The organism is Faecalibacterium sp. BCRC 81149, from assembly GCF_022750605.1.
GTDB lineage: Bacteria > Bacillota > Clostridia > Oscillospirales > Ruminococcaceae > Faecalibacterium > Faecalibacterium duncaniae.
Window position 1 is genome coordinate 57672 of record NZ_QXJA01000007.1, and the last position, 56768, is coordinate 114439.

The following is a 56768-nucleotide window of genomic DNA, read 5'->3' on the forward strand; positions in this document are numbered from 1 at the left end:
GAGCGAAACACTGGCGACAAGCACAAAAAAACTGTTCAATTTATAGCAAAATAATGCATGACATCTGTTCAAAACGGAAAAGCTCCCAAAGTTTTCAAAAAAGTCTTGTAAACATTGTCCAGATATGTGATAATAATGTCAATGATTATTTGGATTATTTAAGGGATACAAGCTGTCCGGCGGGCGACTGATTGCTGCCTGAATGGTCCTGCTTGCGAACTAGGAGATAGAACAATGAAAGAGATGGATTCCCAGTCAAAGCCCAGCCTGAAGCTGCAGGCTTACCAGTACCTGAAAACCAAGATTCTGAACTGTGAGTACCGCCCCAACGAATTTCTGAACGAGCAGAAGCTCTGTGCCGAGATGGGCAACATCAGCCGCACCCCCATGCGTGACGCGCTGGGCCGCCTGGAGCAGGAGGGGCTGATCACCATCCTGCCCAAAAAGGGGCTGATGGTCTCCGGCATTACCGAAGAGGACGTGCACAGCATGTTTGAGATGCGCCTGCTGGTGGAGCCTTACGCCCTGCGCACCTACGGCAACCTGATCCCCCGGGAGCAGCTGGAGGCCTACACCGAGCTGATGCATCACCCCGAGCGGATCGACGACTTCTGCAAATCCGACGATGATTTCCACGAGCTGCTGATGAGCACTCTGCCCAACAAATACCTGCGCTCTGGCTATGACCGCATCACCGGCCTGAACACCCGTTTCCGCATTATGACCGGCAAGGTGAGCATGATCAATCAGGATCAGACCTGTGAGGAGCATCTGGAAATTCTGAATGCCGCCCTGAGCGACAACTGGAACACCGCCGCCGATGCGCTGCAGCATCACCTTGAGCTGGCCCGCGATAAGGCCGAGGGAGTCATCAAGGTCATCCGGCTGTGGTAAATGAAACGGTAAAAACGCTGTATCACTCCTTTCGGCATCGCTGATGCGATGCCACCTCCCTCTCAGAGGGAGGCTTTTGCGTTGGCCGCCGCGTTAAGGCTCCCTCCTGGAGGGAGTTGTCGAGCGAATGCGAGACTGAGGGAGTGGTACAGCGTTTTCTTTTGCTGGAAAGTGTAAAAAATTCATAGAAATCACAAGAAAAGTGCATTGAATATTGTTTAACAATGTGGTATCCTTAATAACAGAGAGAGCCCGCTGGCAGGCGGGCAGAATGATTTTGGAGGAAAATAATTATGGCTGACCGCATTGTTCTGAACACCATTTCCTACCATGGCCACGGTGCCATTGAGAACATCGTTCCCGAGCTGACCGCCCGCGGCTACAAGAAGGCTTTTGTCTGCTCTGACCCCGACCTGATCAAGTTTGGCGTGACCAAGAAAGTTACCGACCTGCTGGATGCTGCAAACTTCGCCTATGCTGTTTACAGCGAGATCAAGCCCAACCCCACCATCGCCAATGTGCAGGACGGCGTGGCAGCCTTCAAGGCTGCTGAGGCAGACTGCATCGTGACCATCGGCGGCGGCTCCTCCATGGATACCGCAAAGGCTATCGGCATCATCATCAACAACCCCGAGTTCGCGGATGTGCGCTCTCTGGAAGGCGTGGCTCCCACCAAGAAGCACGCTGTGTTCACCATTGCCGTGCCCACCACCGCCGGTACTGCGGCCGAGGTCACCATCAACTACGTCATCACCGATGTGGAGAAGAAGCGCAAGTTCGTCTGCGTGGACACCAACGATATCCCCGAGATCGCTGTGGTCGATCCCGATATGATGTCCTCCATGCCCAAGGGCTTGACCGCCGCTACCGGTATGGATGCTCTGACCCACGCCATCGAGGGCTATATCACCAAGGGCCACTGCACCATCTCCGATATGTTCCATCTGGAGGCCATCAAGCTCATCAGCGAGAACCTGCGCGGTGCCGTGCAGAACACCCCGGAGGGCCGCGAGGGCATGGCTCTTGGCCAGTACATCGCCGGTATGGGCTTCTCCAATGTGGGTCTGGGCATCGTCCACTCCATGGCACACGGCCTGTCCGCTCTGTATGATACCCCCCACGGCGTGGCCTGCGCCATCCTGCTGCCGGTGGGTCTGGAGTACAACAAGACCGTTGCCGGGGAGCGCTACCGCGCGGTCGGCAAGGCCATGGGCGTGAAGGGCATCGACGAGATGAACGATGCCGATGCCGCCGATGCCACCATCGCTGCTGTCAAGCAGCTGAGCGCGGATGTGGGCATCCCCGCAAACCTGCAGGGCATCCTGAAGGAAGAGGATATCCACTTCCTGGCTGAGTCTGCTTTTGCAGATGCCTGCTGCCCCGGCAACCCCCGCGATACCAGCGTGGAGGAGATCGAGGCACTGTATAAGAGCCAGCTGTAATTCGTAAACTGAACAAAGAGGGTCGGGAACGCCGCTTCCCGGCCCCTTTTTGTTCCGGGAAAGGAGCGCTATGAACCTGAATTTCTATACTCTTTGTGTAATTTATCTGGTATATTCTTTTTTAGGCTGGGTAGGCGAGACCGTTGTTGCAACCGCAAAGGGCCGCCGGTTCACCAACCGCGGCGTGGCCTCCGGCCCCTTCTGCTTTGTGTACGGCACGGCAGGGGTGCTCATCACCATCGGCCTGAACGACCAGCGCACCAGCCTGGCGGCACTGTTCTTCGGCAGCATGATCTATGCCACGGTGGTGGAGTGGCTGACCGCCAAGCTGCTGGAACGGATCCACCACCGCCGCTGGTGGGACTACTCCGATAAAAAGTTCAATCTGGACGGCTATGTCTGCCTGCAATACTCCCTGCTGTGGGGTCTGCTGGGCATGGCGGCAGTCCGCTGGGGCAACGACCTGCTGTTCCGGCTCTGCGCCCACCTGCCGCCGCTGCTGTTCCACGCTGTGGTGTGGGGCGGCATGGCGCTGGCCGTCCTTGACCAGATCTCTGCCATGGTGGTGGTCAGCCGGTATGCGAACCGCCACCCACGGCTTGAGCAGCTGAATCGGGAGCTGGGCAGGGGCTCGGAGAGGCTGCGGCAGAAAATTACCGCCAGCGTGGAAAAGCGGATCCAGCGGGCATACCCCGCTGCGGCCCGTCCGGAGCCCACCACCAGTGCCGAAAAGCAGCTCTCCCTTGCCGACCTGCTCTGGCTCTTTGTCATCGGGGCCTTCCTCGGAGATGTGGTGGAGACCATCTTCTGCCGCATCACCGCCGGGGTCTGGATGAGCCGTTCCAGCCTGGTCTGGGGCCCGTTCAGCGTGGTGTGGGGACTGGCGCTTGTGCTGGCCTCCATCCTGCTGCGGGGCGGCGAACAGAAGAGCGAGAGCCGCATCTTCTGGTTCGGTGTGATTCTGGGCGGTGCGTATGAGTATGTGTGCAGCGCTGTGACAGAGCTGCTGTTTGGCACTGTGTTCTGGGATTACAGCGGCTTCAAGTTCAATCTGGGCGGGCGCATCAACCTGCTGTACTGCTTCTTCTGGGGCATTGCGGCCGTGACCTGGATCCGCTATGGCTACCCACTGGTGGCAAAGGGGATGAAGGCGGTCAAGCGCAGGATCCGCCCCTGGATGACCGCTCTGCTGGCCGTGTTCATGGCCGTGAACCTTGTGACCAGTGCGTTGGCGCTGGCCCGCTACGATGCCCGCACCAGCGGCGCGGCTCCGGCCAATGCGGTGGATGTGCTGCTGGATGAGCATTTTGACAATGCCCGGATGGAGCGCATCTACCCCAACGCCAAAAAGGTGGAGAAGGCTGGGTAAAAATGCACGATTTTGCTTGCGTTTTGCAGGGAAAACAGGTATAATACTTTTTGGATTAAAAAGGAGAGATTTTATATGCTGATCCCTGTATTATTGTTTATCGTGGGCCTGCTCTGCCTCATCAAGGGCGGCGACTGGTTCGTGGACGGTGCAACCGGCATCGCCCGCCGCTTCAAGGTGCCGGAGCTGCTCATCGGTGCCACGGTGGTGTCCATCGGCACCACCCTGCCTGAGGTCATGGTCTCCACCACCTCGGCCATGACCGGCCACGGCGAGATCGCCTATGGCAACGCCATTGGCTCGGTCATCTGCAACGCGGCCCTGATCGCGGCCATCACCATTGCGGTCCGCCCGGGCAAGGTGGACCCCAAGAGCCTGCGGGTGCCGGTGCTGTTCTTCTTTGTGGCAGCGGCCCTGTATGCGGGCGTGGCCTACACCACCGGCTACTTCAGCCGCCCCATCGGCATTGTGCTGCTGGCAATGTTCGTGGCCTACATGGTCTGCAATGTGCTGGCTATGAAAAACGCCCCCGCCCCGGAAGAAGATGAGGACGAGCCGGAAAAGGAGATGTCCTTTGCCAAGGAAATCGGCCTGCTCATCCTCGGCGCGGCCCTGATCGCTGTGGGCGCAAACCTGCTGGTGGACAACGGTACCCTGATCGCGCAGGCGCTGGGCGTGCCGGAATCCGTCATTGCCCTGACCTTTGTGGCGCTGGGCACTTCTCTGCCCGAGCTGGTCACGGCGATCACCTCGCTGGCAAAGGGCCACGGCTCCCTCTCGCTGGGCAATGTTATCGGTGCCAACGTGTTCAATCTGGTGCTGGTCAGCGGCATGTCCATCACGGTGTCGCCCTTCAGCATCCCGCAGAACTCCACCATCATGGGCATCAATTCCTCTCTGGTCATGGATCTGCCCGTGATGTTCGCGGTCATGCTCCTCCTGACTGTGCCCGCTCTGCTCAAGGGCAGGCTCTCCCGCTGGCAGGGCGTGCTGCTGCTCTGCATCTATGCAGCCTTCTGCGCCGTCCAGTTTGCAATGTAAGTCTCTGCGCCGGAGACCCGGCCCGGCTCCACGCCGGAACGGGCGCTTTGGGGCAGAAAACCGTTTTGAAAAAGGCATCCTCGTTCTGTGAAGTGCGGGGATGCCTTTTTTCTGTCCCCGCAGCAGGGGCTGACCGAGTCTCCAGCCGGCTGTGAAATGGGACGAAATCCGGTCATAAAAAGGCAGTTAGGCGACATTTTTCACGATTTATCCATTGAAATTCTCCCCCGGGGATGATATGATAGATTTGTTCCTGCGCGGCAGAAGGCCGGGAACGAAATCTGAAGGGGGAGAATTTTGTACCAGATGCAGAAAAAGAAGCTTTATCAGCTGGCTGCGGCCATCGTTCTTGTGGTGGCCGTGGCAGCTGCTTTGATCCTGACAGGGATGCGGAAAAGCACCCCTGTGTCCGAGGCGCAGGCCAGCTCTGTGCCGTCCTCCGCTCTGCCCGGCGGGGAAGCTGAGGGGCCCTCCAGCGCCGCCGCCTCCAGCGAGAGCGCCGTCAGCAGTGAGGTGAAGGAAGAATCCCCGGTTTCGTCCTTCCTGGAACAGCTGGAAGAGGAGCTTGGCATTTCCTCTTCGGAGACAGCTTCGTCCAGTGAGGCCTCCTCTGCCGCCAGCGCAGGCAAGGCGGACAGTGTGAGCTCTGCAGTGTCCAGCTCCAGCGCTGCACACTCGGTGCCCGCGTCCTCTGCGGCTTCCGGCAGCCATGCGGCCAGCAGTCAGGCCCCCGGCAGCAGCCATGCCTCCAGCAGCTCCGCTGCTTCGGAGAATGAGGTGGATGCCAGGATCGACAGCTATATCCGACAGCTGCAGAACCTGAAGAAGCAGACGGAATCCAAGCTCTACGGCGTGATCTACGAAGCCTACGATGAGTATATCTCCCACCCGGTGGAGGAGCGCAATCTGGGGATGAAGGTCTCCATCGTGGTGTCCAAAACCGCCAAGCTGACCGGTGTTCAGGGCGAGTGTGACAAGGAGTTCAACGCTATCCTGAAAGAGCTGCGCCAGTACCTGCGGGAGAATGGCCGCGACCAGAGCGTTGCGGATCAGGCCGAGCAGGAGTACAAAAAGATGAAGTCCGACCTGACCAGTGAGCTGACCGGCATTGTCTATAACAGTGCGGTGGGCAGCGGCGATGGCGGCAAATGGATCCAGGAACACATTGAGCATAAGCGCTGAAATAGATAAGAGCCGTGCAGTTCAAACGCTGCACGGCTCTGCTTTTTTTGTTACTGCACACGCTTTAACGCTGTGTTGATGAGATCGGCAAACTGCTCCAGACGTTCCCGGAGCTGGACGATGGAATCGATGTCGCTGTCCGAAATGACACTGACGGGAGCCGAAAGGCTGTTGACACCGGCTTTCAGTGTGCCGCTCAGGGCTGCGTTGACACCGTGGGCGGGGATCTCCACATGGACATCCACGGGGATGGTGTCATCGAAGAGCAGGGACTTCAGCGGCAGGCCCACCACAAGGACAGCCGCATCCTCCCCCTCAGACGGGAACTGATAGTAGATGTAGCCCTTTTTGGCATAATCGGGGTGGATGACGCACTGGCGGCTGAGAGTCATGGTATAGCCGGACATCTCCTGCATGGCTACCTGCGTGTTGGGCACGCCGAGGATCTTTGCCAGCTGGGCCTGCGTGATGTAGTTGGGCAGAGACCACTCCGGCAGGAACGCACCCACCAGCGGCGCGCTGTCCGCGATGGAATCCCGCAGGGTGCGGTAGAGCCGCCCGGCATCGAAGTAGGTGTCGTTGGCATCAATATAGAGGTCGGTGAAAAAATCGGTGCCGCCGGTCTCGGCGCGGGCAAGCCCGCCGGAGGGGTACAGGTACAATTGCAGCTGCCCCGGCGAATACAGCCCGGCCACATCGCCGGAGGTTGCACCCACCTGCTTCAGAATATTGTACAGGGCCGGGGTACTGGCACTGTCCTGTGCGGTGATGTTATAGCTGAGTTCAAAGGTCGCACCCTTTTGTAAGGCACGGACTTTGCTGTTGACCAGACTGAAAAGAACCAGCACAGCCACCAGACACACCGCCAGAATGCAGGCCACCACCGTGACCACGGCGCGGGAACGCTTTTTGGAAGATTTCATGGCAGAACCTCCTGTTCTCTTTATAAGGAATACGATCCAGAGCTTAAAAATCGTTCAAGATGGCTCTGATTCTTTCATAATTTATTTGCAGGCCGCCACAAAGGCATCAAAGATCCCCTGCATGGCGGGGTCGGCAGCGCTGAGCCACTCAGGGTGCCACTGCACGCCCAGGCAGAACTTCGCGTCCGGCTTCTCAATGCCCTCCACGATGCCGTCCTCGCTCAGGGCCGACAGCACAAGGCCGGGGGCGACCTTGTCCACCGCCTGATGGTGCTGGCTGTTGACCAGTACGGTATCCTGCCCCAGAATGCGGGAGAGCAGGGTGTCCCGCCGCACGGTGACGGTGTGGATCTTGCCCCAATGGTCGTTGTGGGGGACGTGCTCAAAGGGCTTGATGTCCTGATACAGATCGCCGCCCAGCGCAACGTTCATCAGCTGGATGCCCCGGCAGATGGCCAGCACCGGCTTGTCGGCGGCAAGGAAGGAGCGCAGCAGCAGCGGCTCGGCGGTATCCCGCAGAACGTTGGGTTCACCGCAGGCGGGGATGCGCTCCTGCCCGTAGAATTTGGGGTCGATGTCGCCGCCGCCCGGCAGCAGCAGGCCGTCACAGGCCAGCGCATCCTGCACGGCCTTTTCGGGGTCGTCCAGCTCGATCCAGCGCATCTCTGCCCCGGCCCGGGCAAGGCTTTCGGGATATTTTGCGTGGGCCTCCGCCAACAGCTGGTTCGGCACCATGCGCGGCATTGCAATCGTAATAGACATTGACTTTCCCTTTCTCTCTTAAAGATCCCTATAGATAAAACCTCTCCGTCATCCCTTCGGGATGCCACCTCTCCTAGGCGGGACTGAGAGGTTTGAACAACAGAAAAACCCCGGAACATTCGTTCCGGGGTTTCTGGCGGAAAGATGGGGATTCGAACCCCAGAACGCTTTTGACACGTTACACGATTTCCAGTCGTGCGCCTTAGACCAACTCAGCCATCTTTCCACATCTTCAGTTTTCAGCGTTTCGGGCCGTGGCCCTCAGCGCTCCACTATAATACCTGAAAGGATGACTTTTGTCAAGGATTTTTTTGAAAAAATTTGAAAAATCTAAAAATCAACGTTTCTGCGCCGGACATTTTTTCGTTAGAAAAAGCAGAACCCGATGATCCCCTTGACGAACCCATAAAAACGGACTATGATGTGGACAGAGAACGGTTGGAATTTGCAGGTTCCGCTCGAAAAAGAGAACCTGAACAGGAGGATGCAATATGAATTACGCTGATGTTTTGAACAATGCCCGCCAGTGCATCGGGCAGTACTGCAAGGCCTGCCCCGTGTGCAACGGTGTGGCCTGCAAAAACCAGATCCCCGGCCCCGGTGCCAAGGGCGTGGGCGATACGGCCATCCGCAATTATAATAAGTGGGCGGAGATCCGGGTGAACATGGACACCCTGTGCGAGAACGGCACCCCCGACACCGGTGTGGAGCTGTTTGGCAAAACCTTCAAGTATCCCTTCTTTGCAGGCCCTGTGGGTGCGGTGAACCTCCACTATTCCGACACCTACACCGATATGACCTACAATGACGTGCTGGTGCGCGCCTGTGCCGAAAACGGCATTGCCGCCTTTACGGGTGACGGCACCAACCCCGACGTGATGACTATGGCCACCAAGGCCATTGGCGCGGCAGGCGGCTGCGGCGTGCCTACCATCAAGCCCTGGAACATTGACACGGTCAAGGCCAAGATGGAGCAGGCCAAGGCCAGCGGCTGCTTTGCCGTTGCCATGGACGTGGATGCCGCCGGTCTGCCCTTCCTGAAGAATATGACCCCGCCCGCCGGCAGCAAGAGTGTGGCCGAGCTGGCCGAGATCGTCAAGCTGGCCGAGCGCCCCTTCATCGTCAAGGGTGTGATGACCGTCAAGGGTGCCCTCAAGGCCAAGGAGGCCGGTGCTGCTGCCATCGTGGTCTCCAACCACGGCGGTCGTGTGCTGGATCAGTGCCCCGCCACCGCCGAGGTCCTGCCGGAGATCGCTGAGGCCCTCAAGGGCAGCGGCGTGAAGATTCTGGTGGACGGCGGCATCCGCACCGGCGTGGATGTGTTCAAGGCGCTGGCTCTGGGCGCTGACGCTGTGCTCATCTGCCGCCCCTTTGTCACCGCAGTCTATGGCGGCGGCGAGGAAGGCGTGAAGTGCTACATCGACAAGATCGCCGCCGAGCTGGCCGATACCATGCAGATGTGCGGTGCACACTCTCTGGCCGAGATCACCCGGGATATGGTGAGGATCTGATAAACTAGCATAAGAAAAGCGGCATCTTTCCGTTTACACGGAGAGGTGCCGCTTTTGCGTTATCAAAAATTATTTCAACGTCCCATCCAGCACCTGCTGGTAATACCAGGGCTTCGGTGCGCGGAAGGTCTTGCCGGAAAGGTCGGCGAAGTCGGGGGAGGTGAAGCGGGGGAGGACCAGCTCCCAGGCGCAGAGAGCCTGATATTTCAGTTTGAGCTCCCGGTTGGCGGTGTTGTTGCCGTATTTGCTGTCGCCCAGGATGGGGCAGCCGATGCTTGCCATGTGGGCGCGGATCTGATGGGTGCGGCCGGTGATGAGCCGGACCTTGAGCAGGGCCAGACGGCCGGAGACGGCAACGGTCTCATACTGGGTTTCCACGTCCTTGGCACCGGGCTGCTTGTCGGGCACGATCTTCACGATGCCCCGGTCTGCATCCTTGAGCAGGTAGCCGCCCAGGGTGCCGTCTGGCGGGGTGGGGCGGCCAAAGGTGACGCAGAGGTAGGTCTTTTTGACCTCGCGGTTCTTGATGACCTCAAGGAACAGCTGCTCAGCCTCGGGAGTCTTGGCGATGAGGACCAAGCCGCTGGTGCCGGTGTCCAGCCGGTGGCAGAGGGCCGGGGTGTACAGATCGTTCTCCTTGTACTCGCCCTGCTGGTTGAGGTAGAGCAGAGCACGGTTGAGCAGGGTGTCGTCTTCGGGGCCGTCCACGGCAAGGCCTGCAGGCTTGTTCACCACCAGGATCTGCGGGCAGTCGTAGATGACCTGTGCCGGGCCGCGGGCGTTCTTCCACGCCGGGCCTTCCACCCGCTTGTCGGCATCCAGCACCTCATCCAGGATGAACAGCTTGATCTCGTCGCCTGCCATCACGCGGGTGGAAAGGGGCTGCTTTTTGCCGTTCAGCTTGATCTTGTTCTCCCGCAGGGCCTTGTTCAGGCGGCCCGGGTTCAGCGCCGGGAACTGCTGCATCAGATAGTTGTCGAGCCGGGTGGGGGCCAGACATTTTACTTTTAAGATTTTCACGGAAATTTTCCTCTCTATCTTGAAATAGAATGTGTCTTTGAATCGTTTTTATTGTAGCGGAATAAATCTACCGCGTCAAGAAAGAAGGCATTTTTATGAACCTGAAATATAAGATTCTGGCTGTTCTGGCTGCGGGCATCGCACTGACGGCCTGCGGCAGCTCCGGTGCCCCCGCCAGCACCCCTGCATCCAGTGCAGTGCCGGCCTCCTCCCATGTGGCTGAGGAAGGGGTCACGGAGCCCATCAACATGCTGACGTGGACGCTGGATGACCTCGACAGGAAGGATACGGTCACCTTTATTCCGGCGGAGATCACCTCCGGTGTGCAGGATGGCAGCCTGACCGCAAAGATCTTCAGCTATGACCTCTATAAAAAAGAAGATGTTGAAAACCTTGCTGTTGGCGACAAAATCACCCTCCACGAAGAGGGGGCTGCATGGAACCAGTTTGTGACCGTTGCAGTGAAGAGCATCGAGAAGAATGACCAGTACCATCTTGTCACCATCAATGGCGGCATGGAGGAGCAGTACGGTCTTGACCTGCTGCTGGACGATGACACCTACCGCACGATGACCTTTGACGACTACCCTGTCTACTATGAGATGGGCGAAAAGACGCTGCCGCTGGCAAAAGACGTGGTGCTGAAGGACAGCTCGGCTGACCCGCAGGCCGAAGCGGTGGAGACCACCGGCGCTTCGGCCGTGGCGGCTGCCATCAATGCGAACCCGGACAATTGGACGGTGTATAATACCACGCTGGTGGTGCAGGGCGGCAAGGTGCAGGAAGTGCGCCGCATCTGGGTGCCGTGACTTCTCAGGCGCTGCCGCTGGCCTGCCTTGTCTATGAGGAAAGGTTTTTGCCGGAAAAGAGTTGACAAACGCAGAGCCCATGCTATAATTTAAGTGTACGCAAGGGGCGAATATGCGCCTTTGCGGCAAAACGTGAATTATGACAGATGGCAATGATGGGGTCAGAAATGCACACCGCCGCCCAGAGAGAGCGCTCCCAGCTGCAAGGCGCTCCGGCAGGTCTCGTTTCGTGCCGCCCCGGAGCTTCCGGCGAAACAAGTCGGACGCAGCGCAGCGTTACCGCGCCGAAAGCGGCAGGGGACAAGCAGTTTTATCCTTTGCAATTTGGGTGGTACCACGGAGCAGTTTTACACAGCCTCGTCCCTTTTGGGATGGGGCTGTTTTTGTTTTTGCGCCTGCCCGCCCCTCTGCCATAACATCATAAAAACTGACGTGCAAACGCCAAGGACAATTGAGGAGAGAAAACCTATGCAATGGACCGGTTTGAATGAACTGCGTGAAAAGTACCTGAGCTTCTTTGAGAGCAAGGGCCACCTGCGTCTGGACAGCTTCCCGCTGGTGCCGAAGAACGACCCCAGCCTGCTGCTGATCAACAGCGGCATGGCTCCCATGAAAAAGTGGTTCCTGGCTCAGGAAGAGCCTCCCCGCCACCGTGTGACCACCTGCCAGAAGTGCATCCGTACTCCGGATATCGAGCGCGTGGGCATCACTGCCCGCCACGGCACCTTCTTTGAGATGCTGGGCAACTTCTCCTTCCAGGACTACTTCAAGGAAGAGGTCATTCCCTGGGCATGGGAGTTCCTGACCAGCGACGAGTGGATGGCTATCCCCAAGGATAAGCTGCACATCTCTGTCTACGAAGAGGACGACGAGGCCTACGATATCTGGACCAAGAAGGTGGGCATTGCTCCGGACCACATGGTGCGTCTGGGCAAGGAGGACAACTTCTGGGAGCACGGCTCCGGCCCCTGCGGCCCCTGCTCTGAGATCTACTTTGACCGCGGCCCCGAGTACGGCTGCGGCAAGCCGACCTGCGGCGTGGGCTGTGACTGCGACCGCTATATGGAGATCTGGAACCTGGTGTTCAGCCAGTTTGATGCCGACGGCAAGGGCCACTACGAGCGTCTGGCACGCCCCAACATCGATACCGGCATGGGCCTGGAGCGTCTGGCCTGCGTGATGCAGGGCGTGGGCAACCTGTTTGAGGTGGATACCGTTCAGAGCGTGCTGCACCATGTGGAGCACATTGCCGGTAAGACCTACGGTGAGAACGCCAAGGATGACATCTCCATCCGTGTCATCACCGACCACATCCGCAGCTGCACCTTCATGGTGTCTGACGGCATCCTGCCCTCCAACGAGGGCCGCGGCTACGTTCTGCGCCGTCTGCTCCGCCGCGCTGCCCGCCATGGCCGGATGCTGGGCATCTCCCGCCCCTTCCTGGTGGAGCTGGTGGAGACGGTCATCCAGTCCAGCGAGAGCGCTTACCCCGAGCTGCGTGAGCACGATGCCTATATCAAGAAGGTCATCGGCACCGAGGAGGCAAACTTTGCCCGCACCATCGATGCCGGTATGAACATCCTGAACAACATGATCGACGGCCTGGAAAAGGCACACCAGCACCTGCTCAAGGGTCTGGACGTGTTCAAGCTGAACGATACCTTCGGCTTCCCCCTCGACCTGACCAAGGAGATCGCTGCCGAGCAGGGCATTGAGATCGACGAGGACGGCTTCCATGCTGAGATGAAGAAGCAGAAGGAGCGCGCCCGTGCCGAGCGCCTGAAGAAGAACATCTCCGGCTGGAGCGAGGACCTGTTCGGCGGCCTGACCGTTGAGCCCACTGTCTTTACCGGCTATGAGACCCTGAACGACACCGGCGTTGTGGTTGCCCTGAGCGACGAGGAGACCCTGACCGATGCCATTGCCACCGATGAGGAGGCAAAGGACGGTGTGCTGGTGGTTCTGGACAAGACCCCGTTCTACGCTGAGATGGGCGGTCAGGTGGCGGACAACGGCCTGCTGACCGGCCCCGAGTGCAGCCTGCGTGTGCTGGACGTGAAAAAGACCCCCAAGGGCTACTACGTCCACACCTGCGTGCTGGAGAGCGGCATTGTCAAGGTGGGCGACCACCTGAACGCTCAGGTGGACAAGGAATACCGGATGTCCATCTGCCGCAACCACACCGCGACCCATCTGCTGCAGGCTGCCCTGCGTGAGGTGCTGGGCGACCACGTCCATCAGGCAGGCTCCTATCAGGATGCGGAGATCACTCACTTCGACTTCACCCACTTCAGCGCCGTTACGCCTGAGGAGCTGGCCCGTGTGGAGAAGATCGTCAATGACCGCATCTTCGATGCAATGAACGTTGAAGTCAAGGAGATGCCCATTGAGGAGGCCAAGAAGCTGGGCGCAATGGCCCTGTTCGGCGAGAAGTACGGCAAGGTCGTCCGCGTTGTGAACATCGAGGGCTGGTCCACCGAGTTCTGCGGCGGCACCCACGTCAAGAACACCGCCCAGATCGGCTGCTTCAAGATCGTGAGCGAATCCTCTGTTGCCGCCGGTATCCGCCGCATCGAGGCTGTCACCGGCAAGAATCTGCTCAAGCGTGCCAACGATCAGGAAAAGCTGCTGCACACCGTGGCAGGCAGCCTGAAGGCCAACAATGTTGCAACCCTGGCTGCCCGTGCCGAGGCTGTGATGGCTGAGAACAAGGCCATGAGCAAGGAGCTGGAAGAGGTCAAGGCAAAGATCGCCGCTTCCAAGGTCAACAGTCTGTTTGACAATGCCGAGGAAGTGAGCGGCGTGAAGATCGCTTCTGCCTACTTCACCGGCACCACCGGCGAAACCCTGCGCGGCATGTGCGACAGCATCCGCGACAAGGCTGTCAACCCTGTGGTCGCTGTTCTGGTGGGCAAGGCTGAGGATAAGGTCACTATGGCCGTCACCGTGAACAAGCTGGCACAGGAAAAGGGCCTCAAGGCTGGCGTGCTGGTCAAGGAGATCAGCGCCATCGCAGGCGGCAAGGGCGGCGGCAAGCCCGACTTTGCAATGGCCGGCCTGAAGGACGAGACCAAGATCGACGAGGCTCTGGCCGCTGTCAAGGGCATCGTTGAGAAGCAGCTGGGCTGATTGGAAGCGGGCTCACCCTCTCCGGCAGCGCAGAAGCGCTGCCACCTCTCCCAAAGGGAGAGGCAAGAGCGGCCTTAGGCAATGGTTCTGCAAGTTTGCAGTTGTTGTCCTGTCAGATGCATAGGCTCTCCCTTTGGGAGAGCTGTCGAGCAAAGCTCGACTGAGAGGGCGAGAAAAGAAATCGAAAGGAGCAATTCCCATGGAAGATTGTCTGTTTTGCATGATCGCCGAGGGCAAGATCCCCTCTAAAAAGCTGTATGAGGACGATCAGGTCGTGGCGTTTTACGATATCAACCCGCAGGCCAAGGTGCACTTTCTTGTTGTGCCCAAAAAGCACATCCAGAGTGCCGCTGCCCTGACGGAGGAGGACGGTGCCCTGCTGGGCCATATCTTTGCCGTGATCGCCAAGCTGGCCAAGGAAGTCGGCCTGGACAACGGCTACCGCGTGATCTCCAATGTCGGCGAGGATGCCGGCCAGACCGTGAAGCACCTGCATTTCCATGTGCTGGGCGGCGAGAAGCTGCCTGTCTGAGCCGCGCGTAAAAATAACGGATCGAACAAAAGGAAGGGAATTGTTATGGCAAAGACCTATACCCTGAATGTTGCGGGCCTGACCCGTGAACTGACCATCTGCAAGGTGAACGACCACATGGACATTGCGGCCTTCATCATGCTGGGCGATGCAGAGCTGACCGTGGCTGCTGCCACCGAGCTGCTGAAAAAGTGCCCCGAGTTTGATATCCTGCTGACCGCTGAGGCCAAGGGCATCCCTCTGGCACACGAGATGAGCCGCCAGAGTGGCAAGCCCTACATCTGCGCACGCAAGGGCGAAAAGCTCTATATGGCCGACCCTGTCGTGGTGGAGGATCAGTCCATCACCACCGCAGGCAAGCAGAAGCTGGTCATCGACCGCAAGGAGCTGGACAAGATGAGCGGCAAGCGTGTGCTTGTGGTGGATGATGTCATCTCCACCGGCGGCTCCCTGAAGGCGCTGGACGCACTGGCAGAGCAGACCCAGTGCACCATCGTGGGCCAGGCCGCTGTTCTGGCCGAGGGCGATGCAGCCGAGCGCAAGGATATCATCTTCCTTGAGCCGCTGCCCCTGTTCTTCCACTAAGTAAGATGCGCCGCCCGCTCTGTGTTTTCTGCGCAGGAACGCTGGGGCTGGAGTTGGTGTGCGCCTTTTTGCCGCAAACGGGACGTTTTGTGCCGTTTGCGGCATTTTTTATTGCCGGTCTGCTGTGGGCGCTGGCGGGCCGTTTGCGCAAAAGTCCGGCCTGGGGCTATGGCATCTGCCTGATCCTGGGGGCAGTGCTGGGCCTTGTGCTGACCGGTTCCACGCAGGCAAAATGGGATGCGATCCAGACCGCCTACGATGGCCGCAGCGTCCTGCTGGAGGCGGAAGTGGAGAGCACCGCCCCTTCCTATTTCCCCGGCAGAGTGCGGGCAGTCCTGCAGGTGGAAACGGTGGACCGGGAGGTAGCCTCCCTCCGGGTGGAGTGTGCCAGCCTGCCCGCCTGCAGCCCTGGCGACCGGGTCAAGGGCCGCTTTGCGCTGGAAACACCCGATGACACCGCCCGCCTGAATGCCCTGGCCGATGGCATTGCCCTGAACGCTGCTTATGAGAAAGGCTTTGCGCTGCTGGGGCAGAGCACCTCCTTCCGCGCCCGGACGGCCCGGCTCCAGAAGCGGCTGAGCGCCGCCCTGCGGCAGGGGATGGCCTCCGGCCCGGCGGGCGTGCTGGCCGCCATGGTCACGGGCGACCGCACCCATCTCTCCAAGGAACTGCGCACGGCCTACCGGGGCGCGGGGCTTTCCCATGTGCTGGTGGTCAGCGGAATGCATGTTTCGATCCTGTGCGGCGATGTGCTGGGCAGGCTGCTGCCCAACCGCAAAAAGCGACTGCGCGGCTATACCGGCCGCCGGGTCAGGGCGCTGTTCAGTGCGGTGCTGGCATTGCTGCTGGTGGGCGTGACGGGTTTCACGCCCTCTGTTCTGCGCGCGGCGGGGGCCGTCTGGCTCAGTGCGCTGGGGGTCTGGGTCTACGGCCCGCCGGATGCCCTGACCTCGCTGGGTGTGGCCGGTGTTCTGATGACGGCGGGCAACAGTTACGCCGTCTGTGACGTGGGCTTTCAGCTCTCCTTTGCGGCGGTGGTGGGCACCCTGGCCGGTGGGGCCGTGGTGCGCCGCAGTCAGGAAGCCTGGGAAAAACAGCGGGCAAAGAAAAAGCGCCCCCGCCTCCGGTTCTGGAAGCGGAAAGCGCTTGGGCTTGCGAGAAGTCTGTGGGAAATGGTCTGCATCTCGGCCTGCGCCTCCATGGCCACCTTCCCGGTGCTGGTGCTGCGGGGGATGAGCACCAGCCTGTACGCGCTGGTGTCCGGCGCGGCGGTGCTCTGGCTGGTGGAACCCATCCTGCTCACCGGTCTGGGGGCGGCTCTGCTGGGGCTGGTGCCTGCATTGGCTCCGGCCCAGCGGGTGTGCTCGTGCTGCGCGGAATTTCTGGCAGAGGTGCTGGACCGCTGGGCGCTCTGGGTGTCCGGCTGGCCCGGGGCACAGATCTGGTTCGACACCGCCTATGCCGCCGTGGTCTGCCTGCTACTGGCCGGGCTCTGCTGGCTGGCGTTCCATAACAGGGTGCGCCTGCGGGTGGCCCTGCCTGCCCTTCTGCTGACGGCGGGGCTTGCCGTTTTCACCGGCAATGCCCTGAACCGGGATGTCGTCCGGGTGGAGCTGGTGGGCAGCCGGAATGCCCCGGCGGTGGTCATCAGCCGGAACGGGAGTGCTGTCATCCTCTTCCGCGGCGGTGATGTGACCCGGAGCGCTGTGGAGACAACGTTGGAACGCCGGAATATCCGGACCGTGGAGTGCTTGATCGACCTGCGGCTCAGGCCCCGGAGCGCCCAGCGGATGGGGGCGGAACAGCGCATTGCCGTTGACCGGATGGCGCTCTATGCCACACGCCGTGTCCGCTGCGGCCCGGCAGAGGTGGAGGTGCTCCGCACCCGGAACGGCTGTGTGGCCCGCATCCACGCCGCCGGGCAGACCTTTGTTACCCTGAGCGGCAGTGCTGCGCTTGCGGCCCCTGTGCAGGCGGATTATCTGCTGGCCTCGCCTGCCCGGCCGGACTGCGTGAAGTATGATGCGATCCTGAGCCTGAGCAGCGATTATCGGTGGATGCCGGAGGCTCTTTCTTCGGGGCAGCTCTGCCACAGTTTTTCAAGGGCAGAGTAGGCTTTGAGAGAAAAAAATGGCTTTTTGTCAGGAGCTGTTATATAATAGGAGATACCAAAGTAAAATCCGGAAAGGAATCAAGAAATTTATGGGCATCGTAGTCATCGGCGCAGTGTTTGTGGACATCAAGGGATATCCGCTTTCCACCTATATCCCCGGCGGGCGCAACGCGGGCAGAATGGAGCAGGTCCACGGCGGCGTGAGCCGCAACGTGGCAGAGGATATCGCCAACGTGGAGCTCCGGCCCACCTTCGTGGGCCTTGTCGATGACAGCGGCATGGGGCAGGATGTCATTGACAAGCTGGAGAACCACAAGGTCAACACCCGGTTCATCAAAAAGGTACCGGACGGCATGGGCACCTGGCTGGCCATCTTTGACAACAGGGGTGATGTAACTGCCGCCATCTCCAAGCGGCCGGATACCACACCGCTCATCGACCTGCTGGCTGAGCAGGGGGATGAGATCTTTGCCGACTGCGACAGCATCGCGCTGGAGCTGGACCTTGAAAAGGAGACGGTCAAGCAGACCTTGAAATACGCCAAAAAGTACGGCAAAAAGGTGTATGCGGTCGTTTCCAACATGAGCATCGCCATGGAGCGCCGGGACTTTTTGCAGCAGATCGATTGCTTTGTCTGCAACCAGCAGGAGGCCGGGCTGCTCTTCTCGGACGATTACGACCATCTCGAGCCGGAGGAGATGTGCAGGGTGCTGGCGGGCAATGTGCACAGCGCCAACATCCCCTGCATGGTGGTGACCATGGGCGGCAAGGGCGCTGTGTTTGCCCGCGCCAACGGCGAGTGCGGCATCGTGCCCGCCAAGAAGGTGGATGTCATCGACACCACCGGTGCGGGGGATGCCTTCTTTGCCGGAACCGTCATCGGCCTGACCTACGGCAAGACTCTGGCGGAATCCTGCGAGATCGGCAGCCGCCTGGCCGCCTCGGTCATCTGCATCACGGAAAATGTCTGCCCCCGCTTCCGCCCCCTTGAGTTCGGGCTGGATATCCCGGTGGTGGATTGAGAGAACAAGTAAAAAAGGGACGGCGTGGAGCACACGCCGTCCCTTTTGTGGTGTCAGGAAAATGGATGATCTTCAGCCCTGCTTTTTCTCCTTCCGGTTCAGGTACAGGAAGAAGCAGACATTCAGCAGCACACCCACCGCTGTGGAGGTGGGGGCGGCCAGGCCGATCATGGTCAGGCTGGCGTTGGGCTGGATGCTCATAATGTAGGCCATGGGCAGGCGGACGAGCAGGGTCTGGAACAGGCCCTGCGCCATGACGAAAACGGTCTTGCCGCTGCCGTTGAAATAGCCGATCATACTGAACAGGATCGCGGTGAGGATGGTCTCCAGCGCAAAGCCCTTGAGGTAGGCATAGCCGTTGGCGATCACAGGTGCATCCGTGGTGAAGAAGCTGCAGAGCAGGTCGCCCTTGCACAAGACCAGCGCAAAGACGAACAGGCCAAAGAACAGACCGATGCCGATGCCGGTGCGCAGGGTCTGCCGGGCGCGCTGATGCTTGCCCGCGCCGATGTTCTGGGAGATGAAGGAAGCCATGGACTGCATCAGGGCGCTGGGGATCAGCATGGCGAAATTGACGATCTTGCAGGCCACGCCGTAGCCGGAGGAAGCCTCCAGACCCAGGCGGTTGACAAAGGCACAAAGGGCCAGAAAAGAGAGCTGGGTCAAAAACTCCTGCAGCGCCAGCGGCAGGCCGATGGCCAGAAACTTTTTGCACTGGAAGTTCAGCCTGAAGTCCGCCTTTTTGATGGAAAAGGGCAGATCTTTTTTCAGCAGCATGATAACAGCGCAGACCACGCTGACAGCCTGTGCGGCCACGGTGGCAATGGCGGCACCGACAGCATCCAGATGGAACCCGGCCACCAGGACCAGGTCGCCGATGATGTTGACCACGCAGGCCACCAGCACAAAGATCAGGGGAGATCGGCTGTCGCCCAGGCCGCGGAAGAGGGCCGAGAGCATATTGTAGGCCACGATGAAGAAGATGCCTGCACCGCAGATGCGCACATAGCTGGTGGTCAGGTCAAGGGCCTCGGCCGGGGCCTGCATCAGGCTGGAAATGGGCCGTGCCAGAAACACCAGCGCCCCGAACAGCACAGCGGCCAGAAGGGTGAACACCACCGCCGCGCCGCCGATGACCGGGCTGATGAATTCGTGCTTCTTTTCGCCGAGATACCGCGCGATCAGCACTGTGACACCCATGGCCAGCTGGGTGACCACAAAGGTGACAAGGTTGAGCACCTGGCTGCCGGTGGAAACGGCAGACAGGCCCGAGGTGGAGCCGAAGCGGCCCACCACCAGCAGGTCTACCGCGCCGTATGCGGCCTGCAGCACCAGTGCGCCCAGAATGGGCAGCATGAACAGAGCCAGCTTTTTCAGGATGCTGCCCTGCGTGAAATCGGTCTTATCATTTTTCAAGGGAATCTCTCCTTTCGACCATGATCTGATAAAAAATCTCGATGGTGCGGATCATGGTCTCCGCATCCTCTTCCGGGATGACCTCCAGCGCCGGAACAAGAGAGCTGAAATATTCCGCATCGTATTTGCGGGAAAGCGCCCGCCCGGCCTCTGTGATGGTCAGGTAGGTCACCCGGCCGTCCTCAGGGGAGGTATGCTTGGTCAAAAGACCACGAGCTTCCATGTCCTTTACGGTCCGGGTCACGCCGGGGCGGGGCAGGCTGAGCGCATCGCTCAGGTCAGAGACCTTGACCTGTATGCCCTGCTGTTCCAGCGTCTGGATCGCATCCAGATATTGGATGAAGGAGGGCAGGACCCCGTCCGGCAGGGCAGGCAGCAGATCCCGCACCCGCTTGGCCTGATAGCAGGCATCCATCATCCGTTTGATCAGTGCGATGTTCATAGTGGTTTCTCCTCAAATAGTGACCAAAGATAATTACCGCAGATAATTATACAGAACTGCCGGGATTTGTCAAGCATTTTTTGCAAACAAAAATGCACCGCCCGCAGAAAGCGGACAGTGCACTCTTTGAAACAGAGATCGGATCGTGAAATGTGAGGATGAAAAACGTTGACGCTGCGGTAAAATGACGGGTCAGAACGTCTCCACCTTTTCCTGGGCGCGGTATTGCAAGGCTTCCAGCAGGGCCTCTTCATCCAGCAGCTGTTTGCCTGCCAGGTCAGCCACGGTGCGGGCCACCCGGAGGATGCGGTCATGGGCGCGGGCGGAAAGGCCCAGTGTGTCGTAGGAGGCGCGGAGGAGCCGCTCGGCGGCGGGGGTCATCCGGCAGACACGCCGCACCTGCCCGGCTGTGAGCTGGGCATTGCAGCGCACGCCCTCATATCCGGGGGCGGCATAGCGCTTGGCCTGCACGGCCCGGGCGGCAAGCACCTGCTTGCGCAGGTCTGCACTGCTCTCGGCGGGGGTGCTGGTGTGAAGCTCGTCAAAGGCAACGGGGTCCATCTCCACACAGAGGTCGATGCGGTCCAGCAGGGGGCCGGATACCCGGCTGCGGTACTGCCGCACCGCACTGGGGGAACAGGTGCAGGGACGGGTGGGGTGGCCGTAGTAGCCGCACTTGCAGGGGTTCATGGCGGCCACCAGCTGGAACCGGCTGGGGTAGGTGGCGCTGCCTGCCGCGCGGCTCACGGTGATCTGGCCGTCCTCCAGCGGCTGGCGCAGAACTTCCAGACTGTCCCGGGAAAACTCCGGCAGCTCGTCCAGAAACAGCACGCCGCAGTCGGCAAGGCTGCACTCGCCGGGCCGGAAGGTGGTGCCGCCGCCCGCCAGTGCCGCCGCGCTGGCCGAGTGGTGTGGGCTGCGGAAGGGCCGGGCAGAGATCAGGCCCCGTCCCTTGGGCAGCTGGCCCGCAATGGAATAGATCTTGGTGGTCTCCACGGCTTCCTCCCGGGTCAGGGGCGGCAGGATGCCGGGCAGGCGCTTGGCCAGCATGGATTTGCCGGTGCCGGGCGCGCCGATGAGCAGCACGTTGTGCCCACCGGCTGCTGCCAGCACCATGGCCCGGCGGGCCAGCGGCTGGCCCATCACGTCCGCAAAATCCGGGGCGGCATTCCAGCCGGAAGCGGGATCAAAAGGGATGGGCGCGGCGGGGGAGAGGGGCACAAGGCCCCGCAGCGCATCCACGACCTCCCGGGCTGTGCGGGCGGGATAGACCTGCATCGCGTCGCCGCCCGCTTCGGCGGCTTCGGCGGCGTTTTCGGCGGGCACATACAGGCTGCGGATGCCGTCTGCTGCCGCCGCCAGCGCCATGGGCAGAACGCCCGAAACCGGGCGCAGGCTGCCGTCCAGTGCCAGTTCCCCCAGAAAGGCCGCGTCGGCGGGCGGCTCCTCCATCTGGCCGGAGGATGCCAGCACCGCCAGCAGCAGGGGCAGGTCATACACCGGGCCGCTCTTGCGGATGTCCGCCGGGGCAAGGTTGACCGTGATGTGGCGGTCGGGCCATTTGTAGCCCAGATTCTTCACGGCAGAGCGGACACGGTCGCCGCTTTCCCGCACGGCGGAATCCGGCAGGCCCACCAGCGAAAAGGCGGGCAGGCCGCCGGAGACATCGGCTTCCACGGCCACGGCAAAGCCGTTCAGGCCGTTCAGACCATAGCTTTTCAGAACGGAATACATGGGGGGCCTCCTCACGCCGCGTCTGCGGCCCGACGGGAAAATGACCGGGAAAATGTCCGGCCTCGGCAGAATATTCTATTGTCCCAATTATAGTGTCGGGCAGGGGGCTTGTCAATGCGCGTCCACTGCCGCAGGCTCTGCGGACAGCACGAAAGCCCCGAATGATGGAAAAGGCTGAGATCTTTGTAGTATTTGTATGATTTGCGGAGCAAAAATTCTTACATAATATGGAATTGACACAGTGCCGGGGAAAGGTTTATAGTATAAGTAGGTTTGGAAAAACTATCCCTGTGCGAAATACGAATTAAAGGTAAGGTGTGCAATATGTATCTGGATGAGTATAAGCGCTGGCTGGCTGCGGATCTGGAGGACGCGGATCTGAAACCGGAGCTGAGCAGGATCGAGGGCAATGATGAGGAGATCAAGGACCGCTTTGCCGTGGCCCTGAAATTTGGCACCGCTGGTCTGCGCGGTGTGCTGGGTGCCGGTACCAACCGCATGAACATCTATGTCGTCCGTCAGGCCACCCAGGGCCTGGCAAACTGGGTCAAGACCCAGGGCGGCAGCCAGACTGTCGCCATCAGCTACGACAGCCGCCTGAAGAGCGATGTCTTTGCCAAGACTGCCGCCGGTGTTCTGGCCGCCAACGGCATCAAGGTGCGCATCTATGATGCCCTGATGCCTGTGCCTGCCCTGAGCTTTGCCACCCGCTACTACGAGTGCAACGCCGGTATCATGGTCACCGCTTCCCACAACCCCGCCAAGTACAACGGCTACAAGGCCTACGGCCCGGATGGCTGCCAGATGACCGATGATGCCGCTGCCATCGTCTATGATGAGATCCAGAAGACCGATGTTCTGACCGGCGCAAAGTACATCTCCTTTGCCGCTGGCGTGGAGCAGGGCCTGATCCGCTTTGTGGGCGATGACTGCAAGAAGGCCCTGTACGATGCCATCGAGGCCCGTCAGGTGCGCCCCGGCCTGTGCCGGACTGCCGGCCTGAAGCTGGTGTACAGCCCCCTGAACGGTTCCGGTCTGGTGCCCGTGACCCATGTGCTGAACGATATGGGCATCACCGATATCACCATCGTGCCCGAGCAGGAGTACCCCAACGGCTACTTTACCACCTGCTCCTACCCCAACCCCGAGATCTTTGAGGCCCTGAAGCTGGGCTTGGAGCTGGCCACCAAGACCGGTGCTGACCTGATGCTGGCCACCGACCCCGATGCAGACCGCGTGGGCATTGCCATGAAGTGCCCGGACGGCAGCTATGAGCTGGTCTCCGGCAACGAAATGGGCGTTCTGCTGCTGGATTACATCTGTGCCGGACGCATTGAAAAGGGCACCATGCCCGCAAACCCCGTGGCGGTCAAGTCCATCGTTTCCACCCCGCTGGCCGACGCTGTGGCAAAGCACTACGGCGTGGAGATGCGCAACGTTCTGACCGGCTTCAAGTGGATCGGCGATCAGATCGCCAATCTGGAAGCTGCCGGTGAAGTGGACCGCTTCATCTTCGGCTTTGAGGAGAGCTACGGCTACCTGGCAGGCCCCTATGTCCGCGATAAGGATGCCGTTATCGGCGCCATGCTGATCTGCGAGATGGCCGCTTACTACCGCAGCATCGGCTCCTCCATCAAGCAGCGTCTGGAAGAGATCTACGCACAGTACGGCCGCTACCTGAACAAGGTGGACAGCTTTGAGTTCCCCGGCCTGACCGGCATGGAGAAGATGGCTTCCATCATGCAGAAGCTGCGTGACGAGCCCCTGACCGAGATCGGCGGCCACAAGGTCGTCAAGGTCATGGACTACAAGAAGCCCGAGGAGACCGGCCTGCCCGCCGCCAATGTCCTGATCTACACGCTGGAAAATGGCGCGACCGTTGTGGTGCGCCCCTCCGGCACCGAGCCCAAGATCAAGACCTACTTCACCACCCTGGGCAAGACCCTGGAGGAAGCCCAGGCACAGAAGGACGCTCTGGCTGCCGCCATTGAGCCCATCCTGAAATAATCTCCCCCAAGAAGCGTTTTTGCCCCTCTGCCCTGCCGCAGAGGGGCATTTTTGCTGTATAAAATCGGTTGCAGTTTGCCGGGCGATACGGTATAATAAAATATGGTTTATTCTATCTGTGCCCCGGGTGGTATTTCCCGGGAGAATAAGAGCAGGGCAGGTGCAGAAATTGGAAAAGAAAGTATCAGCCGTTCTGGTGGCGGCAGGGTCCTCCACCCGCATGGGGTTTGACAAGCTCAGCTTTGATCTGGGCGGAGAGACCGTGGTGCAGCGGAGCATCCGCGCCTTTGCGGAGTGTCCGCTGGTCAGCGAGATCGTTCTGGTGGCCGGGAGGAACCGGGCATTTCTGGAACAGCAGGCCGCGGCCTGCGCAAAGCCGGTGCAGGTGGTGCAGGGCGGCGCGACCCGCGCCGAGAGCGCGAAGAACGGCGTGCTGGCCGCCCACGGAGAGCTGGTGGCTGTCCATGATGCCGCCCGTCCTTTTGTCAGTCAGGCTGTCATCACGGCGGCGCTGGAAGCAGCCGCTGCCTGCGGTGCTGCCGCCCCCGCCGTGCCGGTAAAGGATACCGTCAAGCGGGCTGTGCGGGGCGACGGCAAAACTGTGCCGGAGCATTGCATGGTCACTGATACCCCTGACCGCAGCACCCTGTATGCGGTGCAGACCCCCCAGTGCTTCGACCGCGCGGCGTATCTTGCCGCGCTGGACGAGCTGGATGCGGAAAAAGCCCGCCTGGTCACCGATGACTGCAGCCTGTTTGAACTGACCGGCCGCCCGGTGCAGCTGACCCAGGGGGATTACGCCAACCTGAAGATCACAACGCGGGAAGATCTGCCCCGCGCCGAACAGAAAGAAGGAAATGATATGCGCATTGGTCATGGTTATGATGTTCACCGTCTGGTCGAGGACCGCAAGCTGATCCTGGGCGGCGTGGAGGTGTCTTTTGAAAAGGGCCTGCTGGGCCACTCGGATGCCGATGTGCTGGCCCACGCCGTGATGGACGCTGTGCTGGGTGCCGCCGCACTGGGCGACATCGGCAAGCACTTCCCGGATACCGACCCCGCCTACGCCGGTGCCGACAGCCTGAAGCTGGCGCAGCATGTGGCCCGCATCATGCGGGAGCACGGCTGGAAGATCGTGAACATCGATTCCACCCTGCTCTGCCAGAAGCCCAAGCTGGCCCCCTACATCCCCGCCATGCGGGAGAATCTGGCCGCCGCCTTCGGGATGCCGGTGGATGCTGTGAGCGTCAAGGCCACCACCGAGGAGCATCTGGGCTTTACCGGCGAGGGCCTGGGCATTGCCGCCCATGCTGTCGCCCTGATCGAGAAGCTGTAACGGGAGAGACACTCTGATGACTCTGAATTCGATCATCGCCAATTTCCAGACCTTCAAGCTGGCCGATCTGCTGGATATCGTCATCATTGCTTTCCTGATCTACCAGCTGCTGGGCATCATCAACCGCACCCGCGCCGGGCAGCTGGCCAAGGGCGCGCTGTTGGTGCTGGCGGTCTATCTGGTGGCCAACGTGCTGAATATGCGCACCGTCACCTGGCTGCTGAACTCGCTGCTGCAGGTCGGCCTGCTGACGCTGGTGGTCCTGTTCCAGCCGGAGATCCGCCGCGCACTGGAGCGGATGGGCCAGACCGACCAGTGGGCGGGCAAGCTCTTCAACATCAAGGGCCGCTATAATGACCCCAGCTTCAAGGGGGCCTGGCGCAGCGCCATCATTGCCATCTGCGATGCCGCCGAGCGCTTTTCCGAGACCAAGACCGGTGCCCTGATCGTGCTGGAGCGCAACACCAACCTCTCTGAGATCGTGCGCACCGGCACGCCTGTGAACAGTGCCGTCAATCTGGAGGTGCTGGGCACCATCTTCTACGAGGGCACCCCCCTGCACGACGGTGCCGCCATCATTGAGAATGGCCGCATCAAGGCGGCGGGCTGTGTGCTGCCCCTGTCCAACAACCTGGATCTGGGCAAAGATATGGGCACCCGCCACCGCGCCTGCCTGGGCATTGCGGAGAATTCGGATGCCATTGCCGTTGTGGTCAGTGAGGAGACCGGCATCATCTCCATGGCAAAGAACGGTGTGCTGATCCGCCACTTTGACCGCCAGACCCTGTACACCCGGCTGGTGGATGAGATGATCCCCAAGGAGACCGCCAGCGAAAAGGCAGCTGCCGACGGCTGGCGCGGCAAGGTCAAGAGCCTGCTGAACTGGATGAACCAGAAAGAGGAGGATGAGCAGCAGTGAGCAGCAATCGTACCAACGGCACAAAGCCTGCCATCCAGCACACCAAGAGCATTCTGGACGACCGCCGCATTCGGCTGCTGCTGGCCATCGTGGGTGCCATTGTGGCATGGATGGTGGTCACCATCGTCGTCCAGCCCGGCACCACCCGCACCATCAACAACGTGCCGGTGGATTTTACCTATGATTCCGCCGCATACACCTCCCGGGGCCTGAGCATCGTCAGCGCGCCGGAAAAGTATGTCAGCCTGAAGCTCTCGGGTGATGGCTACACCATCGGCAGCCTGACTTCCTCTGATTTCGTGGTCTACCCGGACTGGTCCGGCGTGCGGGACAGCGGCGAAAAGACCCTGCACCTACAGGTGCGGGGCGTGAACACCCTGCTCAATGGCGTGTCCGTTTCCATTGAGGGCGGCGACAACAGCGTGGACGTGGTGTTTGATGTGGTGGAGGAGAAAACGGTGCCCATCACCGTGACCACCAACTACCTGACCATTGCGGACGGCTATATCCTCTATGACACCGAGCTCTCCAAGGAGACGGTGACCCTCTCCGGCCCCAGCACTGAGATCGATAAGGTGGAGACCTGTACCGCCGAGGTGACCCACAAGGGGGAGCTCACCGATTCTGTCACGCTGGACACCGCCCTGCGCTTTTATACCAAGAGCGGCAGTGAGGTCAAGTTTGAATACACGAATCTGGAGGAGTCCAGTGTGGAGGTCACGCTGGAGGTCTACAAGATGGCCACTCTGCCCGTGTCGGTCAGCTTTATCAACGCGCCCCGAAATTTTGATCCCTCGGTGCTGGTCTACTCCCTGAGCAAGCAGACCCTGAATGTCGCCGGGCCTGAGAGCCAGATCGAAAAGCTCTCCACCCTGTCTGTTGGCACCATCGATCTTTCCACCTTTGCGCCGAACAAGGTGTATGAGCTGCCCATCGAGCTGCCGGGCAACATCCGCCTGCTGGACAACATTTCCAGCATCACGGTCAGTTTCGACAGCTCCAAGCTCGAGACCAAGACCATGAACCTGCCCGCCAGCTGCGTGCAGGTGGTCAATCTACCCTCCACCTATACCCTGACCGTGCAGACCGAGCGGCTGATGAATGTGACCCTCTGCGGCCCGGCGGGTCTGCTGGATACGCTGGTGCCCGAGCAGGTGGTCATTGAGATCGATGCGGATGATTTCTATGTGGCCGCAGGGCAGCAGAACATTGCCTGCCGCCTGTATGTGCCCTCCAATGGTAAGATCTTTGCGCTGGGGAGCTATGTTATCCAGTGCAAGATAGAAAGTAACTGAGCTGGCTCACCCTCTCAGTCTCGCTTCGCTCGCCAGCTCTCCCGAAGGGAGAGCCCTTGGCATAAAGATGAAGTTTGCAAATACTGCCAAGGCCTCCCACTTTGGGGGAGGTGGCATTGCGTTAGCAATGACGGAGAGGGTGAGGAGGCTGAAAATAGAAAGCGAAACCTGATAAATGATACTAGTAAGAGATATCCGCCTGCCGCTCTCTGCCGGGGAGCCGCAGGCATTCGAGAAAGCGCTGCATCTGGCGCGCATCCCCCGCAGCAAGGCGGCCCATCTGGGCGTGGCCAGGCTGTCGGTGGATGCCCGCCACGGGCAGCCAAAGCTGGTGTATACCATAGCGGTAACGCTCAAGGACGAGGGTGAGGAATCTGCGTATGCAGGGGCCTCGCCCTGCGTTGCTATCCGCGGCAAAACGGACCTCAGCGTTCAGAACGGCACCCAGCGCCTGCCCCACCGGCCTGTGGTCTGCGGGCTGGGCCCGGCGGGCCTGTTTGCGGCGCTGCTGCTGGCCCGGCAGGGCTATAAGCCCATCGTGCTGGAGCGCGGCCCCGCGCTGGACGAGCGCGTGAAGGCGGTGGAACACTTCTCTGCCACCGGCGAGCTGGCCCCCAACGCCAACATCCAGTTTGGCGAGGGCGGCGCAGGCACATTTTCGGACGGCAAGCTGACCACCCGCATCGGGGATGAACTCTGCGGCTTTGTCACCGAGGTGTTTCTGCAGCACGGTGCCCCGGCGGAGATCGCCTGGAAGCAGAAGCCCCATGTGGGCACCGACTTGCTCCGGGGCGTTATCACCTCCATCCGCAGGGAGATCGAGACCCTGGGCGGCGAGGTGCACTTCAACACGGCTCTCACCGGTTTTGAGCAGAAGAACGGCCGGCTGACCGGCATCTTTACCACCGGCGGGACCTTCCCCTGTGAGGCACTGGTGTTTGCCGTGGGTCACTCGGCCCGGGACACCTTCGGGATGCTGATGGACAGCGGCCTTGTGCTGGAGTGCAAGCCCTTCAGCGTGGGTTTCCGGGCGGAGCACCTGCAGAGCGAGATCGAAAAGAGCCTGTACCACGAGGCCGCCGGGCACCCGGCTCTGCCGCGCGGTGAGTATCAGCTGTCCCAGCATGTGGGAGACCGGTGCGTATACACCTTCTGCATGTGCCCGGGCGGTCAGGTGGTGGCTTCCGCCAGTGAAGAGGATCATGTGGTCACCAACGGTATGAGCTACCACGCCCGGGACGGCAAAAACGCCAACGCGGCGGTGGTGGTCAGCGTGGGAGCTGAAGATTTTGCGGGCGACCCGCGCAGGGCCATTGCTTTCCAGCGGGAGCTGGAAGCAAAAGCCTATGCCGCAGGCCGCCGGGGCGGGGCGTATGCGGCCCCGGCTGAGAATGTGCAGAGCTTTCTGGAGGGCAAAGGCCGGCTGAACATCGGCCGGGTGGAGCCGACCTATGACCGGGGCGTTGTGGCTGCGGATCTGGGAGCTTTGCTGCCCGGGGAGCTGGCCGATACCCTGCGGGCGGGCCTGCGCGCCTACGAGCGCAAGATCGCGGGCTACACCGCGCCGGAAGCCATCCTCACCGGCCTGGAGACCCGCACCAGCAGCCCCGTGCGGCTGAAACGGGAGGAGACCTTGGAATCGGCCCAGCTGGCAGGGTTGTACCCCTGCGGCGAGGGGGCCGGATATGCGGGCGGCATTATGAGCGCCGCCGTGGACGGCCTGCGGGTCGCCCGTGCGATCATCGGCCGGTATGCACCGGCAGAAGGGTGAGAAATATCGATGAATCATCGTGAAAACGATACAACACAAGAAAACGAGGGAAAACAGGTGCAGCAGGAGCTGGAAGAGCAGCTGCGCGCCTTTGGCGACACCATGTCCGATGCCTTTGCCCACGGCTTTGAGGGAAAAGGCATGGACATCGGCGACCGAGCCTGGGATGTGGGCAAGGCGGCAGTCCATGCGGCCAATTACGGCATTTCGGAGGCGGGCAAGGCCATGCGGCAGGCCCGGGACAGCTACTACCAGAGCCAGCGGCAGGCCCATGCCAACGGCGGCACGGCAGAGCAGTACGCCGGGATGCCCCAGTGGGCCAGAAATTTCTTTGCCTCGCGCCCGGAGCTGACCACGGTGGAAAAGCTGCGGAAATGCGCCAAGGAGCGTTACAGCTCGGGCGTAGCTCTGCTGGCCGTGGGCATCACCTTTGCGGTGCTTTTCGGGCTGGGCACAGTGGGCTGCCTCATCGGGCTGGGCATTATTTCGCCGGCTGCTTTGGGCGACGTTGTGGTGTCGGCTACTGAGGGCGGCGGCATCCTGATGACGGGCACGGACTACGTTATGAACACCGCCTACAACGTGCTTGGCATCGTCAGCAGCGTGCTGGGCCTTGCCACGGCGGGCTTTGGCTGGATGGCGGCCTGCGGCGTTTCCCAGAGGGAAGCGGGCAGGCAGATGGGCCAGCTGGCCGACCTTGCCGACAGCATGGACGGCGGCAAGGGCCTGCCGGTGGAGATGCTGGCCGACCTGACCCACCAGAAAAAGAAAAAAACGCTCAAGCGGCTGAAAAAAAGCATCCGCAAAGGCTGGCTGAATGCTTGGCTGGATGAGAAAACGGAGACTGTGTACCTGACGGCGGAGGATTACCGCGCCGCGCAGGAACGCCCGGAGCCTCAGCCTGCCCCCGCACAGCCCGAGCAGGGGGAAACCGCCGAAACGCCCCTGAACCTTGAGACCATCCGCCGTTTTGCGCAGGTGCTGGAACAGGAACAGCACCTCATGCAGGACGCGCAGGGCCGGGAAGAGCTGGAAACGATGCAAAAGACCACCACCGCCATCTGCGAGTGGCTGGAAGCGCACCCGGAAAGCCTGCCCAAGGCCCGCCGCTTTGCGGAATATTATATCCCCACCACCCTCAAGCTGCTGCACACCTACAACGATGTGCAGGGCCAGCAGGGCGAAAATGCAGAGACCATCCGCCGGGACATCGCGGGCATCCTGCACACCCTGAATCAGGCTTACAGCAACCTGTATGATAACCTGCTTTCTGACGTTGCCATGGATGTTTCCAGCGAGATCGCCGCGCTGCAGGGAATGCTGGCCAATGACGGCCTGACCGGGGAGGGACTGTTATGACGACCTACCGGGCCTGGAACCTGAAGCCGCTGGACCGCTCCGCCCTGAAAGAGCTGACCGCGGCCATTGCCCAGCAGAGCACTGAGGAGCTGGAAAGCCGCGCCATGGAAACGATGGATGGGGAGCCGTGGAGCGAGGAAAAATATCAGATGACGCTGGCCGCCCAGCAGAAAGAGGCGGGCCTGCTGGCGGGCATTCTGGCCGCGCGCGGCATCACCGACCCTGCCGAGGCCCTGACCCTGCTGTCGGGCGAGGAGGAGCTGACCGACCCCATGCTCCTGACCGACATGGACAAGGCCTGTGCCCGCATCCTCGATGCCATCGACCGGGAAGAGACCATTGTTGTCTTTGGCGACTACGATGTGGACGGCGTGACCGCCACCGCCCTGCTCTACCAGCACCTCAAGGGGATGGGAGCCAACGTCAAGTGTATGCTGCCCAGCCGTGAAGGCGATGGCTACGGCCTTTCCAAAAATGCCATCCAGTCCATCCACGATAAGGGCTACCAGCTCATCGTGACGGTGGACAACGGGATCTCCGCGCTGGAGGAGGCCGAGTTTGCGGCTTCACTGGGGGTGGACCTGATCGTTACCGATCACCATCTGCCCCATGATACCCTGCCTAAGGCCGTTGCTGTGGTGGACCCCCGCCGCGCCGATGATACCAGCCCCTTCAAGGGCCTGTGCGGCGCAGGCGTGGCGTTCAAGCTCTGTGCCGCGCTGGACGGCTGCCCGCCTGAGGAGATGCTGGATTACTGCGGCGACCTTGCCGCCGTGGGCACCGTGGCGGACGTGATGCCCCTGACCGGCGAGAACCGCACCCTGGTCAAAGCGGGCCTGCACCTGCTGCAGCACTCTGACCGGCCCGGCCTTCTGGCCCTGCTGGATGAGGTGGGTCTGGGCGGCAAGCCCGTGACCGCCGAGAATGTCAGCTATGCCATTGCCCCCCGCATCAATGCGGCGGGCCGGATGGACAGCGCTGTGACCGCCCTGCAGCTGGTGCTGTGTGAGGATGAGGAACGCGCTGCCGAGCTGGCACATAAACTGAACGAGATCAACGCCGCCCGGCAGGAGACTGAGGGCGAGATCGCCAAGGCCGCGCAGGCCCAGCTGGAGGCCGAACCCGCCATTCTGGAGGACCGGGTCATCCTGATCTGGGGCCGGGACTGGCACCCCGGTGTCATTGGCATCGTGGCATCCCGGCTGGTGGAAAAGACCGGCCGCCCTGTCATCGTGGTGTCCATTGATGAGCACGGCGAGGGCAAGGGCAGCGGCCGCAGTGTGCAGGGCTTCAACCTGCACGCCTGCATTGCCTCCTGCGAGGATCTTCTCCTCCGCTTCGGCGGCCACGCCATGGCGGCGGGCCTTTCGGTGCGGGAGGAGAACCTGCCGGAGCTGCGCCGCCGCCTGAACGAGTGGGCCGCCCGGGAGTGCCCGGTGCTGGTGACCCCGCCGCTGGAATGCGACCTGTCCATCCATCTCGACCGCATCACCGTGGAATCCGTCCGGCGGCTGGATCAGCTGGCTCCCTACGGTGCCGAGAACCCCGCCCCGGTGTTCCTGCTGGAAAAGGCCGTGGTGGAGGGAGTCTACCCTGTCTCGGAGGGGCGGCACTGCCGCCTGCGCCTGCGGCAGGGCAATGCCTGCATTTATGCGGTCTGGTTCGGGATGCACCCGGAGCAGCTGCCCTATGCCACCGGCGATGTGGTGGACGCGGCCCTGAGCCTCTCGGTTTACGAGGCTGCCCGGGGCGCACAGCTTTCGGGCCGCATTCTGGAACTGCACCCGGCGGGCTTTGGCAACGCCGCCGCCCAGCAGACCGCGCTGGTGCAGGCTTTGCGCCGCGGCAGCCCGCTGACTGTACAGCAGCGCGCCCTGATCGCACCGGAGCGCAGTGATATCATTACCGTTTACCGGGAACTGCAGGCCCGGCGCTGGCACGCCGAGGATATGCAGCCCCTGTTTGCAAAGCTGGGGGAGGAGCACACCGGCAAAACGCTGGTGGCCCTGACGGCCCTGGAACAGGTGGGCCTGATCGCCGCCGTGGAGCGCGGCGGGGCAAAGTTCTGGGAGCTGGTTCCCACGGCAGGCAAGAAGAACCTGGCCGATGCCCCCATCCTGAAATGTCTGGAGGAATGAAAATATGCCAGAGGGAAAGAGACCTGCGGAGGATCTTTACTCCGCAAAAACGCATCTGCATCAGCCGGTGCCGGAGGTGTCTACCGTGAACGCCACGGCCCTGCCGGCCGACGCGCCCGAGGGTGCCCTGCCCAGCGAGGTGCGGCCTGAGATCGTTACCTGGGAGAAGCTCTGCGAGGCCATCAAGGCCAGCGGCAAGGCCTACAACATGGAGATGATCACCAAGGCCTATGACCTTGCCAACAAGGCGCACAACGGGGTCTGCCGCCGCAGCGGCGAGCCCTACATCTGCCACCCGCTGGCCGTGGCCCGCCTGGTGCTGGATCTGGGCATGGATTCGGAGAGCATTGCCGCCGCCCTGCTCCATGATGTGGTGGAGGACACCCCCACCACGCTGGAGGACCTGACCGCCGCCTTTGGCGAGGAAGTGGCCCTGCTGGTGGACGGCGTGACCAAGCTGACCAAGATCCAGTTCTCCAACATCGAGGAGCTGCAGGCCGAGAACCTGCGCAAGATGCTGCTGGCCATGAGCCGGGATGTCCGCGTGATGATCATCAAGCTCTGCGACCGGCTCCACAATATGCGCACCGGCGATGCCTGGCCTGAGCAGAAGCGCCGCGACAAGGCCCGTGAGACGATGGAGGTCTATGCCCCCATCGCCAACCGTCTGGGCATCCTGAACGTCAAGGAGGAGCTGGAGGATCGCAGCCTGCACTACCTTGACCCCGTGGGCTACGAGGAGATCAGCAAGATGCTGAGCGAGCGTGCAGGGGAGGAGTTCCTTGCCAGAGTGTCCAGTGTCATCGAGCTGCGGCTGAAGGAGAGCGGCATCGAGGGTGCCACCATCAAGCGCCGCGTCAAGAGCATCTACGGCATCTACCGCAAGACCATCATGCAGAACAAGTCCTTCGATGAGATCTACGATATCTATGCCGTCCGTGTCATTCTGGATACGCTGGCCGAGTGCTACAGCACCCTGGGCCTCATCCACGATATGTACCACCCGCTGCCCAACCGCTTCAAGGATTATATCTCCACCCCCAAGCCCAACGGCTACCAGAGCCTGCACACCACCGTCATCGGCCACGAGGGCATCCCCTTTGAGGTGCAGATCCGCACCCGCAAGATGGATGAACAGGCAGAGTACGGCGTTGCCGCCCACTGGAAGTACAAGGAAGGGCTGGATGGACACGATAAGCTGGATGAGCGCCTGGCCTGGGTCAGCCAGCTGCTGGAAAACCAGCGCGTCAGCGAGGACTCCGGCAACCTGCTCCATGACCTGAAGAGCGACCTGCTGCCCGAGGAGGTCTTTGCCTTTACCCCCAAGGGCGATGTCATCAACCTGCCCACGGGTGCCACCTGCATCGACTTTGCCTATGCCATCCACTCCGCCGTCGGCAACCGGATGGTGGGCTGCAAGGTCAACAACCGGATGGTGCCCATTGACCACGTTGTTTCCACCGGCGAGATCATTGAAGTCATCCTCGGCCCGGCGGACAAGGGCCCCAGCCGCGACTGGCTGAAGATCGTGCGCACCAGCGAGGCCAAGAGCAAGATCCGCAACTGGTTCAAGAAGATGCGCCGGGAGGAAAACATCCAGGAGGGCCGCGACACGCTGGCCCGGGAGCTGCGCCGGGAGATGATCTTCATCCCCGACGACGAGCTGGATGAATTTATCGGCAGCTGCTGCCGCCGCCTGCGCCAGAACAACGCCGAGGAGCTGTATGCCGCCATCGGCTACGGCGGCATCACCATTGCCAACTGCCTGCCCAAGCTGAAGGAAGAGTGGCAGAAGCGGAAGAGCGAGGAGGGCAAGAACGAGCAGCTGGCCAAGGTGGATCTGAGCAAGGTCCACGCCACCGACGGTGTGGTGGTGGAGGGCTTCGACAACACCCCCATCAAGTTTGCCAAGTGCTGCAGTCCGCTGCCCGGCGACCCCATCGTGGGCTTTATCACCCGCGGTTTTGGCGTGTCCATCCACAAGCAGAGCTGTGTCAATGCCATCTCCAGCATGAAGGACCCCACCAACGCCCCCCGCTGGGTCAAGGCTTACTGGGCCGACAGCGTCAAGGACAGCTACAAGGCCGGCCTTGAGATCGTGGCGCTGGACCGCAATGAGCTGCTGCGGGATGTGCTGAGCGCTCTGGCCGATATCCGGGTGCCCATCTACACCATGAACGCCCGTCAGGTGGAAAACAACTGCGCCGTGGTCAGCCTGACCATCGGCATCAACAATACCGAGCACCTGAACCGCGTGGTGGCGCGTCTGTCCAAGGTCAAGGATGTGCTCAAAGTGACAAGGAGTTAAACCATGCGTGCAGTCATTCAGGCAGTGTCCTCCGCTTCTGTCCGGGTCAACGGCGGGGAGCCCCGCTCCATCGGCCCCGGCCTGGTCATCCTGCTGGGTGTCCGGGATACCGATACGCTGGACATCGTGCCCAAGCTGGCGGATAAGTGCGCGGGCCTGCGCATCTTCAAGGACGAAAACGACAAGCTGAACCTCAGTGCAAAGGACCTGGGCTATTCGGCACTGGTGGTCAGCCAGTTCACGCTTTACGGTGACACGAAAAAGGGCTACCGCCCCAGCTTTATCAAAGCGGCCCGGGCCCCGCTTGCGGTGGATGCCTACGAGTTGTTCCTTGCCGAGATGAACCGGCAGGGCCTCAGGGACGTGCAGCACGGCGAGTTCGGCGCGGATATGCAGGTGTCTCTGGTGAACGAGGGGCCCTGCACCATTGTCATCGACACGGACGAGTGGGCGCACCACTCGTAACGGCCCGCCCCCGGCAAAGCCGGAACATCTGAACAGTTAGAAGGATATAGGATATGAAAGCATTTCATCTTCTCGGCGCTGCGCCGCTTTATACCAACAGCTTTGTCCTGATCTCCGAAGCGGGCCATGCAGTGGTCATTGACCCCGCCGCCGAAGTGCAGGAGTACGATAAAATTTTCAAAGAGAACAACGCGACGCTCACCACCATCCTCTGCACCCACGGCCACTATGACCATGTGGGCAGTGCGGGGGTGCTGAGCCGGGAGTGGAAGGCCAGGATCTACTGTGAGCCTGCCGACTGCAGGGGCAGCCAGCTCTTTCCCCTGAAAAGCGCGGACAGCGGCTATCAGGAGGGGGAAAAGCTCACCGTGGATGAGCTGACCTTTACCGTCTGGCACACCCCCGGCCATACCGAGGGCGGCGTGGTGCTGCTGTGCGGGGACTATCTCTTTGTGGGCGATACCGTGTTCCAGGGCAGTATTGGCCGCACCGATCTGGAGGGCGGCAGTATGCAGAAAATGGATGCCAGCCTGCGCAAGCTGGCGGGCCTGCCCATCCCCAAAGAGACCCAGCTGCTGCCCGGCCACGGGGATTTTTCCACCTTTGGCGAGGAACTGGCGAACAATTTCTATATCCGCAGCGCCCTGCGCGGCGGGAATGCGGACTTTTAAGGATAAAGAGAGAAAAACATGAAGATTTATATTACCGGCCTGCCCTCCGGCTACGAGGTGGAGCATCTGGTGCGCCTGTTTTACCCTATGGCTCCGCTCACCCTTACCCCGCCGGAAGAGGGCGAGGACTGTGTCTGGGCCGAGAAAAAAGAGGATAGTCTGTACGCCATGGTGCGGGAGCAGGGCCAGAGCAGGGATGCGGCGGCTCCATTGCCCCGCCCCGTGGAAGCAGGCGGCGAGACGGTGGAGTTCACCCTTGCCAGCCTGACCTACGACCTGCTGCGGAGCTGGACCGGCATCCGCCCGCCCTGGGGCAAGATGACCGGTGTGCGCCCGGTGCGGCTCATCCACGACAAGCGGGCCGCGGGCTGGACCGAAGCCGACATCGACCGGTTCTTTCTGGAGCGCTTTGACTGCTCCCGGCAGAAGTACGACATGGCCAAGGCCATCGCCGACCTGCAGGAGCCCATCCTGAAGCTGGGTAGCGCCCCCAAAACGTACAGCCTGTATCTCGGCATCCCGTTCTGCCCCTCCCGGTGCAGCTACTGCAGCTTTGTCAGCTGCAACCTTGACCGGGACCGCAAGCTGGTGCAGCCCTATGTGGACTGCCTGTGCAGAGAGGTGGAGGCCATCCGGGAGCAGGCCGACAAGGCGGGACTGAAGCTGTGCAGCATCTATATCGGCGGCGGTACCCCCACCAGCCTGTCCGCTGACCAGCTCCGCCAGCTCATGGGTACGGTGCGGGAGAACTTCGACCTCTCCAAGGTGGTGGAGTACACGGTGGAGGCGGGTCGTCCCGACTGCACCGATGCCGAAAAGCTGGCTGTCATCAAAGAGTATGGTGCCACCCGCATTTCCATCAACCCCCAGACCTTCTCGGACGAGGTGCTGGCGGGCATTGGCCGCAGGCACTCGGCGCAGGATATCCTGGACTGCTATGCCGATGCCCGGAGAGCGGGCCATGAGGACATCAACATGGACCTCATCGCGGGCCTGCCCGGCGATACAGTCGCGGGCTTTGAGCACAGCCTGCGGCAGGCCATCGCGCTGGACCCCGAGAACATCACCGTTCACACCCTGACCCTCAAGCGGGCCTCCCGCATCGTCATCGAGGATCAGAAGGAGAACGACTACGCAGACGTAGCGGCTATGCTGGAAAAATGCCAGCTGCTGGCCGATGCAGGATATCGCCCCTATTACCTCTACCGCCAGAAGAACACCCTGCAGAATCTGGAAAATGTGGGCTGGTGCAAGCCGGGCCACGAGGGGTACTATAATATCTATATCATGGAGGAAGTCCAGACCATCCTTTCGGCCGGAGCAGGCGGCAGCACCAAGCTGGTGGCCGACGGCGGCCGACGGATGCAGCGCATCTTCAATTTCAAGTATCCGACAGAGTATATCCAGCGCTTTGCGGAGGTACTGGAGCGCAAAAAAGGAGTGGCTGATTTTTATGATCACGATTTGGGTCCCGAAACGTCTGGTTGAAGTCGGGCTGTACAACGTTGCCGCCCGCAGTCCGCAGGAACTTGCCGCCCTGAGCGAGCAGAGCTACCGCGACCGCGTGAAGTACGCTGCCGAAAAGGTGCGCTTTTCCGGCACCAAGATCGTCATGCTCACCGGCCCGTCGGCCAGCGGCAAGACCACCAGCGCCCACAAGCTGGCCGAGGAGCTGATCCGGCAGGGAACATACGCCCATGTGGTCAGCCTGGATAATTTTTTCCGTGGGGCGGAGTTCTACCCCCGCCTGCCCGACGGCACCCTGGATTACGAAAACCCCGATACCATGGACCTGCCCCTTGTCCGGCAGTGCCTGCATGAGCTGAGCGAGACGGGCCGGACCACCCTGCCCATCTATGATTTTGCCAACGAGCGGCGCTCCGACGAGACCGAGGCCGTGGACCTGCAGGGCGGTGTCTGCATCGTGGAGGGCATCCATGCCCTGAACCCGGAGCTCACCGGCCTTGTGCCCGCGGAGGATGTCTACCGCATCTACGCCGGCCTGCGGGAGGAATATGCCATCGACGGCCGCCGGGTCATCAACACCCAGGACATCCGCCTGTGCCGCCGCACCCTGCGGGACGCTGCCGCCCGGGGCCGCAGCCCCGAAAAGACCCTTGCCATGTGGGACCGGGTATTGGACGGCGAGACCCGGTATATCAAGGGCTTCAAGACCACGGCGGACTTTCTGCTGGACACCTCCTTTACCTATGAGCTGGGCCTGATCTCCAGGCTGCTGGGCATCGTGCGCCGCCAGTTCACGCTGGAGGGCCACAACGCCGAGCTCTGGGACGAGACTGCCCGCCGCTTTGAGCACGTGGTCCCGCTGGATCTGGAGCTTCTGCCCGCCGACAGTATGCTGCGGGAGTTCTACGGCAGTGCCGTAAAATAAAATCGCGCTCTGCGGGGAAAACGTTCCATCCTCTTGTCCAAATGCGAAAAAACTGTTTCCAAATCCGCACGAAACTGTAAAAGTTGTGAGGGATTCGTTGCAATCAGTGCCTGAGTGCGCTATAATGATACCATCATCTGACAGCACACACAGGGCCAATACCCGTAAGAGAGGTGTCATTATGGATTTCAATAAGATCAAGGAAATGGGTCTGGAGTACGCGGAAAAGGGCCGCAATGCCGCCATGGATCTGGCAGAGCGCGGCAGAACGCAGGCAAAGATCGTCTCGGAGCAGACCAAGCTTGCCCGGGCACAACGTCAGCTGGGTGCACTGGTCTACAGCCTGGCCAAGGGCAACGAGGAGAACCAGCCCCTTGTGGATAAGTATATCGAGATGATCGGCAGCATCGAGGCCAACCTGAACGCCCTCAGAGAGAGCCTTGGCCCCGCTGCCGAGGTCATCACCCACGATCTGGACGAGGAGCCCGCCGAGGGCAGCGGCATCACCATTGAGCTGACCGTGGAAAAGGACAAAAAGCCTGACACGGACAAAAAGACCTGCCCCCAGTGCGGTGCGCCGGTCTCTGAGGATGCGCTGTTCTGCAACAAGTGCGGCGCACAGCTGTAACCCCAAAAGCCTTGAAAGGGCGGTGTCCCCGTAGGGGGATGCCGCCCTTTCTGCACAGAAACAGGGTAAAGTGTGAAAATTCTGGAAACAATTGAAATGAAAAGCCGGAAAATGCGCTTGTCCCCTTGAAAAATCGCGGATTCTGCGGTACAATCGAGCTCAGGTTTTTGAGCAGAGGAAAGGGGAGTGCACCCATGCAGGACTGGCCCGAACGGGAACGCTACACGGCGGAGGATCTGCTGCAGATTATCCGCATTCTGCGTGACAGAGAAAACGGCTGCCCCTGGGATAAGGTGCAGACCCACGCATCCATCCGAAAAAACTTTCTGGAGGAGACCTGCGAGGCGCTGGAAGCCATTGATGCCGACGACGCGGCCATGATGCGCGAGGAGCTGGGCGACGTGCTGATGCAGGTGGCGTTCCATACCGTCATTGAGGAAGAGCGGGGCCGGTTCGATTTCGAGCAGGTCTGCCGGGAGGTGTGCGAGAAGCTGGTGTTCCGGCACCCGAACATCTTTGCCGCCTCGGCGGCTGAAAATGCCGGTATAAACAGCTGGGATGCGCTCAAAAATAAGGAAAAGGGCCGCACCACGCTGGCGGATGAGCTGAACACGGTTCCGGCCACCCTGCCCGCCCTGATGTATGCCCAGAAGATGCAGAAGCGTGCCGCCCGCAAGGGCGCGTTTGCGCAGACGGCAGAGGATGCCGCCGCTGCCCTGAAGGCTGCCGAGCGCGGCTGGGAGGAAGCGGTGCCGGAAAACGCCGCCGAGCGGGCCGGAGCACTGCTGTTTGCAGCGGCCAATGCCATGCGGCTGGCCGGTGTGGACGCGGAAGAGGCCCTGACCTTTGCATCCGGGCGGTTCCGTCAGGAGCTGCTGCAAAAGACCGAAGATTCGGACGGGCAGGAATGCCCTGCCACTGTCTGATAGAAAAAGCTGAGTAAAATTTTGTGGAGGTACCCATTATGACCAAGACCGATCTGATCGCACAGGTTGCAGCAAACACCGAGATGAGCAAGAAGAGCGCCGAGCTGGCTGTCAATGCCGCTTTCGACGCACTGAGCAAGGCAATGGCTGAGGGTGAGAAGATCACCATCTCCGGCTTTGGCACTTTTGAGATCCGTGAGCGCGCAGAGCGCCAGGGCATCAACCCCCGCACCCGTGAGCCCATCACCATCGCTGCTTCCAAGAGCATTGTCTTTAAGCCGGGCAAGGCTCTGAAGGATACCCTGTAAGTTTGATTTTTGCCGCCGGGGCCGCAGTGGTTCCGGCGGTTTTTTTGTAAAACCTCTCAGGCACATTGCGTCGGCTCTCCTGTCCGGAGGCGCGGCAGCGGGCAAAGCGCAATGACAGAGAGGTTCTGCTTTTCTGGAGGATCATAACATGAGACTGGATAAATACCTGAAAGTTTCGCGGCTCATCAAGCGCCGCACCGTGGCAAACGAGGTGGCCGATGCGGGCCGCATCCTCATCAATGGCAAGATCGCCAAGGCCAGCCAGGCGGTCAAGGAAGGAGACATCATCGAGGTCACCTTCGGCAACCGGCCCATCAAGGTAAAGGTGCTCTCTGACGTGGAGCCCCGCACCAAGGATGTGGCCCGGGAGATGTACGAGATCATCAGCGAATGACCCACAGTCACCTGCGGTGGCATCGCGTCATCAATGACGGTGTGGTTTGTTCTATCCCGCAAACTGTTTGCATAACCTTCACCAGAAGGGGGAGAGGTGCATGGCAGAGCAGGCGGGGAACAGTGACCTCATCCTGGAGAACCGGGAAAAGCTGACGGTAACAGGAGTCAGGCGGGTGCTGCAGTGCAACGCGGAGAGCGCCGCCATTGAAACAGCCCGGGGCGTGCTGCAGCTGGCCGGGGCACAGCTCAACGTGACCAGCCTTGACCTCGACAGCGGGGAAGTGAAGCTGACGGGCCGCATCGATACGGTGGAGTACACCGCCGCGCGCACCCCGGGCGGCTTTCTGTCCCGGCTGCTCCGCTGATGGCACCGGCTCTTGCGCCCGCGCTCATCGGGCAGGAGGCGGCTGCCTGCGCTCTGCTGGGCCTTGTGCTGGGCAGCGTGCGCGCGGTGTTTCCGGTCAGGGGGCGGGCGGCGTTCCTGCCGGATATGGCCCTTGTGGGGGCTGTCCTGCTGGGGCTGCAGAGCTATGCCGCCGCCCTGAGCGCCGGGGGCGTGCTGCGGTGGTACATGCTGGGCAGTGCCTTTCTCTGCGCCTTTGGGGCCGAACGGCTTCTGCGGCCTGCCCTGCGGGCGTTGGAACAGGGGCTGTTCTGGCTGGCAGCGGGGCCGCTCCGGCTGGCCCGGCGGGCATTGCAGCCGCTGGCAGCAGCCCGCAAAAAACGGGCGGAGCAGGTCAGAGCGCGCCGCACGCAAAAAAGAAGCGCAAAAAAACCGAAAAAGAACTTGCCAAGCACACGGCGGTTGTTGTATAATTCTAACGTATCAAAGTAAGAGTACAGGCGTTTCGGGCCTGCTGAGCACAGGAGGCGCTGAAAAATGGCAAATACCACCCGGAAAAAGCGCAGACGCAGCCCGTTTGTGCGGACGATCCTTCGTCTTTTCTTCATTCTGCTGCTGTTGAGTATGCTGGCGGCCTACATCTCCAATCAGGTGTCCATCAGCTCCCGGCGTGCGGAATTGCAGACGCTGAACGAGCAGATCGAACAGCAAAAGACCCAGAACGAGGAGATGAAGCGCATCCTCAGCGGCGATGCCGACGATGTGACCGAGTGGGTCGCCCGGGATTCTTACAACTACGCAGCCCCCAACGAGCGCATCTTTGTGGATGTGACCGGCAACTGAGGGCACACCCCGCCGGGCAGCTCTGCGGACAGACCCGGTGCCCCCACAAAAAGAGAGCAAGGAGTATTGAGTTTTGGCAATTGAGGTAGGGAACGTACTGGAAGGCCGTGTGACCGGCGTAAAGCCCTTTGGTGCATTTGTTGCGCTGCCTGAGGGCAAATCGGGCATGGTCCACATTTCCGAGGTGTCCAATGAATATGTGCAGGATATCAACACGGTGCTGCACGACGGCGATGCTGTGAAGGTGCAGGTCATCAACATTGCACCGGACGGCAAGATCGCGCTGTCCATCAAGCGGCTGCTGCCGCCGGCACCCCGTCAGCCGCGCAGTGACCGTGGGCCCCGGCCCGGCGGCCCGCGCCAGAACGGCCCCCGCGAGGGCGGCCATTTCGGCAATTCCCGCGGCGGACGGCCCCCTCGTGAGGGTGGGCGCGGCCCTGCCCGGGACGCAGCCCCCCGTGTGTGGCAGCCCAAGGCTCCGGCCAAGAGCGATAACTTGAGCTTTGAGGATATGATGAGCCGCTTCAAGAGCCAGAGCGAGGAAAAGATGGCCGACCTCGACCACGAGACCAACAACCGCCGCGGCGGCGGTTATGCACCGCGCTCCCGCCGCGGCCGCTGAGCCATAGAACGAACCGGGCCTGCCCCAGCGGGGCGGGCCTGTTTTTTGGTGGTGCGGCAACGCCCACGGACAAGAAAGGAACCAGAATGCCTGCAAAATTTGAACTGATCGCGCCCTGCTTCTTTGGCTGCGAGGCAACTGCGAAATTTGAGCTGACCCGCATCGGGGCCGAGAACATCCGGGTAGGGGATGGCCGCCTGACCTTTGCGGGCGGGCCGGAGATGATCGCTGCCGCCAACCTGAACCTGCGCACGGTGGAGCGCGTGATGCTGCTCCTCAACACCTACCCCGCTTCCACCTTCGATGAGCTGTTTGACGGCGTGTACAGCATCCCCTGGGAAGAGCTGCTGCCCGCCGATGCCGCCTTCCCTGTGACCGGCTCTTCCCTGAATAGCCAGCTCACCAGCGTGCCTGCCTGCCAGAGCATCATCAAAAAGGCTGTGGTTAAGCGCCTGATGAACAAGCATCATACCTCTGTTCTGCCCGAGACCGGCGCGGAGTACAAGATCCGCTTCATGCTGCGCAAGAATGTCTGCGAGATCATGCTGGATACCACCGGCGAGGGCCTGCACAAGCGCGGCTACCGCCGCAACGCCATGGAGGCCCCCATCCGTGAGACGCTGGCCGCGACCATTGCCGACCTGGGCCGTGTCCGCCGCGACAGTCTGGTGGAAGATCCCTTCTGCGGCAGCGGCACCCTGCTGATCGAAGCCGCCCAGAAGGCCATGAACATTGCCCCCGGCCTCAAGCGCCGTTTTGCCGCCGAGCGCTACAGCTTTGTGCCCGCTTCCCTCTGGGCCGAGCAGCGCCAGAAAGCGCTGGCAGAGTCCAAGCTGGATGTGGGCTTTGAAGCCTTTGGTTACGATATCGACCCTGCCGCCGTGGCACTGGCCAATGCCAACGCAAAGCTGGCCGGTGTGGAAAAGCGCTGCCATTTTGAGGTGGCCGATGTCGCTGACTTTGCGGCAAAGCCCGAAGCCATCGTTCTGACCAATCCCCCGTACGGCGAGCGGATGAGCACCATCGAGGGTGCCGCCAAGCTGGCCCGCACCCTGGGCCAGCAGATGGCCGAGCATCCCTGCGCGGGCCTGTACGCCATCACTGCCGATATGGAGTTTGAGAGCCACTACGGCAAGCGCGCCAACAAGCGCCGCAAGATGTACAACGGTATGATTCCCTGCCAGCTGTATATGTACTACGAGGCCCCCAAGTTTGAGCACAAGGCAAAGCCGATGCCCAAGCAGGGCTTTGACGGGAAGCGTACCGCCGAGTTCAAGAAAAAGTAAACAGGAGAACAAAAAGACATGGACGGTCCGATGCGGCCTTATCTTCCGGAGCTTACCATCCGGGATTATAATATCTACCAGTGGTATCTGCGGGGCGTGCAGTATCAGCTGAACACGACTTACGGGCTTTACTCGTGCAGCCTGCTGCAGCACAACGGGGTTCTGTTCGCACTGCTGTCAGACAGCCTGGCCGGGCGGGAGGCGACCTGCAAAAAGGTGCGCCTGCCCTGGACGCTCTGCTGGAGGCCGATGATGTGCCAGACGCAGGGCATCCGGCTGGCCGCGCAGGTGGAGGTGCTGCTGGGCTGGCATAAGCTGCAGGACCGCCGCTGTGACGAGCTGCCCTTCCAACAGCGGGTGAAGCGCACCATCGACCGCATCCTGCTCCGCCGCGCCTACGAAAAGGCCGTGCAGGAGAACCCCGCGCTGGAGCGGCTGTTTGAACAGGAGCAGGAGCAGGCGATCGTTCAGATGAACCTGAACGCCAAGAACTACACCGAGGTTGCCGAGCCTATGAGCAACATCTACGGCGCGCTCTACTCCACGCTTGCCACCGATGAGAACAGCCAGCGCAAGAGTATGCGCTATATCGGCAGCTGCATCGGGCGGGTGTTCTACCTGCTGGATAAGGCGGGCCGTGTGGCCGATGACAAGCGGGCCGAGCGGTACAATGTGTATCTGGTCAACGGTGTCGAGGACCCCGGTGCTGCACTGGAAAATGCCCGGCGGCAGTCGCTGGCTGCGGCAAACGATCTGGTGCGCGCCTACGGGATGCTGGATGTCAAGCTGAACAAGAGCCTGATCGACAATATTATGATCCTGGGCCTGCGCCATGCGGTGGAGCCGCTGGACCCGGAGAACCAGCCCGTGCGCTGGGAGCTGCCGTGAAGGCCCGCAAGAGCTGGGCGATGGCCTACTGCGGCATGGCTGCTGCCCTGAGCGTGGCCCTGATGCTGCTGGGGGCCGTGGTGCCGGTGCTGATGTTCATTGCCCCGGCGGTGGCCAGCCTGCTCATCGCCACGGTCTGCGTGGAGTGCGGCAGGACCATGGCCCTGACAGCCTACGGAGCGGTGAGCCTGCTCAGCCTGCTCTTTGTGCCGGATAAGGAGGTGGCGCTGGTCTTTGTGTTCCTGCTGGGGTATTACCCGCTGGTCAAGCCCCGGTTTGAGCGCATCCGTCTGCCGCTGGTGCGGGTGCTGTGCAAGCTGCTGCTCTGCAACGGTGCCGTGCTGGCCATGTACGGGCTGGTGCTGCTGCTGGTGCCTGCGGGCAGCATTTCGCAGGAACTGAAGACCACCGCGCTGGTGGTCTCGCTGGCCACCCTTGCCATGGGCAACGTTGCCTTTCTGCTGTATGACCGGGCGCTCCACAACCTGCTGCAGGTGTATCAGCTGGTGTGGCGGCCGAAGCTGCATAAGATGCTGGGAAAAAGATAATGGGTCAAACCCCTCAGGCGGGCTTATGCCCGCCAGCCCCCCCTAATAGTGGGGCCCTTGGCATTTCGTAAAGTTTCCCTATATACACAAACTGTATTGCTCTGCCAAGGCCGCCCCTAGTAGGGGCGGTGTCATCCAGAAGGGATGACGGTGGGGTTTAATAGCAGGGCTTTGTCTAAGAGGATTCTAATTGAGAGGAGTGATGTCTACCACCAGTTGACACAAAGCGCCGGGCCACACGGGTGACAGCCGTGAGGGTGACGAGGAGAGGAATCATCGAAAATTTCGGCGGATGTTTCTCCGGCTGACCATGGGCTATACCAGCCGCAGAGAGGGGCAAAAATCGGCAGTGATACCGTAACAGATTCCCTCAAAGAAAGCCATACAAGAACATAAACTGTTACAGGAGGCTGACAGCTGTGCTGTGCGCGTTTTTGCGCCGGGCTGTCGGCATGGAGGTGTTTTGTATGTGTGGCATTGTTGGTTATGTTGGAAAACGGAATGCACAGGATGTTTTGCTGGATGGTCTGGAAAAGCTGGAGTACCGCGGCTATGATTCCGCCGGTGTGGCCCTGGCTTTGGAGGGCGGCATCCGGGTGGTCAAGAGCAAGGGTCGTCTGGCGGAGCTGCGCAAGCGGCTGGCGGTGGAGGCTCTGGCCCGGAGCGGCTGCGGCATCGGCCACACCCGGTGGGCGACCCATGGGGAGCCCAGCGATGTGAACAGCCACCCGCATTCCACGCCCCGGGTGAGCATCGTCCACAACGGCATCATCGAAAACTATGGTGTGCTGAAGGAGCGGCTCATGGCCAAGGGCTATACCTTTGAGAGCGAGACCGACACCGAGGTCCTGGTCAAGCTCATCGACAGCTGCTATGAGGGCGAGCCTCTCAAAGCCCTGCGCGCCGCCCTGGCCATGGTGCGGGGCAGCTATGCGCTGGCTGTCCTGTTCCGGGATTTCCCGGATACCCTGTTCGCGGTCAAGCGGGAGAGCCCGCTCATCGTGGGCTGGGGCGAAGAGGAAAACTTTATTGCGTCGGATATCCCGGCGCTGCTGAAATATACCCGCCGGTACAGCGTGCTGGAAGAGGGGGACATGGCGGTGGTGAACGCCGACGGCATCCGCTTCTACAATGAGTTCGCGGAGCCGGTGGAGCGGGAAGTTCTGACCGCCAACTGGGATCAGGAAGCTGCTGAAAAGGGCGGCTACCCGCACTTCATGCTGAAGGAGATCAACGAACAGCCTGCGGCCATCACGGCCACAGTGAGCCCCCGCGTGGAAAACGGTCTGCCCGACCTGCGCGTTCCTGAGCTGACGGATGAGCGGCTGCGCCGCATCGGTACGGTGCATCTGGTGGGCTGCGGCACGGCCATGCACGCGGGCATGGTGGGCAAGGCTGCCATCGAGGCGCTGGCCCGGGTGCCTGCACAGGTGGAGATCGCCAGCGAGTTCCGCTACCGGAACCCCATCCTGCGGCCGGAGGATCTGGTCATCATCATCAGCCAGTCGGGCGAGACCAGCGATACGCTGGCTGCCCTCAAGCTGGCCAAGAGCCGGGGTGTGCCGGTGCTGGCCATTGTGAACGTGGTGGGCAGCAGCATTGCCCGCGCGGCGGATTATGTCATGTACACCTATGCCGGCCCTGAGATCGCCGTGGCCTCCACCAAGGCCTACATGGTGCAGATGTGCGTGCTCTACCTGTTCGCCCTGCGGCTGGCTTACGCCCGGGGAATGCAGACCGATGCCGAGATCCGCCGCCTGACAGCAGAGCTGCTTCGAGCCGGGGAGGTCATCAAGCCCCGCCTGGCCGATTGTGAGCAGATCAAGTATCTGGCCAGCCGTTTCGTCAATACCCAGAGCTGCTTCTTCATCGGCCGCGGGTTCGACTATTCGCTCTCGCTGGAGGGCAGCCTGAAGCTGAAGGAGATCAGCTATGTCCACTCGGATGCCTACGCGGCGGGTGAACTCAAGCATGGCACCATCAGTCTGGTAACAGACGGCGTGCCGGTGATCGCCCTTGCCACCCAGAAGCAGGTCTACGAAAAGACCATCTCCAACGCCAAGGAGACCAAGAGCCGCGGCGCGAAGGTCCTGCTCTTCACCACCCGGGATGCCGTGGTGCCCGATGGCGTGGCCGACTATGTGGTGCGTCTGGATGACTACGATGACCTGCTGATGCCCCTGCAGCTCATCGTTCCGCTGCAGCTGTTTGCCTACTATATGGCTGTTCTGCGCGGCTGTGATGTGGATAAGCCCCGCAATCTCGCCAAGAGCGTGACCGTGGAATAACCGTAGAATCAGAAATCAAGCCTTGCCAAACCCGCCCGCTGGTGGTATACTATCTAGGTAACCGATGCTGGTGTGGCGCAATGGCAGCGCAATTGATTTGTAATCAATGGGTTGCAGGTTCAACTCCTGTCACCAGCTCCAAAAAGACCTCAAAACGGAAAACGTTTTGGGGTCTTTTGCTGTTATAGAAAGTGCTTTTATTGCGGTAAAACGCAGGAAAATAGAGAACGACAGAAAAAGAGAAAATCCGTGGAAAAAGTAGTTGACAAATGCCACTTCAGATGATAAAATATATAGGCAGTCAGCGATGACTGCAAATAGGATATGGGCGTGTTCCCGAGTGGCCAATGGGGACAGACTGTAAATCTGCTGCTTTTCAGCTTCGGTGGTTCGAATCCACCCGCGCCCACCAAGATAAAACACCTAGAAACGTAAGTTTCTGGGTGTTTTTCTTTTGCCGTAACCCACAGTCAAACCCACTTTTTCGCGTGGCAGCCTTTTTCGTTACCCCCTCACCACGGCATTGTAAAGCATCTCCAGGAACTGCACCGCGCTGGGTGCGCCGGTCAGCGGGTAGCCAGCCAACTGCTGAACGCCTTCGGGATTGAGCGCCCAGGCTTTCTCTGCTGCACGCCGAACGGCACTTTGAATGGCAGACCACTTGCAGCTTCGCTGGTCTGAGATGGGGGTATAGATCTCTTTCTGTACGGCTTCCAGCCGGTCCTCCTGCTCACAGATCAGAGCCACGCAGTCGCAGAGAACACGGTAATTCTTTGAGCTCCGGGTAATCCCCAGCGGCCGGAGGATTTGATCCAGCTGGGCGGGGGAGTTCGAAATTTTCACGTCGGGCATAGTTTGCACATCCTTTCTATCCAACTTTAACCGGAAAATGTCAGAATGTGCTGGATAATGCGGAATGCGTCGGAATATGCCGAAACATGCCAAAAGAAAACAGCCCCGAGGAACCATCAGGCTCCCCGGGGCTGCTGCTGTGTACGGTAATTGGATCTTACTTGATCTTCCCCTGCATCTGATCCAGCAGCTCATCTGCGTGGATGGCCTCGGGGGTGAAGGAGTTATTTTCCCACCATGCCCAGATGGCGGCAGCGGTGGTCAGGCCAGCCGTCACCCACTGCTCTACGCTGGCGCTGTCGATGGGCAGCACCGGCTTGCCTGCCGCGCTCAGCAGCTGGTTGACGAGGGCCAGTGCCAGCACGACGGTGCGGGCAATGGTCGCGGCGGGGATTTTTCTGTTAGTCATAGGTCAGTCCTCCTGTTTGATCGGTAAAGCCATAACACGGCGGTACAGCTCGGTGCCCGTGCCGTTGCCGCCCAGTGCATGGTAGCTCTTGTACAAATACTCAATGTTCTTCAGGCCGCTGGCATCAATCGAGCCCTGCGCCATGAAGTACTGGCAGGCCTGATACAGCCGGTCGTGCAGGATGGCCAGCAGGCCCTCTTTGATGGCCTTGCGCTCGTCGTCCTGTGCCTTGATGCGTTTGGTCAGGCGGCGGTAGGCCGCGGTCAGCGCCCCAGAGATGCCGGTGAAGGCAAGCTCCCAGAGGTGCTGCAAGATAAACTGCCACATCGGTCTCACCCCCTGACCTGCCCCAGCCCGGCCCGCTGGATGATGGCGGCGTAGTCCTTATACGCATGGCTCAGGTCTACCGGGCCGCTCACGCCGGGGATCTTGCCGCTGCTTGTGTACTGCCACATGCCGTGGCGGCGGGCGGGGCGCTTGCCGCGGTAATCGGCCAGCCAGAGGTCATACGGGGCCAGCGGCTGGGCGGCCAGGGCGGTATCCGCGAAATTGGTGTAGGTGTACACCATTGCATACAGCCCCCACGCTTCGAGTTGGGCAGCGGCTTCGGCCACCAGGTCCGAAAGCTTTGCGGGGGCCAGGGAGCGCAGGCGGGGGTCCTCCACATCGATGGCAAGGGGCAGTTGGAAGTTCTTGTCCGCCAGCGCAGCACGCAGGGCGGCCAGCTCCTCCTCCGTCTGCCGGGGCGTGACGGCACAGGTGTAGTAGTAGCCGCCCACCGGGATGCCCAGCCGGGCACACTCGGCGTAGTTGCGGGCGAAATAGGGGTCGAGGTAGGGCTTGCCGCCCTTGCTGCCCAGCACCCGCAGCATCACGCCGTCGATTTTGCCGCTTGCCTTGACCTTGTCCCAGTTGATGCTGCCCTGCCATTTGCTCACGTCAAGTATTGTTCTTGGCATTGCTCTGCGCCTCCTCTGCAGTATTCAAAGTGCCTCCCACATAAACTCGCCAACTCGTACCGCCGTCATCATTGGGCCAAATCGTGACATGCTTTCCGCTGCAGATTGGCCATGCATGGAATTGTCGAATCCCATTTGTTGTGCAGGGATGATGCGGTAGCTCGTCCATGGTCATGGTATGCACATGGTAATGCTGCGGGTCTCTCTGATACTCAGCTCTCTGTAGGGCAACAGCTTCCTGCACGATCTTGTTAAGCCCTGCCTGGTCATACTCCATTTTGAAAGTTCCGCTCTCGAGCAGCTCGTCCAATGTTCCCTCCAGGGTCGTGTCACCCAGTGTGATGCGCACCTTCAGGTCATCCATTGCTCTGCGCCTCCTTACTGCGTGATTTCCTCAAAGCCGCTCTTGACGAGAATTGCCTTGACCTTCTCCTTCAGCAAGCGGGGGCAGCGCTCATACAAAGCTTTTGCCTCCTCCACGGTCTCAGCGGACATAATTTCCTGTGCCCATAACATAGCCATCATAAGTACCATCCTTTCGATTTTTTGTGTGATTTTATGCATAGACAGTCTCGCTCATTTCCAGCAAGCACTGCTTCAGCATTTCGTTTTCGTTTTTCAGGGCTTCCAGCGTCTCCGGCAGCTGCGCCATCTGGGTCTGGGCGCTCTCCACCGTAGCAAGCCGCTCTTCCAGTGTAGGGGTCGGCTTCGGTGCATCGGCAGGGTCTGGCTGCGTGCCGGCCTCCACCACAACGTAAGCCTCCGGCTGATCGTCCATTCTCCACAGGGCTTCGCCCACGGCAGCCGCTGCATTGTGGGTGGTAATGGCATCCACAACGGCAGAATAGGCATCGCACTCTTCCTGCGTGATGACCGGCTTCAGGATTTTTGTTCCGGGTTTGATCTCCATTTGCGTTCACCTCACTTCCAGCGGCCAAAAACAATCCAATGGACTTTTAATGTTCCACCAGAGGTGTTAATACGCATGTCGGTTGTACTACTGTCTTGAAAACCAAAATTATAATTCTCAGGATACTGAGTATCCAGTGACCCAACAGGTGTATAATTTGTATTAGCAAAAGACACAGGAAAACCCACCCTCCCACCGTAATTGGTTCCCCAGCATATCTGCGTACCATCTGAAAATCTTACCCAATTACTGCCGCTGGCCGCTACCGCTGAAGCACCCGCCGGGCCTTGCGGCCCTTGCGGCCCCCGTGGGCCGGTAGCGCCTGTTGCCCCGGTGGGCCCTTGCGGACCCTGTGCGCCGGTAGCGCCTGTTGCCCCGGTGGGCCCTTGCGGACCCTGTGCGCCGGTAGCACCTTTCAGGCTGGCGATCCAGTCAGCTTCGCTGCCGGTGTACCCCAGCTTAACAGCCAGCGCATAGGCCGACTGACCATCAAAGGTTCCGGCTTCCTTGGCCTGTTTCACGGCATTGGTGGCCGCATTGGCCGCGTTGGTGCTGGCTTTCTCTGCCCGGTCGGCATCGACCTTTGCCGCCTCCGCGCTGGTGGATGCCTCCCCGGCCTTGGTGGCGGCGGTGGAAGCGCTCCCCGCAGCGGCGGTGGCCTGCTGGGTTGCGGCGTTTGCCGCAGCGGTGGCCGTCTTGGTGGAGGCCGCTACGTCGTTCAGGGCCGCAGTGCGGGCCCGTGCGATATCCTGCAAGGCGGCGGTGTGCTCCGTCTCCGTGTCCTGCAGGGCCCGCTGGGCGGCGGTCTCGCTGGTCTTGGCGTTCTTCTCGCTGGCGGCGGACTTGGTCTCGCTGGTCTTGGCTGCCTCCGCGCTGTCCTTGGCGGCGGCAGCACTGTTGCTGGCGTTCTCCTCCAGCGTGGCGATGCGCTCCTTGGCAGCGGCCAGCAGCTCGTCGGTGGGGATGCCGGTCACACCGTCCCGCACGAGGCCGCAGAGCGCCTCGTCCAGCCGGGTGTCGGTGATCTGGCCCGTGGTGATGCTGGTGGAGCCTGCCGGGCGGGTGATCTCGGCAAGACAGAGGTCGTAGATCAGCTCGGTGCGGGAGATGGCCGGGGCCGTGGGTGTGCTGGATGCCGTGCCCTGCAGCACCTGCAGGCTGGCGGCTCTGGCACCGGCATCATAGCGCATGGCGATGCGGTCGATGCGGGGGAGAGACGGGTCGGCCAGCGGCAGGGTCAGGGTGTCGGCCTCCCGCTTTGTGATGGAGTAGCCGGTGAAACGGCTGGGGTGCACCCAGCCACGGCCCGCGCCCACGGTGACCGTCAGCCCGCCTGCGGCTGTCACCGGGAAGTCCTCAGCTCCGCTAAACACACCCGAGGTGAGGCCCGCAAGGTAGGCCGCCACGTCTGCGGCATCGAAGTCGCAGTCGTTGGCGGGATATAAAACGATTTTGCTCAAAAGATCATCTCCTTAGCTTGCGCCAGACCGGCGTACCCAGCCGCACGGTGCGGGTGGTGCTGTCGCTCTGGCTTTGGGTGATGACATCGGCCACCCGGACGGTGGCCTTGTAGCCCAGCTCCGGGATGGTGCAGAAGGCCACGTCACCGGGGGAAAGGCCCTCGGCATCGATGGTCAGCTCAATGGAGCCGGTGCGCAGCTGTTCCAGCAGCTTTGTGGTGCCCCGGGCCATGAGCCGCTCAAGGTAGGCTTCGCTCCTGCTGGTCTCGCCCTTTTCCTCGTCCGGCTGCACATCCCGGGCATCCACATACAGCTCCCGCCGGTCGGCTCCGGTGGCATCCGTCAGGCCCACGGTCACGGTGGCCCGGCTCTCGCCCTCGCCAGCGCCCTGCACGATGGCAACGTTGGCGTAGTCGGAATCCCCGAAGGCCCACGCGGCCTGCTGCAGGTTGCCCCACTTTGTGCTGAACCTGTTGTTGAGGTCGGCGGTGGGCCGGTAGACCTCGAACAGCAGCTTTTTATCTGCGTTCTTGCCTGCCAGCCGCACCCGGAAGCCCAGGTCGCAGGCCGCGCCGATGGTCATCAGGTAGTCCATGATGCTGCCGCCGGAGGTCTGGGCGGTGTAGGTGGTGTCAAAGCCCACCAGCTCTCCCAGCTCCAGCTTGGGCCACGGCTGCATGGCACTGACCAGCCTGCGCATGGCGGCTTCCGCGTTTTCACTCTTCACGGTACTGGTGCAGGCCCGCTTGGTGAAGATCCACGTTCCCGGGAAACCGGTGACCACCAGATTGCTGTCGGTATTCTCGTTGCTCCGGTGGCAGATGCGCATGGGCACATCGCTGTCACTGCGGCGCAGCCAGCGGCCCTCCCGGAGCAGGGAAAGGTTCTCTTCGGTGGGTCTGACTTCCAGCGTCATGCTCCCCTCGGTGTTGTAGGGCTCGTCCCAGTAAAGGCTCACCCATACCTCCACCCGGCCCAGCCGGGCAAGAGTTAGTTCATCCAGCACATCCAGCGTCATGCGATCACCTCCGGCAGAATGCCCGAAACCATGGGGTAAAAGCGCACCGTCACCTGCAGGCTGGTCTCGCCGCTGTCGGCGGTGGCTTTGAGTAAGTTGTCCCCGGGGGCCAGCTCCAGCAGGTCGCTGTCCTCGTCCAGCAGGGCGAAAATGTTCTCCTCCGTGCCGTCCTCTGTCCGCTTGACGGCCAGCTTGTCGGTGGTGGTGCGGTAGATCTCGATGACCTGCCCCGGGGTCAGGGTGGTCAGGATGCGGATGCTCTGGCCCGTGATGATGTTCAGCACGGTGGGGTTGACCACTGCGCCGTCGCTCTTGAGGGTGGCCGTGAAGGGCACTGCCAGCGCCCCGGGGTTATAGGCATTCAGCCAGCCGATGGAGGTGCGCACGCCGAAACGGTGGGGTGTGCTGTAATTGATGGGCAGCCTGAAGCTGGGCACAAAGCCGTTGATGCAGAAGCTCTGGGCGGTCAGGTCGTACCAGAAGGGTTTCGGGCAGAAGAGCATGAAGGCCAACACCGGGTAGGGGTGGATGCTCTTTGTGTAGGGGGTCTTGGAAAGCACGAAACGACAGAAGAATTTATCCTCGAAATACATTGTGCCGCTGGTGAAATAGGGCAGCTTTTCCAGCAGTAATTCCGCATCCGCATCGCCGTGGGAGCTGTGGCAGTGGATGATGAGCTCACGGCTCACCCCGGCCACGCTCTGGCGCTCCACGCTCACGCCCACCTGGTTCACGCCCTGTGCGGTCTGCACGTCCACGTCTACGCCATTGATGGGGTCGAGGGAGTAGGGCGTGCCGTAAGCCCACCCGATGTCGAGAGTGGCCCCGGCATCCGTGACCAGCTGCAAATGGTCTTTTCTGAATGGCATTGTGGAGCCCTCCTTTCATCGTTTCTGGGCCTTGGCCCGGTCGGCTTCCCAGCGTGCTTCCCGCTGGAGATCTGCCGCCGTCTGGGCCTTGGAGTAGATATTTTGGATGATGTTGGTGTCGCCCTCCCGGTGGTACTGGTTGGCGGCTGCGGCCACCTGTGCCGTGCCGGAAGCGGCCACAGACCGGCTGATGGCCATGTTGTCAGACAGCACCAGCGTGTTGGCCTGCCGCACCATTTCGGCCAGCTTGCTGTTTGCGGCCAGCAGGGCCTCGGTGTTGGCCTCCACAGCGTCGGTCAGGTCTTTGTCCGGGGTGGGGGCGGTCGGCGTGGTGGAGCCAGGTTTTGTGCCTGTGGTGGTCTTAGCGATGTCATCCAAACTGCGCTCCACCTTTGTCTGGATGCCATCCACATAGGTGGTCACGGTCTTGTAGGAGCGCTCCACGCCGTCCACCAGCTTGGTACCCGCCTCGGTGACGGTCTTGGTCACCCGCTGGGTGATCTTGCCGGTCTCATCCTGCAGCTTCTCGGTGAGCACTTTGGTGGTCACGGTGCTGCCGTCGGCATTGGTGGTCTTGCTGGTGTCGGTCATGCTCTCGATGACCTTCTGGGAGGAGGCAGAAGAACCGGAGCTGCTGGGGTTATTGGCAGCTTCCTGCTGCTTTTTTCGCGCCTCCTGCCGGGCCTTGCGGTCGGCAGCGATTTGGTTGGCATAGTCCCAGGCGGGGTTACTGACATAATCGAGCGTACCGCCGTAGAGCCACGCCACCTTGTTGTACATCCAGATCAGGCCGTTGATGAGGACAACGAAGCCCTCGATGCCCGCCGCCACGATGCGCATCAGGCCCTCGAAGATGTAGCTCATAAAGTCCTCGACACCCGCCCAGACGGACTGGAAGCCGTTGGCTACTTCTTTGTTTTTGCCGGAGAAGTTCAGCAGAGCCCCCACCAGCATCCCGATGAGGGAGATGACAAAGAGGATGGGGTTCGCGTCCATGGCCACGTTCAGGGCGGTCTGCCCGGCTGTGGCGCTGGCCGCGGCGGGCACGAACTGCGCCACCAGCCCCATGGCCAGATTGGCGAGGTTCCCGAACACGCCGCCCAAAGCACTGCCCAGCTGGTTCAGGGCCCCCATGGCCACGCTCTGGATCTGCGCCTGCTGCTCCTTGGTGCAGGCCTGCCAGAAGTAGCTGGCCGCCCACAGACCCAGGCTCTCGAGGTCGCCATCCTTGAGGGCCGTTGCCAGCGTCTCGATGGCCCCCAGCGCATCCGTCTGGATGTCGGCCTGGATCTGCGCCCAGCCCTCGGTGAGCTTGGTGCGGAACTGCTCCGTGATGGTAGCTCCTACGTTAGCAAAATCCGGCCCGTTGGTGGAGAGGGTCTGGGCAATGTTCTGGATGGCCTGCTCTGCCGCCGGTGCACCGGTATTGATGCCGTTGACAAGGCCCTGCGTGACGTTTTCGCCGATCTCGGTGAACACCTTCGAGGGCGAGTGGATGCCCAGCACGTTCTTGACGGTGCTTACCATGCCGTTGACTTTGCCCTTGACTGTGGACACCAGCGTGTCCCACATCTCGGTGATGCCGTTCAGCAGGCCGGTGACGATGTTCTCGCCGATGTGGCCCCACTCATCCATACTGCCGTCCCACACGCCGGTGAGCTTTGCGATGCAGGCGAGGGCGGCTTCGCCCAGGTTCTCGATGCTGCGGATGATGCCGTCTACCAGAGTGGTCAGCAGGGCCGCACCGCAGTTCAGAAGGTCTGGCAGGTGGGAGAGCAGCGCGGCAGAAAACTTGGCAATCAGCTCCGCTGCTGCTGTGATCAGCTGGGGCAGGTTGTCGGTGATGCCGATGATGAGCTGTTTCAGCAGTTGGATGCCCGCGTCGAATATCTCGTCCTGATGGTCAGCCAGATACTGCACCAGCTTGGTGATGACCTGCGTTGCTGCCGATGCCAGCCCGGGTATCTTCTGAACAACACCTGCGGTCAGATCTTCCAGAATGCCGCTGGCTGCGTCCAGCATGGCGGGCGGGCCGCCCTCATTCAGAGCGCTCGTCAGGGTGTTCAGGCAGTCGGTGCCCCAGTTGGCGGCTTCCATCAGGCCCGGCTCCAGGGCCTCGAATAGGTCAATGCTCAGGTTCTCTGCCGTGGTCTGGAGACTTTCCATGCTGTGCTGGAAGGTGTCCGTCATGGTCTGGTAGGCGGTGTCGGTCGCTCCGGCACTGTCCAACATCTGGGCCAGCACGCCGTTGAATTTGTCCGCACCGCCCGATGCCAGTGAAAGAGCACCGGTTCCGGCTTCCACGCTGGACCACAGCCCCGCAAAGGCGGTGCTGTCGTTGCCCACGCTGTCGTACAGGATCTGCAGTACATCGCCAAGGCTCTTGCCTTCGGCGTTCAGCTGGGCAAAGCTCTTACCGGTCTCAGCCTGCAAGATCTTGCCTACGGTAGAGCCGGTGTCTCCCAGCTCGTTCAGCATGGATTTTGTGTAAGTAGTTGCCTCTGCAGTGGCGATACCGTTGGCGGTCATCACGGCTAGACCACTGGACAGGTTTTCTACGCTGACGTTGTAAGCAGCCGCCAGCGGGATGACACGGCCCATGCTGGACGAAAGTTCGTCCACGCTGGT

The 56768-nt window shown here is 61.1% G+C and carries 53 protein-coding genes and 3 tRNA genes (1 of these 56 only partly in view); 38 read left to right on the forward strand and 18 right to left on the reverse strand.

Annotated elements, in window-relative coordinates:
• Positions 1 to 234 precede the first annotated feature (234 nt).
• The 5 genes from D3F01_RS09235 (at position 235) to D3F01_RS09255 (ending at position 5928) form a co-directional block, all read left to right on the forward strand.
• A complete protein-coding gene (locus tag D3F01_RS09235; RefSeq protein ID WP_117505327.1) occupies positions 235 to 894 on the forward strand; it encodes a GntR family transcriptional regulator in 660 nt (219 codons plus the stop codon).
• A gap of 293 nt (positions 895 to 1187) precedes the next feature.
• A complete protein-coding gene (fucO, locus tag D3F01_RS09240) occupies positions 1188 to 2336 on the forward strand; it encodes a lactaldehyde reductase (protein ID WP_242888115.1) in 1149 nt (382 codons plus the stop codon).
• 70 nt (positions 2337 to 2406) lie between these two features.
• Entirely contained in the window at positions 2407 to 3705 is a 1299-nt protein-coding gene (locus D3F01_RS09245) for a putative ABC transporter permease (RefSeq protein WP_242888117.1), read from the forward strand.
• Positions 3706 to 3780: 75 nt separating this feature from the next.
• Entirely contained in the window at positions 3781 to 4746 is a 966-nt protein-coding gene (locus D3F01_RS09250; protein ID WP_005933156.1) for a calcium/sodium antiporter, read from the forward strand.
• Positions 4747 to 5052: 306 nt separating this feature from the next.
• Entirely contained in the window at positions 5053 to 5928 is an 876-nt protein-coding gene (locus tag D3F01_RS09255; protein ID WP_242888119.1) for a hypothetical protein, read from the forward strand.
• A gap of 50 nt (positions 5929 to 5978) precedes the next feature.
• Here D3F01_RS09255 and D3F01_RS09260 read toward each other — a convergent pair whose 3' ends face one another.
• From D3F01_RS09260 to D3F01_RS09270, 3 genes are all read right to left on the reverse strand, one after another.
• Positions 5979 to 6851 (reverse strand): hypothetical protein, encoded by an 873-nt coding sequence (locus tag D3F01_RS09260; RefSeq protein ID WP_242888121.1) that lies wholly within the window; start codon positions 6849 to 6851, stop codon positions 5979 to 5981.
• An 81-nt stretch (positions 6852 to 6932) separates the two neighbouring features.
• Positions 6933 to 7613 carry a gamma-glutamyl-gamma-aminobutyrate hydrolase family protein gene (locus tag D3F01_RS09265; protein ID WP_242888123.1) on the reverse strand — a complete coding sequence of 227 codons (681 nt, stop codon included), beginning with the start codon at positions 7611 to 7613 and terminating at the stop codon, positions 6933 to 6935.
• Between the two features lie 134 nt (positions 7614 to 7747).
• Positions 7748 to 7839 (reverse strand) — tRNA-Ser (locus D3F01_RS09270).
• Between the two features lie 265 nt (positions 7840 to 8104).
• Here D3F01_RS09270 and D3F01_RS09275 point away from each other — a divergent pair.
• Positions 8105 to 9124: an alpha-hydroxy-acid oxidizing protein gene (locus D3F01_RS09275; RefSeq protein WP_154276400.1), complete on the forward strand. Its 1020-nt coding sequence runs from the start codon at positions 8105 to 8107 to the stop codon at positions 9122 to 9124.
• A 69-nt stretch (positions 9125 to 9193) separates the two neighbouring features.
• Here the strand turns inward: D3F01_RS09275 and D3F01_RS09280 are convergent, their stop codons facing one another.
• Entirely contained in the window at positions 9194 to 10144 is a 951-nt protein-coding gene (locus tag D3F01_RS09280; protein WP_156061979.1) for an RluA family pseudouridine synthase, read from the reverse strand.
• 95 nt (positions 10145 to 10239) lie between these two features.
• On the opposite strand from D3F01_RS09280, the gene D3F01_RS09285 reads away from it, so the two are divergent.
• The 6 genes from D3F01_RS09285 (at position 10240) to D3F01_RS09310 (ending at position 18334) form a co-directional block, all read left to right on the forward strand.
• Positions 10240 to 10953, forward strand: a complete 714-nt coding sequence (locus tag D3F01_RS09285; RefSeq protein ID WP_117533582.1) for a hypothetical protein — start codon at positions 10240 to 10242, stop codon at positions 10951 to 10953.
• A 468-nt stretch (positions 10954 to 11421) separates the two neighbouring features.
• Positions 11422 to 14082, forward strand: a complete 2661-nt coding sequence (alaS, locus tag D3F01_RS09290; RefSeq protein WP_242888125.1) for an alanine--tRNA ligase — start codon at positions 11422 to 11424, stop codon at positions 14080 to 14082.
• Positions 14083 to 14281: 199 nt separating this feature from the next.
• The gene (locus D3F01_RS09295; protein WP_117476993.1) at positions 14282 to 14614 is read left to right on the forward strand and encodes a histidine triad nucleotide-binding protein; all 333 of its coding nucleotides are present in this window, start codon (positions 14282 to 14284) and stop codon (positions 14612 to 14614) included.
• Positions 14615 to 14659: 45 nt separating this feature from the next.
• Positions 14660 to 15199 carry a phosphoribosyltransferase family protein gene (locus D3F01_RS09300; protein WP_117505307.1) on the forward strand — a complete coding sequence of 180 codons (540 nt, stop codon included), beginning with the start codon at positions 14660 to 14662 and terminating at the stop codon, positions 15197 to 15199.
• A gap of 68 nt (positions 15200 to 15267) precedes the next feature.
• The gene (locus tag D3F01_RS09305) at positions 15268 to 17313 is read left to right on the forward strand and encodes a ComEC/Rec2 family competence protein (protein WP_242888127.1); all 2046 of its coding nucleotides are present in this window, start codon (positions 15268 to 15270) and stop codon (positions 17311 to 17313) included.
• Between the two features lie 88 nt (positions 17314 to 17401).
• The gene (locus D3F01_RS09310; RefSeq protein WP_156065523.1) at positions 17402 to 18334 is read left to right on the forward strand and encodes a carbohydrate kinase family protein; all 933 of its coding nucleotides are present in this window, start codon (positions 17402 to 17404) and stop codon (positions 18332 to 18334) included.
• A 72-nt stretch (positions 18335 to 18406) separates the two neighbouring features.
• Here D3F01_RS09310 and D3F01_RS09315 read toward each other — a convergent pair whose 3' ends face one another.
• From D3F01_RS09315 to D3F01_RS09325, 3 genes are all read right to left on the reverse strand, one after another.
• Positions 18407 to 19750 (reverse strand): MATE family efflux transporter, encoded by a 1344-nt coding sequence (locus D3F01_RS09315; RefSeq protein ID WP_242888129.1) that lies wholly within the window; start codon positions 19748 to 19750, stop codon positions 18407 to 18409.
• Positions 19740 to 20192 (reverse strand): MarR family winged helix-turn-helix transcriptional regulator, encoded by a 453-nt coding sequence (locus D3F01_RS09320; RefSeq protein WP_097771007.1) that lies wholly within the window; start codon positions 20190 to 20192, stop codon positions 19740 to 19742. Before D3F01_RS09320 ends, D3F01_RS09315 begins: the two co-directional genes overlap by 11 nt.
• A 192-nt stretch (positions 20193 to 20384) precedes the next feature.
• On the reverse strand, positions 20385 to 21926 hold the full coding sequence (locus D3F01_RS09325; RefSeq protein WP_005933402.1) for a YifB family Mg chelatase-like AAA ATPase: 1542 nt from the start codon (positions 21924 to 21926) through the stop codon (positions 20385 to 20387).
• 324 nt (positions 21927 to 22250) lie between these two features.
• On the opposite strand from D3F01_RS09325, the gene D3F01_RS09330 reads away from it, so the two are divergent.
• The 26 genes from D3F01_RS09330 to D3F01_RS09455 all read left to right on the forward strand — a co-directional run bounded on the left by D3F01_RS09330 (position 22251) and on the right by D3F01_RS09455 (position 48075).
• Positions 22251 to 23933: a phospho-sugar mutase gene (locus D3F01_RS09330; RefSeq protein WP_242888131.1), complete on the forward strand. Its 1683-nt coding sequence runs from the start codon at positions 22251 to 22253 to the stop codon at positions 23931 to 23933.
• Positions 23934 to 24102: 169 nt separating this feature from the next.
• The gene (gene ispF / locus D3F01_RS09335; protein ID WP_242888321.1) at positions 24103 to 25269 is read left to right on the forward strand and encodes a 2-C-methyl-D-erythritol 2,4-cyclodiphosphate synthase; all 1167 of its coding nucleotides are present in this window, start codon (positions 24103 to 24105) and stop codon (positions 25267 to 25269) included.
• Between the two features lie 16 nt (positions 25270 to 25285).
• Complete coding sequence (cdaA, locus tag D3F01_RS09340; RefSeq protein ID WP_005933418.1) at positions 25286 to 26188, forward strand: diadenylate cyclase CdaA; 903 nt, start codon at positions 25286 to 25288, stop codon at positions 26186 to 26188.
• Entirely contained in the window at positions 26185 to 27483 is a 1299-nt protein-coding gene (locus tag D3F01_RS09345; protein ID WP_098922857.1) for a CdaR family protein, read from the forward strand. Before cdaA ends, D3F01_RS09345 begins: the two co-directional genes overlap by 4 nt.
• Positions 27484 to 27658: 175 nt before the next feature.
• A complete protein-coding gene (locus D3F01_RS09350) occupies positions 27659 to 29254 on the forward strand; it encodes an FAD-dependent protein (protein ID WP_242888134.1) in 1596 nt (531 codons plus the stop codon).
• Positions 29255 to 29263: 9 nt separating this feature from the next.
• Positions 29264 to 30613 (forward strand): 5-bromo-4-chloroindolyl phosphate hydrolysis family protein, encoded by a 1350-nt coding sequence (locus D3F01_RS09355; protein ID WP_242888137.1) that lies wholly within the window; start codon positions 29264 to 29266, stop codon positions 30611 to 30613.
• Positions 30610 to 32751 carry a single-stranded-DNA-specific exonuclease RecJ gene (recJ, locus tag D3F01_RS09360; RefSeq protein ID WP_242888140.1) on the forward strand — a complete coding sequence of 714 codons (2142 nt, stop codon included), beginning with the start codon at positions 30610 to 30612 and terminating at the stop codon, positions 32749 to 32751. The genes D3F01_RS09355 and recJ overlap by 4 nt, the downstream gene beginning before the upstream one ends.
• Before the next feature lie 4 nt (positions 32752 to 32755).
• A complete protein-coding gene (locus D3F01_RS09365) occupies positions 32756 to 35059 on the forward strand; it encodes a bifunctional (p)ppGpp synthetase/guanosine-3',5'-bis(diphosphate) 3'-pyrophosphohydrolase (RefSeq protein WP_156075352.1) in 2304 nt (767 codons plus the stop codon).
• Positions 35060 to 35062: 3 nt separating this feature from the next.
• Complete coding sequence (gene dtd / locus D3F01_RS09370; RefSeq protein ID WP_097771014.1) at positions 35063 to 35524, forward strand: D-aminoacyl-tRNA deacylase; 462 nt, start codon at positions 35063 to 35065, stop codon at positions 35522 to 35524.
• A 53-nt stretch (positions 35525 to 35577) separates the two neighbouring features.
• Entirely contained in the window at positions 35578 to 36195 is a 618-nt protein-coding gene (locus D3F01_RS09375; protein ID WP_242888143.1) for an MBL fold metallo-hydrolase, read from the forward strand.
• A gap of 18 nt (positions 36196 to 36213) precedes the next feature.
• The gene (gene hemZ / locus D3F01_RS09380; protein ID WP_117505291.1) at positions 36214 to 37683 is read left to right on the forward strand and encodes a coproporphyrinogen dehydrogenase HemZ; all 1470 of its coding nucleotides are present in this window, start codon (positions 36214 to 36216) and stop codon (positions 37681 to 37683) included.
• On the forward strand, positions 37649 to 38587 hold the full coding sequence (locus tag D3F01_RS09385; protein WP_207684499.1) for a nucleoside kinase: 939 nt from the start codon (positions 37649 to 37651) through the stop codon (positions 38585 to 38587). The genes hemZ and D3F01_RS09385 overlap by 35 nt, the downstream gene beginning before the upstream one ends.
• A 181-nt stretch (positions 38588 to 38768) precedes the next feature.
• Positions 38769 to 39215, forward strand: a complete 447-nt coding sequence (locus D3F01_RS09390; protein WP_097771017.1) for a zinc ribbon domain-containing protein — start codon at positions 38769 to 38771, stop codon at positions 39213 to 39215.
• 194 nt (positions 39216 to 39409) lie between these two features.
• Positions 39410 to 40141 carry a MazG family protein gene (locus tag D3F01_RS09395; protein WP_242888146.1) on the forward strand — a complete coding sequence of 244 codons (732 nt, stop codon included), beginning with the start codon at positions 39410 to 39412 and terminating at the stop codon, positions 40139 to 40141.
• 38 nt (positions 40142 to 40179) lie between these two features.
• Positions 40180 to 40449 (forward strand): HU family DNA-binding protein, encoded by a 270-nt coding sequence (locus D3F01_RS09400; protein ID WP_005933459.1) that lies wholly within the window; start codon positions 40180 to 40182, stop codon positions 40447 to 40449.
• Between the two features lie 148 nt (positions 40450 to 40597).
• Entirely contained in the window at positions 40598 to 40843 is a 246-nt protein-coding gene (locus D3F01_RS09405; RefSeq protein ID WP_005933461.1) for an RNA-binding S4 domain-containing protein, read from the forward strand.
• A gap of 100 nt (positions 40844 to 40943) precedes the next feature.
• Positions 40944 to 41210 carry a YabP/YqfC family sporulation protein gene (locus D3F01_RS09410; protein ID WP_005933464.1) on the forward strand — a complete coding sequence of 89 codons (267 nt, stop codon included), beginning with the start codon at positions 40944 to 40946 and terminating at the stop codon, positions 41208 to 41210.
• The gene (locus D3F01_RS09415; RefSeq protein WP_242888149.1) at positions 41210 to 41680 is read left to right on the forward strand and encodes a hypothetical protein; all 471 of its coding nucleotides are present in this window, start codon (positions 41210 to 41212) and stop codon (positions 41678 to 41680) included. Before D3F01_RS09410 ends, D3F01_RS09415 begins: the two co-directional genes overlap by 1 nt.
• 45 nt (positions 41681 to 41725) lie before the next feature.
• Positions 41726 to 42031: a septum formation initiator family protein gene (locus tag D3F01_RS09420; protein ID WP_097771020.1), complete on the forward strand. Its 306-nt coding sequence runs from the start codon at positions 41726 to 41728 to the stop codon at positions 42029 to 42031.
• Between the two features lie 73 nt (positions 42032 to 42104).
• Positions 42105 to 42653 carry a S1 RNA-binding domain-containing protein gene (locus tag D3F01_RS09425; RefSeq protein ID WP_117505283.1) on the forward strand — a complete coding sequence of 183 codons (549 nt, stop codon included), beginning with the start codon at positions 42105 to 42107 and terminating at the stop codon, positions 42651 to 42653.
• Between the two features lie 86 nt (positions 42654 to 42739).
• Positions 42740 to 43939 carry a class I SAM-dependent RNA methyltransferase gene (locus D3F01_RS09430; protein ID WP_117535039.1) on the forward strand — a complete coding sequence of 400 codons (1200 nt, stop codon included), beginning with the start codon at positions 42740 to 42742 and terminating at the stop codon, positions 43937 to 43939.
• A gap of 18 nt (positions 43940 to 43957) precedes the next feature.
• Complete coding sequence (locus tag D3F01_RS09435; protein WP_242888151.1) at positions 43958 to 44827, forward strand: DUF5685 family protein; 870 nt, start codon at positions 43958 to 43960, stop codon at positions 44825 to 44827.
• Positions 44824 to 45375, forward strand: a complete 552-nt coding sequence (locus D3F01_RS09440) for a hypothetical protein (RefSeq protein WP_005932121.1) — start codon at positions 44824 to 44826, stop codon at positions 45373 to 45375. Before D3F01_RS09435 ends, D3F01_RS09440 begins: the two co-directional genes overlap by 4 nt.
• A 467-nt stretch (positions 45376 to 45842) precedes the next feature.
• Positions 45843 to 47663 (forward strand): glutamine--fructose-6-phosphate transaminase (isomerizing), encoded by a 1821-nt coding sequence (gene glmS / locus D3F01_RS09445; protein WP_173016437.1) that lies wholly within the window; start codon positions 45843 to 45845, stop codon positions 47661 to 47663.
• Positions 47664 to 47729: 66 nt separating this feature from the next.
• Positions 47730 to 47804 (forward strand) — tRNA-Thr (locus tag D3F01_RS09450).
• A 185-nt stretch (positions 47805 to 47989) separates the two neighbouring features.
• Positions 47990 to 48075 (forward strand) — tRNA-Tyr (locus tag D3F01_RS09455).
• 92 nt (positions 48076 to 48167) lie between these two features.
• On the opposite strand, the gene D3F01_RS09460 is transcribed toward D3F01_RS09455, so the two are convergent.
• The 11 genes from D3F01_RS09460 to D3F01_RS09510 form a co-directional block, all read right to left on the reverse strand.
• A complete protein-coding gene (locus D3F01_RS09460) occupies positions 48168 to 48515 on the reverse strand; it encodes a sporulation initiation factor Spo0A C-terminal domain-containing protein (protein WP_242888154.1) in 348 nt (115 codons plus the stop codon).
• Positions 48516 to 48672: 157 nt separating this feature from the next.
• Positions 48673 to 48924, reverse strand: coding sequence for a phage holin (locus tag D3F01_RS09465; RefSeq protein ID WP_242888164.1), 252 nt, complete (start codon positions 48922 to 48924; stop codon positions 48673 to 48675).
• A 3-nt stretch (positions 48925 to 48927) separates the two neighbouring features.
• Entirely contained in the window at positions 48928 to 49251 is a 324-nt protein-coding gene (locus tag D3F01_RS09470; protein ID WP_242888166.1) for a hypothetical protein, read from the reverse strand.
• 5 nt (positions 49252 to 49256) lie between these two features.
• On the reverse strand, positions 49257 to 49883 hold the full coding sequence (locus D3F01_RS09475) for a GH25 family lysozyme (RefSeq protein WP_242888169.1): 627 nt from the start codon (positions 49881 to 49883) through the stop codon (positions 49257 to 49259).
• Positions 49864 to 50247, reverse strand: coding sequence for a hypothetical protein (locus tag D3F01_RS09480; protein ID WP_242888171.1), 384 nt, complete (start codon positions 50245 to 50247; stop codon positions 49864 to 49866). The genes D3F01_RS09475 and D3F01_RS09480 overlap by 20 nt, the downstream gene beginning before the upstream one ends.
• Positions 50248 to 50261: 14 nt before the next feature.
• Entirely contained in the window at positions 50262 to 50408 is a 147-nt protein-coding gene (locus tag D3F01_RS09485; RefSeq protein WP_242888173.1) for a hypothetical protein, read from the reverse strand.
• Between the two features lie 31 nt (positions 50409 to 50439).
• Positions 50440 to 50793, reverse strand: a complete 354-nt coding sequence (locus D3F01_RS09490) for a hypothetical protein (RefSeq protein WP_242888175.1) — start codon at positions 50791 to 50793, stop codon at positions 50440 to 50442.
• A gap of 11 nt (positions 50794 to 50804) precedes the next feature.
• The gene (locus D3F01_RS15950) at positions 50805 to 52253 is read right to left on the reverse strand and encodes a collagen-like protein (RefSeq protein WP_278252027.1); all 1449 of its coding nucleotides are present in this window, start codon (positions 52251 to 52253) and stop codon (positions 50805 to 50807) included.
• Positions 52254 to 52257: 4 nt separating this feature from the next.
• Positions 52258 to 53271, reverse strand: a complete 1014-nt coding sequence (locus D3F01_RS09500; protein WP_242888177.1) for a siphovirus ReqiPepy6 Gp37-like family protein — start codon at positions 53269 to 53271, stop codon at positions 52258 to 52260.
• Entirely contained in the window at positions 53268 to 54140 is an 873-nt protein-coding gene (locus D3F01_RS09505; RefSeq protein ID WP_242888179.1) for a phage tail domain-containing protein, read from the reverse strand. The genes D3F01_RS09500 and D3F01_RS09505 overlap by 4 nt, the downstream gene beginning before the upstream one ends.
• A 15-nt stretch (positions 54141 to 54155) precedes the next feature.
• Positions 54156 to 56768 carry the 3' portion of a phage tail tape measure protein gene (locus D3F01_RS09510; protein WP_242888181.1) on the reverse strand. The gene runs 504 nt beyond the window's last position, so the window shows 2613 of its 3117 coding nt (coding positions 505-3117); the start codon falls outside the window, past its right edge; the stop codon is at positions 54156 to 54158.

Excerpts from the sequence above, each read along its gene's own strand:
- D3F01_RS09435 (WP_242888151.1), top strand. The coding sequence starts at position 43,958 with ATGGACGGTCCGATGCGGCCTTATCTTCCGGAGCTTACCATCCGGGAT.
- D3F01_RS09260 (WP_242888121.1), bottom strand. The coding sequence starts at position 6,851 with ATGAAATCTTCCAAAAAGCGTTCCCGCGCCGTGGTCACGGTGGTGGCC.
- D3F01_RS09245 (WP_242888117.1), top strand. The coding sequence starts at position 2,407 with ATGAACCTGAATTTCTATACTCTTTGTGTAATTTATCTGGTATATTCT.
- D3F01_RS09485 (WP_242888173.1), bottom strand. The coding sequence starts at position 50,408 with ATGATGGCTATGTTATGGGCACAGGAAATTATGTCCGCTGAGACCGTG.
- D3F01_RS09235 (WP_117505327.1), top strand. The coding sequence starts at position 235 with ATGAAAGAGATGGATTCCCAGTCAAAGCCCAGCCTGAAGCTGCAGGCT.
- D3F01_RS09285 (WP_117533582.1), top strand. The coding sequence starts at position 10,240 with ATGAACCTGAAATATAAGATTCTGGCTGTTCTGGCTGCGGGCATCGCA.
- recJ (WP_242888140.1), top strand. The coding sequence starts at position 30,610 with ATGACGACCTACCGGGCCTGGAACCTGAAGCCGCTGGACCGCTCCGCC.
- D3F01_RS09500 (WP_242888177.1), bottom strand. The coding sequence starts at position 53,271 with ATGACGCTGGATGTGCTGGATGAACTAACTCTTGCCCGGCTGGGCCGG.
- D3F01_RS09390 (WP_097771017.1), top strand. The coding sequence starts at position 38,769 with ATGGATTTCAATAAGATCAAGGAAATGGGTCTGGAGTACGCGGAAAAG.
- D3F01_RS09420 (WP_097771020.1), top strand. The coding sequence starts at position 41,726 with ATGGCAAATACCACCCGGAAAAAGCGCAGACGCAGCCCGTTTGTGCGG.
- D3F01_RS09265 (WP_242888123.1), bottom strand. The coding sequence starts at position 7,613 with ATGTCTATTACGATTGCAATGCCGCGCATGGTGCCGAACCAGCTGTTG.
- dtd (WP_097771014.1), top strand. The coding sequence starts at position 35,063 with ATGCGTGCAGTCATTCAGGCAGTGTCCTCCGCTTCTGTCCGGGTCAAC.
- D3F01_RS09395 (WP_242888146.1), top strand. The coding sequence starts at position 39,410 with ATGCAGGACTGGCCCGAACGGGAACGCTACACGGCGGAGGATCTGCTG.
- D3F01_RS09405 (WP_005933461.1), top strand. The coding sequence starts at position 40,598 with ATGAGACTGGATAAATACCTGAAAGTTTCGCGGCTCATCAAGCGCCGC.
- D3F01_RS09490 (WP_242888175.1), bottom strand. The coding sequence starts at position 50,793 with ATGGAGATCAAACCCGGAACAAAAATCCTGAAGCCGGTCATCACGCAG.
- D3F01_RS09415 (WP_242888149.1), top strand. The coding sequence starts at position 41,210 with ATGGCACCGGCTCTTGCGCCCGCGCTCATCGGGCAGGAGGCGGCTGCC.
- D3F01_RS09295 (WP_117476993.1), top strand. The coding sequence starts at position 14,282 with ATGGAAGATTGTCTGTTTTGCATGATCGCCGAGGGCAAGATCCCCTCT.
- D3F01_RS09320 (WP_097771007.1), bottom strand. The coding sequence starts at position 20,192 with ATGAACATCGCACTGATCAAACGGATGATGGATGCCTGCTATCAGGCC.
- D3F01_RS09505 (WP_242888179.1), bottom strand. The coding sequence starts at position 54,140 with ATGCCATTCAGAAAAGACCATTTGCAGCTGGTCACGGATGCCGGGGCC.
- D3F01_RS09255 (WP_242888119.1), top strand. The coding sequence starts at position 5,053 with ATGCAGAAAAAGAAGCTTTATCAGCTGGCTGCGGCCATCGTTCTTGTG.
- D3F01_RS09385 (WP_207684499.1), top strand. The coding sequence starts at position 37,649 with ATGATCACGATTTGGGTCCCGAAACGTCTGGTTGAAGTCGGGCTGTAC.
- D3F01_RS09475 (WP_242888169.1), bottom strand. The coding sequence starts at position 49,883 with ATGCCAAGAACAATACTTGACGTGAGCAAATGGCAGGGCAGCATCAAC.
- D3F01_RS09375 (WP_242888143.1), top strand. The coding sequence starts at position 35,578 with ATGAAAGCATTTCATCTTCTCGGCGCTGCGCCGCTTTATACCAACAGC.
- D3F01_RS09250 (WP_005933156.1), top strand. The coding sequence starts at position 3,781 with ATGCTGATCCCTGTATTATTGTTTATCGTGGGCCTGCTCTGCCTCATC.
- D3F01_RS09365 (WP_156075352.1), top strand. The coding sequence starts at position 32,756 with ATGCCAGAGGGAAAGAGACCTGCGGAGGATCTTTACTCCGCAAAAACG.
- D3F01_RS09430 (WP_117535039.1), top strand. The coding sequence starts at position 42,740 with ATGCCTGCAAAATTTGAACTGATCGCGCCCTGCTTCTTTGGCTGCGAG.
- D3F01_RS09310 (WP_156065523.1), top strand. The coding sequence starts at position 17,402 with ATGGGCATCGTAGTCATCGGCGCAGTGTTTGTGGACATCAAGGGATAT.
- alaS (WP_242888125.1), top strand. The coding sequence starts at position 11,422 with ATGCAATGGACCGGTTTGAATGAACTGCGTGAAAAGTACCTGAGCTTC.
- D3F01_RS09460 (WP_242888154.1), bottom strand. The coding sequence starts at position 48,515 with ATGCCCGACGTGAAAATTTCGAACTCCCCCGCCCAGCTGGATCAAATC.
- D3F01_RS09300 (WP_117505307.1), top strand. The coding sequence starts at position 14,660 with ATGGCAAAGACCTATACCCTGAATGTTGCGGGCCTGACCCGTGAACTG.
- D3F01_RS09400 (WP_005933459.1), top strand. The coding sequence starts at position 40,180 with ATGACCAAGACCGATCTGATCGCACAGGTTGCAGCAAACACCGAGATG.
- hemZ (WP_117505291.1), top strand. The coding sequence starts at position 36,214 with ATGAAGATTTATATTACCGGCCTGCCCTCCGGCTACGAGGTGGAGCAT.
- D3F01_RS09275 (WP_154276400.1), top strand. The coding sequence starts at position 8,105 with ATGAATTACGCTGATGTTTTGAACAATGCCCGCCAGTGCATCGGGCAG.
- D3F01_RS09355 (WP_242888137.1), top strand. The coding sequence starts at position 29,264 with ATGAATCATCGTGAAAACGATACAACACAAGAAAACGAGGGAAAACAG.
- D3F01_RS09350 (WP_242888134.1), top strand. The coding sequence starts at position 27,659 with ATGATACTAGTAAGAGATATCCGCCTGCCGCTCTCTGCCGGGGAGCCG.
- D3F01_RS09465 (WP_242888164.1), bottom strand. The coding sequence starts at position 48,924 with ATGACTAACAGAAAAATCCCCGCCGCGACCATTGCCCGCACCGTCGTG.
- D3F01_RS09410 (WP_005933464.1), top strand. The coding sequence starts at position 40,944 with ATGGCAGAGCAGGCGGGGAACAGTGACCTCATCCTGGAGAACCGGGAA.
- D3F01_RS09330 (WP_242888131.1), top strand. The coding sequence starts at position 22,251 with ATGTATCTGGATGAGTATAAGCGCTGGCTGGCTGCGGATCTGGAGGAC.
- glmS (WP_173016437.1), top strand. The coding sequence starts at position 45,843 with ATGTGTGGCATTGTTGGTTATGTTGGAAAACGGAATGCACAGGATGTT.
- D3F01_RS09325 (WP_005933402.1), bottom strand. The coding sequence starts at position 21,926 with ATGTATTCCGTTCTGAAAAGCTATGGTCTGAACGGCCTGAACGGCTTT.
- cdaA (WP_005933418.1), top strand. The coding sequence starts at position 25,286 with ATGACTCTGAATTCGATCATCGCCAATTTCCAGACCTTCAAGCTGGCC.
- D3F01_RS09480 (WP_242888171.1), bottom strand. The coding sequence starts at position 50,247 with ATGGATGACCTGAAGGTGCGCATCACACTGGGTGACACGACCCTGGAG.
- D3F01_RS09470 (WP_242888166.1), bottom strand. The coding sequence starts at position 49,251 with ATGTGGCAGTTTATCTTGCAGCACCTCTGGGAGCTTGCCTTCACCGGC.
- fucO (WP_242888115.1), top strand. The coding sequence starts at position 1,188 with ATGGCTGACCGCATTGTTCTGAACACCATTTCCTACCATGGCCACGGT.